Genomic DNA, 56566 nt, shown 5'->3' with positions numbered 1-56566 from the left:
GTGGCTCGCGCCCGAGCGTGCGGCGTCGGTGTGACCGGCGCCGGAGCGACCGGCGCCCGAGCGCGAGGAGTCGCCACCGGTGCGGCCCCCGCCGGAACGGCCGAAGTCAGAGCGGCCCGAGTCGGAGCGGCCGGCGCCGCCGGTACGGCCTGCGCCACCCGTGCGTGCAGCCGAGGCGGCGGTCTCCCGGATGGGCGAGGCGCGGAGGCGACCCTTCGACCCGGCCGGGATGTTCAGGTCGGCATAGAGGTGCGGCGACGACGAGTAGGTCTCCATCGGAACCGGCGTGCCGAAGTCGAGCGCGTTGTTGATCAGCGTCCACTTGTGCATGTCGTCCCAGTCGACGAACGTGACCGCAATGCCGGTCTTGCCCGCACGGCCGGTGCGTCCTACGCGGTGCAGGTAGGCCTTCTCGTCCTCGGGGATGGTGTGGTTGATCACGTGAGTGACGTCGTCCACGTCGATGCCGCGCGCGGCGACATCCGTGGCGATCAGAATGTCCTTCTTGCCGGCCTTGAAGGAGGCCATGGCGCGTTCACGCTGTTCCTGGTTGAGGTCACCGTGCACGGCCGTGGCGTTGAAGCCGCGATCGCCGAGCTCCTCGACCAGCTTGGCGGCGGCGCGCTTGGTGCGGGTGAAGATCACGGTCTTGCCGCGGCCCTCGGCCATCAGGATGCGGCCGATCACCTCGTCCTTGTCCATGTTGTGTGCGCGGTAGACAAGGTGCTCGATGTTGGCCTGCATCAGGCCCTCGTCGGGGTCGGACGCACGGATGTGGATCGGGCGGTTCATGAACCGGCGCGCCAGGGCGACGATCGGGCCCGGCATCGTGGCCGAGAACAGCATCGTGTGGCGGGTGGGCGGCGTCTGCGAGAACAGCTTCTCGATGTCGGCGAGGAAGCCGAGGTCGAGCATCTTGTCGGCCTCGTCGAGCACCATCTCGCTTACGTTGGCGAGGCTGAGCAGGCGCTGGCTGGCGAGGTCGAGGAGCCGGCCGGGGGTGCCGACGACGATCTGCGCGCCGGCCTTGAGCGCCTCGATCTGACCTTCGTACGCCTTGCCGCCGTAGATGGAGACAACCTTGGTGTTGCGGTTGCTGGAAGCCATCTCGAGGTCTTCGGAGACCTGCACGCACAGCTCGCGGGTCGGGACGACGACGAGTACCTGCACGCCGGGTGCGGGGTCGAGCCCGAGTCGCTGAATGATCGGAAGGCCGAAGCCGAGGGTCTTGCCGGTGCCGGTCTTGGCCTGACCGATGATGTCCTGGCCGCTCAGGGCGAGGGGGATGGTCTGCACCTGGATGGGGAAGGGCTCGATGATGCCTTTATCAGCGAGAGCCTGAACCATGTCCTGGTCGATGTTGAGTTCGGAGAAAGTCACGAATTATTGCCTGTCATTAGCTGGAAGCGGGATGCGCCCGTCTTTTGCTTCGGGCACCTGGCCATCGATCCATGCCGATGGCGTGGCCCCAGCCTATCGGGCGGCCCTGTGAAGTCTCTTATACCGGACCCGGACGCGCCGATGCGCCCAGCGTGGGCCGGAACCCGCGGTGGCGGCACGACACTGTTCTAAGCTGGGCCTGTGATCATGTGGATCGATGGGCGCAAGAAGCGCGTGGAGGCACCCCGGCAACCGGCGCGGCGGGCACGTCAGTCGACCACGAAAATGGACATCGCCGGTTTCACGCCGGAGTTGCTGCCCTACTTCGGCCAGGCGGCATACTTCCAACTCGGCATGTTCGAGAACCTCGCCCTGGCCATCGCGATCGCTCCGGACCTCACCGCGAAGGAGGCGCTGAGCGTCGCCGCCGGCCGGGCCCTCGCCAAGCACCAGGGGCTCGTGGCCGAGATCCGCCGCCGCGGCGGTGAGCCGTCCGAGGTGATGGCCCCGTTCGCGCCCCACCTCGACGCGTTCCGCGAGCAGACGGCCGGCGCCGACTGGAACGAACTGCTGCTCAGCTGCTATCTCGCCGGGGGACTGCTCGACGACTTCTTCATCCGGCTGTCCGACGGGCTGCCCGGCGATGTGGGCCCGCGGGTGGCGCACCTGCTCGGCCAGGACGCCGGCACGGAGGTTCTCGTCACCCACCTGAAGGCCGCTATCGGCGCCGCCCCGGCGCTCGGGTCGCACCTGGCCCTGTGGGGACGACGCCTGGTCGGGGACACCCTGCTGGTCGCCCGCTCGGCTCTGCCGATGGAGGGCATCACCGCAGCGGAGTCCCGGATCGAACCCGTGTTCACCGAGCTCATCGCCGCGCACACGCGGCGCATGGACGGACTCGGCCTGACCGCCTGACCGCCTGACCGCCGGCCGCACGGGGAACCTTCGTCACGCGCGGGCCGGGTGCCCGTCGCGCATCAGGGTGTGCAGCATCCGCTCGTCGCCGGCGGTGCGCGTGCGCACCAGGGCCAGGTCGGCTGCGACGGATGCCAGTGCGGTCACCCCGAGGGTGACCCACCAGATCCAGCCACCGTCCAAGGGCGCGCCGAGCCAGCTCAGCGCCACCCAGACGACGGACGCGACCATGGTGCCGATCGCCGGGACGAGGACTGCACCGTGTGCGCGGCGCCCCGGAATGGCATACCGTGCGGCAATCCCCAGAACCGCACCGCCGAGGGCGATGAAGAGCAGTTCCACGGTTGGTCAGGCGACGAAGCCGACGCGGCGGGACTCCTCGGAGCCCAGCTCCACGTACGCGAGCCCGACGGTCGGAACGATGTAGACCTTGCCCTTGCTGTCGGAGAGCTTCAGGTACCCGGTCTGCCCGGCGAGGGCGGCAGCGACCGTTTCCTCGACCTCGTTCGCGGGCTGTGAGGTCTCGAAGCCAATCTCACGGGGAGAATTGAAGATGCCAATGCGGATATCCACCAGATGCGCCTTTCGTTGCCTAAGCGCCCAGATTACGACAGAACCGCGCACCGGGCCGACATCGTTCACTGTCGGCGCAACCCGTTACGTTTGAAAACGTGACAACCCTGGGACTCCCGCTCCGTACCGAGCAAGAAACGGTCGTTCTCGACGACTCGCAACGCGCCGTTCTTGCGCTGGTAGCGCAGCCTGCCCTGCCCGGTGGTCGACGCCACACCTCGGGAGTCAGCGCCTCCGTGATCGGCGCACCCGGCACCGGCAAGACCACCACGCTGGTCGAACTCGTCGCCGAGTGCGTGCGGGGCCACGGGTATTCGCCCAGCGAGGTGCTTGTGCTGGTGCCCACTCGCACGGGGGCGACGGCCCTGCGTGACCGGCTTGCGCTGCGCCTCGGCGTGCCCACCAACGGCCCGCTGGCCCGCACCGCGAACTCGGTCGCGTTCCAGATCGTGCGGGATGCCCTGGCCCGGGCGGGAGGCGCGGCTCCCACCCTGCTCACCGGCGGCGAACAAGACCAGATCATCGCGGAGCTGCTCGAGGGGCACCGGCAGGACCACGCCGAAGCGCAGCAGGCCGAAGCGAAGGGCGGGTCGCAGCACATCGAGTCACACCCTGAGTCGCGGCACGCCGCACCGGACTGGCCCGACAGCCTCGGCGCCGACGTGCGCAGCCTGCGCGGGTTCCGCACGCAGCTGCGCGACCTGATGATGCGCGCCGTCGAATACGGCGTCACCCCGGAGGCGCTTGCGGCTCTCGGCCGCAGCGAGCAGCGCCCGGAGTGGGTGGCCGCGGCCGAGTTCATCCGCGGCTACGACGACGTGAAAGACCAGTCCCGCCCCGGCCAGTACGACTCCACCGAACTGGCCCAGTTCGCCGCGGCCATCGTGGCCCGGGCCCCGGCCGGTTCCGCGGCGCTCGGCTCGCTCGGCAGCCTGCGCCTGATCCTGCTCGACGATGCGCAAGAACTTACCCAGGCCAACCTGACCCTCCTCGCCCAGTTCGCGGCGCGCGGCGTGGGCGTCATTGCGTTCGGCGACCCCGATATCAGCACCGGTTCCTTCCACGGCGCCCACCCGGATGCCCTCGGCCGGCTGGGCGCGTACCTGTCCGGCGCCGTGCTGCCGACCCTGGTTCTCAGCACGGTGTACCGGCACGACGCGGCCATCCGCGGGGTGGTGCGGGGTCTCACGCACCGCATCGGCGCGGCCTCGGCCGGCACTCAACGGTTCGCCGTCGGCGTGGCTGACCCGGCCGCGCAGGCAGTCCAGCCCGGAGGGCAGGCGGACCAGGCCGAGCCTGCCGGGGAGCCGAACCCCGTGCAGACCATGCTCGCGGACAGCCCCGCCGACCAGCTCGCCGTGATCGCCCGCCGGCTGCGGGAGCGGCACGTGCTCGGCGGCATTCCGTGGGGTCAGATGGCGGTCGTCGTGCGCAGCGGCTCGCTCGTGCCCGCCCTGTCCAAGGGGCTCGCCGCGCTCGAGGTGCCCACCCAGGTGTCGTCGGCGCAGACCGCGCTCCGCGACGATTACGCCGTGCGGGCCTTCATCCTCGCGCTCGAGGTGACCCTGGGCCGCACACCCCTGGGGCCCGAGGAGGCGACCCTGCTGCTCCGCGGCCCGCTCGGCGGCCTCGACCCGATCACCCTGCGGCGCCTGCGTGCCGCGCTGCGCCAACAGGAACTCAGCAGTGACCGGAACCGCTCCGCCGACGAGCTCCTGGTGGAGGCCCTCGGCGACCCCGGCCTGTTCGCCGCCATCGACAACCGCACGGCCCGCCGGGCCGCCAGCTGCGGGGAGAGCCTTCGGGCGGCCGCCGTGGAATACGCTGCCGGCGCCACGATCGAGGAACTGCTCTGGGGTCTCTGGCAACGAAGCGGCCTCGCCCGGGAGTGGAAGGACCAGTCCACCGGCACGGGCATCGTCGCCGACGAGGCCAACCACAACCTCGACGCCGTGGTGGAGCTCTTCTCCGCCGCGCAGCGCTACGTGGAGCGCACCCCGACCGCCCCGCCGGTTTTGTTCCTCGAACACCTTGTCGACACCGACGTGCCCGAAGACACCCTCGCCCCGCGCGCGCTGGGCGACGCGGTCATCGTGTCCACCCCGAGCGGCCTGATCGGCCGCGAATTCGACGTCGTCGTCATCGCCGGGGTGCAGGAGAACGTCTGGCCCGACCTGCGCATCCGTGGTTCGCTGCTCGGAGCCGGCGACCTGGCCGCGCTCGCCGCCGGCCGGCGCCCGGAGGAGGCCGGCGCCCGCACCACCGTGCTGCACGACGAGCTGCGCATGTTCGCCCAGGCGGCCAGCCGCGCCCGCAGCGAACTGCTGGTGACTGCCATCGACAACGAGGAGAACCAGCCGTCGGTCTTTTTACGGCTGCTGCCGAAGCCCGCACCGCGCACGGCTCCGGAGCCCGGCGACATCAGCCGCTACCCGCTCTCCCTGCGCGGCCTGGTGGGCCGGCTCCGCCGGGATTTGACCCGGGGCACCGCGGCCCACGGCGACGAGGCCGCGAGCCGGGCCACGGATGCCGCGGCGACCCTGGCCCGGCTGGCCCGGGAGAACGTGGTCGGTGCCGCCCCCGACCAGTGGTACGGCCTGAACGAGCCCAGCACCGTGCGCCCGCTCAACGACCCGGAGGCCGGCGACGCCCCGGTGCGCGTCTCGCCGTCGCGGATGGCGGCCTTCGAGACCTGCCCGCTGCACTGGGTGATCGGGCAGGTCGGCGGCGGCACGTCCAACACCGCCGCGAACCTCGGCACGATCATCCACAAGGTGATGGAGGACTCCACCAGTCATAGCCCCGACGCGCTCTGGAAGGGCGTCGAGGCGCGCTGGGGTGAGCTTCAGTTCGACGCCGACTGGCAGTCCCGGGTGCAGAAAGTCGAGGCGCGCGTGCTGACCGACCGGCTCGCCTCCTACCTGCTCGACTTCGAACACGGCGGTGGCAGCCTGCTCAGCGCGGAGGGCACCTTCCAGCTCGACGTCGACGGCGCCGTGCTGTCCGGCACGGTCGACCGGGTCGAGCGGCTCGGCGACGGGCGGGCGGTCATCGTCGACCTGAAGACGGGCCGCGGCGACCCGATCAGCGACGCCGGGGTGGCCCTGCATCCGCAGCTCGGCGCCTACCAGCTCGCGTTCAGCGAGGGTGCCATCGAGGGCATCCCCGCCGGAATGCCGCTCGCCGGCGCTCGCCTCCTGATCGTGTCCAGCGGCACGGTCAAGCAGAATTACCGCAATCCCACCCAGTCCACCTTCACCCCTGAGGAGCTTGCGGCCTTCCGCAGCCGGGTCGGTTGGGACGCCGCCGGCATGGGCGGCGCCACCTTCCTCGCCGAAATCAGTTCCCACTGCCTCGACCCGCGCTCGCACGGGTCCTGCCGAATCCACGTCATCAAGCAGGTCAGCTCATGAACCAGTCCGTCACCCCGCCGCCCATCTCGGCCCGCCAGATCGCTGCGACGCTGGGCATGTTCCCCCCCACGGATGAACAGCAGGCCGTGATCGAGGCGCCGTTGACGCCCACCCTCGTGGTGGCTGGGGCCGGCAGCGGCAAGACCGAGACCATGGCCAACCGGGTGCTCTGGCTGCTCGCCAACGGGCACGCCCGGCCCGACCAGATCCTCGGCCTCACCTTCACCCGCAAGGCCGCCGGCGAACTGTCCGAGCGCATCCGCGACCGCATCGACCAGCTCGACGCGCAGGGGCTGCTGCCGAAGCCGCCGGCGCCCGCGGCGGGGGTGGTCACGATAGATTCCTCCGACCTGTTCAACATGCCCACGGTGTCGACGTACAACTCGTTCGCCAGCCGCCTGTTCACCGACAACGCCCTGCTCCTCGGGCGCGAACCCGAGTCGGTGCTTCTCAGCGAGACCAGCGCCTGGCTGCTGGCCCGCCGAGTGGTGATCGAGCACGGCGACAGCCGGCTCGTACCCTTCGGCAAGAAGCTCGACGCGGTGACGGATGCCGTGCTTGCCTTCAGCCGTTCCCTCGCCGAGAACCCCCCGCCTGTTGTTCCGGGCGTTCCGGCCGCGCCGCACGACCTGACCGGCCTCTCCGCCGGCTTCGGCTATCTGCGAGACCTGCCCTACGGCAACCCGCGCAAAAAGATCCCGTATGCCTCGGTCGCCGAGTCACTCGCGGCGGTGGAGCCGCTGCCGGTTCTGTTCGAGCTCGCCGAACGCTTCGCAGTGGAGAAGCGCCGGCTCGGGCTGATCGAGTTCTCCGACCAGGTGGCTCTCGCCCTGCAGGTCTGCCAGAAGACCCTGCAGGTCGTCGCTCGCTACCGCGACCAGTACCGGGTGGTGCTGCTCGATGAATACCAGGACACCTCGGTGCTGCAGACCGAGCTGCTGCACACCCTCTTCAGCCGGCATCCGGTGATGGCCGTCGGTGACCCGCACCAGTCCATTTACGGCTGGCGCGGGGCCAGCTCGGCGAACCTGCTGGGTTTCTCGCAGAGCTTCGCCGGACTCTCCAACCGCCAGTCGCCGTCGATGAGCCTCTCCGTCACCTGGCGCAACCCGGTCACGGTGCTTGACACCGCGAACGCGCTGGTGGCGCCGCTGAGCGAGGCGCTCCGGGCCCGGCCCGACGGCATCCAGGTCGACACCCTCGCGGTGCCGGCCGGTAAGGCGAACGGGCGGGTCGAGGCGTCGATGCTGGAGACCATCGCCGACGAGGCCCGGGTCGTGGCGGACTGGTTCGCCACGCGCCTCACCAGCGGCACCGACAAGTCCGGCGCGATGCTCTTCCGGGCCCGGCGCGAGATGGAGTTCTTCGCCGAGGTGCTGCGGGAGCAAGGCGTCCGCGCCCACGTGCTCGGCCTCGGCGGCCTGCTCTCCACCCCGGAGGTCACCGACGTCATCTGCGTGCTGCGGGTCGTTCACGATCCCTCCGCCGGCAGCGAACTGGTGCGACTGCTCGCCAGCGGTCGCTACCGGGTCGGCCCCCGCGACCTGCAGCACCTCGCGGCCGTGGCGCGCTGGCTGGCGGCACACGACTGGGCCCAGCAGGCGGTGACACAGGAACTCAAAGCCAAGATGCGGGCATCCGTCGCCGTCGACGAGGGCGCGTCGCTCGTCGACGCCCTCGACTTCGTGGCTGCCGCCCCCGAGACCCACGGGCAGCTCGCGGGCTTCAGCGACACCGGCCGGGCCCGGGTGCGGGCCGCCGGCCGCCAGCTGGCCTGGCTGCGCGCGCGGGCCGGCCTGCCGCTGCTGGACTTCGTGCGGCTGATCGAGCAGGAGCTCCTGCTCGACGTGGAACTCGTCGCCAACGAGGCCAACGGCCTGGGCCTCGCGAACCTCTACGCTTTCCACGACACGGTCTCCGCCTTCCTTGCCAGCGACGAGGTCGGCAGCCTCGCCGGTTTCCTGCGCTGGCTGGGCAGGGCCGCCGCCTACGACGACCTGGGCCCGCGGATCGAGCCGGGCGAGAGCGGCACCGTGCAACTGCTCACCATCCACGGGGCCAAGGGGCTCGAGTGGGACTATGTGGCCATCCCCAACCTGACCGAGAAGAGCCTGCCGGCTCAGACCCGGGACGGGGCCGGCTGGCTGAAGTTCGGCGAGCTGCCCTACCCGTTCCGCGGCGACCGGGCCGAGCTGCCCGAGCTCGCCTGGCAGGAGCATGAGACCCAGCTGTCGTTCGACACAGAATTTCAAGCCTACAAAGAGCAGCTCGCCGCCCGCCACGACGACGAGGAGCGGCGCCTGATCTATGTGGCCACGACCCGCGCCCAGGAGGAGCTGCTGCTCACCGGATCGTACTGGGGCGGCGGCAGCACCGTGCGCGCCCCCAGTCGGTACCTCGAAGAGCTCGCCGAGGCCGGGCTGATCGCCGCGCTGCCGGAGGGCAGCGAGCACGACGAGAAACCCGACACCGGGGAGGGCGTCGACGAGCACTGGCCCTTCGACCCGCTCGGCACGCGGCGGCCCCTCGTCGAGGCCGCGGCCGCCCGGGTGCGCGCCGAAGCGCAGAGCGAACGCGACACCCGGTGGTCCCACGCGGTCACCCTGCTGCTCGAGGAACGGATGCTGCGCCTCGCCGGCGCGGGCGCCGTCCCGCTGCCCACGCGCATTTCGGCTTCCCGGTTCAAGGACTACATCGACGACCCGGTGGGGGTGGCCGCCGCCCTGCGCCGCCCCATGCCCGAGCGACCGTATCGGGCCACCCGGCTGGGCACCCTGTTCCACTCCTGGGTGGAACAGCGCGCCGGCGGGGCGTCGGGCGGCGACCTGATCGACGCGGACGAGAGCGAACTGGACCTCGGTGACCAGGGCCCCGACGACCTCGACCTCGACCTCGACCAGAACCAGCCGCTGGAGCAGGCCCAGCTCGAACGGCTGCAGCGCACCTTCGAGCACTCGCCGTGGGCGTCGGTGCAGCCCGAAGAGGTCGAGATCGAGATCCACCACGTGCTGGCCGGGCAGGTCTTCGTGTGCAAGCTCGACGCGGTCTACCGCACCGAGACGGGCTACCAGGTCGTCGACTGGAAGACCGGCCGGGCGCCTTCGAGCGCCGCGGACCTCGAGCTCAAGCAGACCCAGCTGGCCCTGTACCGGCTCGCCTATGCGCGCTGGAAGGGCATCGACCCGGAGATCGTCGACGCGGTGTTCTACTTCGTCGCGGACGACACGATCGTCGCCCCCGACCGGCTCTACTCCGAGGAGGACCTGGTGCGGGCCTGGTCGTCCGTTCGACTGAAGGCGGTATCGCCCACGGTGTCGAGCGCGCCGGTGGTGGCATCGTCGGCCGATGACGATGACGACGAGCCTGGACCCGAACCGGAGCCGGTCTCGTCGTCGTCCTCGAACTCGCCGCCGAACTCCGACAGGTTGTAGGCGTCGGTGTGCATGGAACCACCCAGGTCGCGGCGGGGGATGCCGCGCGGTGTGGACTTGAGCATGCTCTCCACCCCGGCAACATCGAGGATCGGGCCGGCGGCCGGTGACAACGGATGCGACGTAGCCTGGTGCACGTTGTCCACCAGACCGTCGAGCATGGCCACGGCGTCGTCGACGATCCCCTGGCTGCGCGTGTCCGTGCCGTGCAGCAGCCAGCGGGCCAGCTCCAGCTCGGCGTAGAGCATCGCGCGCTGCGTGATCCTCGGGTCGTTGCCCTGGCGGGCCGACGCGTACGACGCGACGGCGGTCTCGCCGGCCGCCCCGCGGGAGGAAAGCAGCCAGTGCAGGTCGCGGGCCGGGTCGCCCACGCTCAGGGCGGACCAGCCGAGAACCCCGGAGACGGAGTCGTCGGTGATCAGGAACGAGTCAGCCGACAACGACCCGTGCACCACGCAGGGCGCGAACTGCCAGAGCCCGTCGTCGTCGGTGGCCTGTTCCCAGCGGCGCAGGATCGCGGCGGGCAGGTAGCCGGTGGTGGCCGCCCGGTCGATCAAGGTGATGGTTCCGGTACGGCATTCCTGAGCGCTCTGCTGAGGCAACCCGGCGGTGCCGACGAAGGCCGTCGGCAGTGAGTGCACCGCGGCGATGGCGCGGCCGATCGAACCGGACACGCCCGCGTGGCCGGTGAGGGCATCCGCGTCGAAGGAATCGCCCTCCAAAAACTCGTAGACGACGGCCCGGGTTCCGCTGAGCGGCGCCTGGCCCACGAACTGCGGCACGTCGAAGGGGAGCCGGCTGCGGTTGCCGACGGTGAGCGCGCGCAGGGCTACCAGATCGGCGGACTGCTCGGTTTCGGCGGCCTGCGAGGCGGGGACCCGGATGATGAGGGCACGGTCGTCGCGGTCGATCAGCAGTGCGGATTCGAACGCGCCGCTGGCTCCTCGAGAACGCGCGACGGTGCCGTGCAGACGCACCTGGACGACGTCGAGACCGGGGACGGCGGCAGTGGCCAGCGCGGCTAGAGTGAGAGGTGATCTGACCATACTTCTAGGTTAGGTCGACTTCCCCTCGGCGCGGTTGTTCGCCACGCCTCGACACAACTTCGGCAGTCTGTCCGAGACCGAGGAGCACCATGTCGTTTGCGTTCACCTCCCGTCTGCCGCTTTCCCGTCACGCGGTCGACCGTGACGGCGAGGCGCGCGCCACCCCCGGGTTGCTCAACACGCTGCAGACGGATGCCGGCACGCGCCTGCTCGTGCTGTGGCGAGGCTCCGCGCTGATGGAGGCCGCCGCCCCCGCCCGACTGCGCCTGCTGGCTCCCGACCGAGTTCCCGCCGGCGAGTTCCGGCTCTACCTCGGCCGTTCCCTGGCCGAAGATGCGCCGGAGCCCGTGGGCACCCCGCTGGTCGCGGCCGTGCTGACCGACGAGGAGGCCCTGGCGCTCGAACCCGACGAGTCCCTCTGGGTGTCCCTGCGCCCTGTGGCGACCACCCTGTCCGACCGCGACGCGGGACTGTTCACCGAGACGCTCGGCGTCGTGAACTGGCACGACTCCCACGCCCACTGCCCGCGCTGCGGCACGGCCACCCTGATCGAGAACGCCGGTTGGACGAGGCGCTGCCCCGACTGCGGCGGCCAGGTGTTCCCGCGCACCGACCCGGCCGTGATCGTGCTGATCACCGACGCCGACGACCGCATCCTGCTCGGCTCGAACGCCCTCTGGGAGGGCAACCGCTACTCGCTCCTGGCCGGTTTCGTCGAACCGGGCGAGTCGCTCGAGGCGGCCGTCATCCGGGAGATGTTCGAGGAATCCGGCCTGCGCGTGGCCGACCCGGTCTACCTCGGCTCCCAGCCGTGGCCGTTCCCGGCCTCGATCATGTTCGGCTTCACGGCCCGGCTCGCCGACGGCCAGGCTCCGGCGGCCCTGCTCCCCGACGGGGAGGAGATCCTCGACTTGCGCTGGTTCAGCCGCGACGAGCTACGGGCCTCCGGCGACGTCATCATCCTGCCCGGCCGTTCCTCGATCGCCCGGGCGATCATCGAGCACTGGCTCGGCGAACCCCTCGACTTCGGCCCCGACAAGGTGCACGGATGGCGCTGACCGCCGGTTCCCTGCTGGCCGGCCTCGACGACCAGCAGCGGGTGGCGGCCGAGGCGCTCGTGGGTCCGGTGTGCATGCTCGCCGGCGCCGGCACCGGCAAGACCCGGGCCATCACCCACCGCATCGCCTACGGCGTGATGACCGGCGCGTACTCGCCGAACCGGGTGATGGCCCTCACCTTCACGGCGCGCGCCGCCGCGGAGCTGCGCGGCCGGCTGCGCCAACTCGGCGCCGGGGGCGTCGCCGCCCGCACGTTCCACTCGGCGGCCCTGTCGCAGCTGAACTATTTCTGGCCGCACGTCGTCGGCGGCCAGGCGCCCCGCATCCTCGACGGCAAGGGCCGTCTGCTCGGGCATGCCGCCGAAACCCTGAAGCTCAAGCTGGACACGGCCACCCTGCGCGACCTGGCCGCGGAGATCGAGTGGCGAAAGACCTCCGGAATCGGCATTGAGGCGTATGGGGCCGGCATCGCCAAGCGCAGCCTGCCCGGCCGGCTCGACGTGGACCAGGTGCTGGCCATGATGGAGTCCTACGAGCGCCTCAAGGACGACCGCAAGCAGATCGACTTCGAGGATGTGCTCCTGGCGATGGCCGGGATGATCGAGGCCGAGCCATCCGTCGCCCTACAGGTGCGCGAGCAGTACCGTTTCTTCGTCGTCGACGAATACCAGGACGTCTCCCCGCTTCAGCACGACCTGCTCTCGCTCTGGCTGGGCCAGCGCCGCGACCTCTGCGTCGTCGGGGACGCCAGCCAGACCATTTACTCCTTCGCGGGCGCCCGCAGCGACTACCTGCTCGACTTCCCCAAGCGGTGGGAGGACGCCACCGTCGTGCGCCTCGAGCAGAACTACCGGTCGACGGGGTCGATCGTCGCCACGGCCAACCAGCTCATGCGCGGGCGGACCGGCGCCCTCACCCTGCGCGCCCACGCCAGCGAAATCGGCACCGAGCCGGGTGTGCGCGAATACCCGAACGACATGGCCGAGGCCCGCGGCGTCGCCCAGAACATCGTCGAGCTGATCGAGGGCGGCACCCGCCCGGAGGACATCGCCGTGCTGTTCCGGGTGAACGTGCAGGCCGCCTTCCTCGAAACTGCCCTCGGCGACGTCGGGGTGAGCTACCAGATCCGCGGGTCGAAGCGCTTCTTCGACCTGGCCGAGGTCAAGCAGGCGGTGATGCAGCTGCGCGCGGCATCCGTCTCGATCATCGGCGAACCGCTGTTCAAATCCGTCAGTGACGTGCTGCGCTCCCTCGGCTGGAGCCAGAGTGCGCCGGAGGCCCAGGGCGCGGTGCGCGACCGGTGGGAGTCGCTTAACGCGATCATGGGCCTCGTCGACCAGGCAGCCCCGGAGACCACATTCCGCCAGTTCACCGACGAGCTGATGGAGCGCCAGGCCGGCCAGCACGAACCCACGGTGTCCGCGGTGACCCTGGCGACGCTGCACTCGGCGAAGGGCCTCGAATGGGACGCCGTCTTCCTGATCGGTCTGTCCGAGGGACTCGTGCCGATCAGCTACGCAGGCACTTTCGAGCAGATCGACGAGGAACGCCGGCTGCTCTACGTGGGCATCACCCGGGCACGCAAACGGCTGTCCCTGAGCTGGTCTGCTGCGGGCCACCAGCAGCGCAGCCCCAGAGAGCGTTCCCGGTTCCTGTCCGAGATCGGCGCCCGCGGCGTGCGTGCGCCCGCCGCCCGCGGCTCCTGAGACCGGCGCGGGGTAGCCTCGGGGCGTGCCCACTTTTCCGTTCACCCGCCTGGCTGCGGTGCCCTACGCGCCGTTACTGGTGACGCAGGCACGCCGGCTGCGCCGCGACACGCCCCGGCTGCCCGACGCCGCCCTCCCGTGGACCGGTTCCCGGCCCGGCCCCGACCCGCTGCGCATCCTCGTGCTCGGCGACTCGACCGCCGCCGGCGTGGGCGCCGAGACCCAAAGCGAGGCCCTGCCTGGCTGGATCGCCCACGAGGTGGCCGAGCGCTGGGGCCGCGGCAGCACCTGGCGGGCGATCGGTGAGAACGGCGCCACGGCCCGGGACGTGCGCGAGCGCTTCCTGACGGACGCCGCCGCCGTGCCCTTCGACCTGGCCCTGCTGACCATCGGCGCGAACGATGCGCTGGGGCTGCGCTCCCGAAACGCCTTCACGAACGATGTGCGTCGAATCGTGCTCGCCCTGCGGGCCGCGGCGCCGCAGGCGGCCGTGCTCGTGTCGCTGATGCCGCGCTTCGACCGCTTCGCGCTGCTGCCCGAACCCCTGCGCGCCACCCTCGCGCGGCACGCCGCGAGCCTCGACACCGGCGCCCGCCTGGCCGTCGTGGGTCTCGACGGGGTCGTCGCGATCCCGACCCCGCCGCCTTACGTCGAGGGCTTCTTCGCCAGCGACGAGTTCCACCCGAGCGCGCTCGGCTACCGCCTCTGGGCCCGGTTCGTCTTCGACTCCGCGCCCGGCCTCCGACTCGACCGCCCGGTCGGCTGAGAGCACCTGATGGCCTTGCTCCGTAGCCTGGACGAGGTTGTCGCGGTCGTCCGGGCGGTCGAACTCGAACGCACCCGGCAGGCGCCCCGGGATCGGAGAGTCGACCGTGGGGGAGGCGCTGGTCGCCCGGCTGAACGCCGGCGCCTCGTGGTGGTGGAGGGCGACTACCTGCTGCACGGTGAGGGCGGCTGGGCCGAAGCCCGGCCGCTGCTCGACCTGACCCTGGTCGTGGGGCCGGAGCGGGGCATCCGGCTCGCCCGAGCCTGATCTGGGCCCCGGTCTGCGACCGGGTCTGACCTGGACCTGTCCGGTCAGTCGCGGACGGGGCGCCCGGCCCCGGGCAGCGCGGTCACGTTCCCGGGAACGGTGCGGCAGCCGCACGACTCATGCGGCCGGTAGCCACGACGTTTGAGGGTGCCGGACGCCACGTCGAAGACGAGCGCGGTCTCCGTGAGGGTGGACCGCCCGAGGACCAGCCAGTCGTGGCCGATCCCGGCGACGAGGGCGGCCACATCGATGCCGGCCCGCGGGGTCTCCGTGGGTGCCCGGCGGCTGAGCAGCTGGCAGGCCAGGGCGGCCCACGACGGGTCGGAATCCATGTGCGCCAGCTCCAGGCAGTACAGGCAGGGGCCGACCCCCGGCTCGACCAGGGGTCCGATCCGCACCTCGCTGTCGCTGAAGACCACGGGCAGGTGCGGGATGTCCCGGCGCAGCCAGCGCCCGTGCCGCTCCGGTTCCAGGGCGTAGTGACCCAGGACCACGGCCAGCCCGGTGCCGGGGTCGTCGGTCTTGGCCAGGGTCAGACCCAGGGTGCCGATCAGGGTGCGGATCAGGTCCGCCGTGAGCCCGCACCCGTCGACGCAGATTCTGGGCGGCGGTGCCACGGCGACCGGTTCGGGCATCCGGGCCGGGCCCGGAACATTCTCGGCGGTGACCAGAAGAGCCGGCCGCAGGGCGCGGAGCAGCGCCAGGATGGCCTCGTCGGAGGCCCCGCCCTCCCGCCCGATCATCAGGGCTCCGGAGCGGGGCACCCCCACGAACAGGGCCGCGAGCACCCGCTCGAGTCCCGGGCTCAGGGCGGTGATCACGACCAACGGGCGGTCGACGCCGACCTGGATGATGTCGGGCGAGCGCCAGACGACCGGATACCGGGGATCGAGTCGGAGTGTCATTCGGCGATGATGCCGCACTCTGCGCGCGCCCGCGCGAGTCATCCACAGCCCTGGCCCACAGCCGCAGCTCGGCACGGCGCGGCTGTTTGCCCGATCCTCGGCGTCAGTCCAGCATCCGCCCCTAGGCTTTCGCTATGACGACGCAACGACGTGTACTTGTGACCGGCGCTACCGGGTATATCGGCGGCCGGCTCGTTCCCCTGCTGCTGGAAGCCGGCTACGCCGTGCGCGTGCTCGTGCGCACACCCCAGAAGCTGAAAGATGTCCCGTGGGTCGAACAGGTGGAGGTCGCCGAGGGTGACCTCGGGGACCTGGCCAGTGTGCGATCCGCCGTCATCGGGGTCGATGTGCTCTACTACCTGGTGCACTCGATGGGCACCCGCGGCGACTTCGAGAGCACGGAACGCCTCGCGGCCACGAATGTGGCTACGGCCGCCGCCGCGGCCGGCGTCTCCCGCATCGTCTACCTGGGCGGGCTGCACCCGGACACCGAGGAGCTGTCCCAGCACCTGCGCTCCCGGGCAGAGGTCGGCCGCATTCTGGTGGAGTCCGGTGTGCCGACAGCAGCCCTCCAGGCCGGGGTGGTCATCGGGTCCGGCTCCACGTCGTTCGAGATGATCCGGCACCTGACCGACGTTTTGCCGTACATGCCGGCGCCGCAGTGGGTGCGCAACAAGATCCAGCCGATCGCCGTGCGTGACGTGCTCTACTACCTCGTCGCGTCGGCGGAGCTCCCCGCCGACGTCAACCGCACCTTCGACATCGGCGGCCCCGACGTGCTGCGTTACGGCCAGATGATGAACGGGTATGCCCTCGAGGCCGGCCTGCGCCAGCGCCCCATCGCGTCCCTGCCCGTGTTCACGCCCTGGCTCGCATCGCAGTGGGTCAATTTGGTCACACCCATCCCGCGCAGCCTGGCCGTGCCCATCATCGCAAGTCTGCAAAACGACTGTGTGGTGCACGAGCGCGACATCGACCAGTACATTCCCCAACCGAAAGAGGGCCTCACCGGGTATCGCACCGCCGTGCGCCTGGCCCTCGGTCGCATGCGCGACGGCGACGTCGAGACCAGCTGGCGGAACGCGTCGATCGCGGGTGCGTCGAGCAACCCGCTGCCCAGCGACCCCGAATGGGCCGGGCACCTCGTCTACACCGACCTCAAGGAAAAGCACACCGCCGCGAAGCCGGAAGCCCTGTGGCGCGTGATCGAGAGCATCGGCGGTGACAACGGCTGGTACTCATTCCCGCTGGCCTGGGCCATCCGCGGCTGGATGGACAAGCTCGTCGGCGGGGTCGGCCTGCGCCGCGGCCGTCGTAACCCCGACCACCTGCATACGGGCGACGTGCTGGACTTCTGGCGGGTCGAACGCATCGACACCGGCCGGTTCCTGCGTCTCCGTGCCGAGATGCGCGTTCCCGGCCGGGCGTGGCTGGAGATGACGGCGGATCCGGCGCCGGGCGGCGGTTCCGTGTACCGTCAGCGCGCCGTCTTCTTCCCGCGGGGACTGGGCGGTCGGCTGTACTGGTTCGCGATCCTGCCCTTCCACGGCGTCATCTTCACCGGCATGGCCAACCGGATCACGGCGGCCGCCGTAGGGGAGGCTGCCGTGGAGGTGGCCGTGACGAACGCGAACGCCACGACTGCCCCGAATGCCCCCGGATCGGGCCGGCCGGTCGCCGAGCGCGCCGCCTGAGCGGTGAGTTCACCAAGGTTGACCTGACCGGGCTCTGACCTGACCGGGCTCTGACCCGACCGGGCTCTGACCTGACCGGGCTCTGACCTGACCCGGCCCTCGACGCGGTATGAAACCGCGTTCCAACCGCCCGGTTTTCCGAGTCCGAGGCCCTGGAGCCACTCAGCCCGAACGGAGTCGACGGCGATTCTGGCGCCCCGAACGCTTACGTCGGTCAGGCCCGGCTGAGCCCGCGCGTGTGGCCAACTCAGGACATCCGCCGCCTGGGTCCGCCAGCCGCCGCAGACTAGTGCGGAACCAGCGCGGATGCCCGGCATGCCCCGAGCGGATCTCCTGAGTTGGCCACACCATCTGCCGGATACCAAACGGTGATCGCTGGAGGCGCCGCATGACTCGTGCGGCTCGGGCCTTGACCAGGGCACTCGCCGACTCGCCGGTGATGACCCGCGTGCACGCGGTGCCGTCGGACCCGATCGTGGGCGCGCGACGCCGCGAAGGGATGAGGACTCACTCAGGGGCCGGTGCGGTCACGGCGAGGCACTATGGAAGAGTTGCGAGCAACGCGATGCCGATCCAGCAGATCTGATGTGGGGCGAGTCTGCGCAGTGGCTCGGGCGCAGTGGCTAGTGCGTGGGAAGGTGCGCAGAGATCTGCTCGTCGGGCTCGAGTTCCAGCTGGCGCTCACGGAAGAGATTGAGCTGGCGCTGGCGGTATTCGCCGACCAGATTCGTGATGTCGTGGTGTTCGGTGTGGCCGGGAAGGTGCGGCAGGGATGCAGATTCTGAAGTCAATGGGAAAACCAATTCGTCTCGGGGGAACGACCGATGCCCGGATTTGGAGCATTCAGAGACGCTAATTGATTCCACCGGTGATGTCAACGCGGCGGGTGCTGCCGGCTTCAGCCTCGGTTGTTGTTGAGTTCGAAGACCTTGAGCAGCTCCGCGATGGCGGTCCCCCGAGCCTCGCCCCCGGCCTCGAACATCTCGGTCACGTGGGTTTGCAGGTGATTGTCCACCAGGAGCTTGTTGAGCGAGCCGAGCGACTTCTGGATTGACAGGGACTGCGTGAGGATGTCGATGCAGTAATCCTCGTTCTCGATCATCTTCTCCAAACCACGCATCTGACCCTCGAGGATGCGGGCACGGTGCAGGGCACGCCGTTTGATGTCGTCAATCATGGGTCTACAGTATCGCGATTTCACATACCCCGGAGGGGTATTCTGTCGTCTGCCAGCGACGTCACCATCGTGTGCGACCACCTGGCACCATGCCCAACGTCATCCGGCTGTCCCGACGCACCCTGCGCGTGATCAGGGGTACCCTGGTATGCACCTTCTGCTACGGCCGGGCGGTGCTGCCGCTGGTCGTGTTCGACCTGATCAACCCGTTGATCTCCGCCGCATTGATGGTATTCTCCAGCCTGTTCGTGGTGCTCAACAGCCTGCGCCGGTGACGATCGCCACCGATGTCTTCGTGCATGGCGCGCAGACCTATGTCATCACCTGCGAACAGGTCGACGTCACGCTCGACGTCACCGCCGGGGCACTCGGCTCGGCCGAGGGGCTCACTCTGGCCGTCGGGTTCGAACCTGGCACCTTCGTGCCCCGCGACCAGTCGTTCACGGCGAACCCTTTCCCGGGTATCGGTCTCGCAGCGGCCCTGATCGGCCTGCTCGGCGCCGGTCTCGCCGTCGCCTCCCGGGCCACCCGCTGGCGGAACGCACCGGGTCGGCCGACCGTCGTCGCCGAGTACCTGCGGCCGCAGGGCGTCAACCTGCTCATGGCGGGAAACGTGATGCGCACGAGCGCCAAGGCCATGACCGCCCAGTTGCTCAGCTTCGCTGTGCGTGGCAATGTGCGGGTCCTGGAGGGGGAGGGCACAAAGCACTACCTGCTCGAGCTGCTGCACACCAGAGACCTCGACCCGGCCGAGCAGGCGGTGCTCCGGCTGCTGTTCCCGGGGCTGCACGCGGGCACGAGCCGCGACCTCAAGACGAAGGACACCAAGCTGGGCGCCGGGCTGGCCAAGCAGCTCCAGGCGGTCACCGAGCAGGTGCTGACCGACGGGCTGCGGGAGAGGAAGGGTGGCCGGCTGCTTCGTTGGCTGCTCGTCGGCGCTGTGCTCACCGGCATTCTGACTCTGGTCGGTGTGAAGCTGTACATCGATATAGCCCGGGCCGAACGGCTGCGAGTGCTGCAGAGTCCCGAGGGAGCGCTGAGGTCGCCCTACCGGCCGGACCCGGCATCCGTTCTTGGCCTGCCCGATCCGGGGCAGCCGGGGCAGGTGCTGAAGCTCTATGAGCACCTGCTGCCGTTCGCGGTGCTGTTCGGTCAGGAGAAGGAGTGGGCCCAGGTTCTCGGTGACCACTACGCCCGGAGTGACGCGCAGCCGGACTGGTACGCTGGGTTCGCTCCGTTCAACCCGGTCCGGTTCGCCGCCGGGTTGAGCTCGTTCACGAGCTCCACCTCGGCCTCCTGGTCGGGAAGCGCGTCGAGTTCCTCCAGTTCCGGTTCGGGTGGTGGTGGCTCGGTCGGCGGCGGTGGAGACGGCGGCGGAGGAGGAGGAGGCGTCTGATGGGCACCCCGGTCGAACCCACAGTCACACGTTCCGCTCTGGCCCCCGGTCTGCTCGGGGCGGTCATCCTGCTCGGCGGGCTCGCGCTGCTGGACTCCGAAAGCTTCATCATCATCCGTTACGCGGTCAGCATCCTCGCGATGATCCTCTGCGTCTTCGCCATCCAGGCGAAGGTCTGGCTGTGGTTGATCGGTCTCGTGCCGATCGCGGTGCTCTGGAACCCGATCGTGGTCATCGACCTATCCGGCCGGGGCTGGGTGTCCGCCCAGTTCATCGCCGCGCTGGTCTTCATCCTCGTCGGGGTCGTCACCAAGGTGCCCGTGCATCGGGATTGACCAGCGGGCGTAGACTGTATTCGCGTCGAAAAAGCCCGATTACCGTCTTGACCGTGCCGCTGCATCCCAAATGCCGGTGGCGCAAATAGGGTTGGCACGTTGCTCGATTCAGGCTTCGACGTATCGATCGCACCGGTGTCCACGGATGCCGCACCACGTCGAGCACGGCCTTTGTCTGCTGTGCTGCTGTGAAGTTGGAGAAGAATGGCTTACACCCGCCACCAGGCCGCCGGTTCGAACAACCGTGTTGCCGCCGAAGGTCGCGCTCGGCAGCGACCTCGTTCCCGCGACGATGACGCCCCCATCATTCCCATCCTCGCCCGCAAGGTGCGCGAGGTGGAGGCGAAGGCGCAGGTCGGCGCCAAGCTGGGCCCGACCAACCGCACCAAGTACCAGGTCATCGCGCTGCTCATGCGCGAGGAACGTGCGCGGGTCAAGGGCGACAAGGATCTCACCGACGCGAACCGCGCGGAACTGCTGAAACGCCTTGACGGCATCGCCCAGATCCTGGCGAAGACCGCGGCCCGCGACACCAGCCTGATCACCCTGCTGGAACCGGATGCCGGCGTGTCCACGGTCGCGCAGCGGTTCCGCCGCGACTGGCTGCTTGAGTCCGGCGCCGAACTCACCCCCGACGAACTGATCATCACCCGCGAGGCCGAGGCCAAGCCGGAAATTCCGGTCAACCAGGTCATCCCTCAGTCGGTCAAGGCTCGCCAGCTCGCCAACCCGTTCCTCGCGCCCGATTTCAGCGCCGCGACGGCCCAGCCGGTCGTCTCCGGCCGTCGCCTGGCCAACTGGGAACTCATCGGCCCGCTGTTCAAATCCTTCGAGTATGGTTCCGGCGGTCAGGCCGCCAGCATGGACCTGCCCGAGGCACCCCGCGTCGACCGGCTCTCGCCTCGCGGCATGGAGCTGATGCGCCACCAGGCCCGGTTCGTCGAAAGCGCGCGCCTGGGCCACCGCAGCTACCTGCTTGCCGACGAGCCGGGGCTCGGGAAGACGGCGCAGAGCCTGCTCGCGGCATCCGTCAGCGGGGCCTACCCGCTGTTGGCCATCGTTCCCAACGTCGTCAAGATGAACTGGGTGCGCGAGGTCGCACTGTGGACGCCGAACCGCCGGGCCACCGTCATCCACGGCGACGGCGACACGCTCGACGCCTTCGCCGATGTGGTCATCGTCAACTACGACGTGCTCGACCGGCACCGCACCTGGCTGGGCACCCTGGGCTTCAAGGGCATGGTCGTCGACGAGGCGCACTTCATCAAGAACCTGCAGTCGCAGCGCTCCAAGCACGTGCTGGCCCTGGCTGAGCAGATCCGGCGCCGCACGCCCGGCGGCAACCCGCTGCTGATGGCTCTGACCGGAACCCCGCTGATCAACGACGTCGACGACTTCCGGGCGATCTGGCAGTTCCTCGGTTGGCTCGACGGCGACAAGCCAGCCCCCAGACTCATGCAGAAGCTCGAAGCGATCGGGCTGACCCCGGCCGACTCCGGGTTCTACAGCGCCGCGCGTGCCGCGGTGATCGACCTCGGCATCGTGCGCCGCCGCAAGGTCGACGTCGCCGCCGACCTGCCGGCCAAGCGCATCGCCGACATCCCGGTCGAGCTGGACGACGACCTCGGCCGCTCCATCCGCCAGGCCGAGCGGGAGCTCGCCGCCCGCCTGGTCACCCGGTACCACTCCCTCGTCGCCGCCCGCCATCCGGGCCAGACGCCGCCCGTCCTCGAGGGAGAGCAGCGAGCCGCGTTCATCCGCGCGGTTGCCCACGCCGAACTCGAGGAGTCGAAGGGGCAGACGACCGGTGAGAACGTCTTCACCATGGTGCGCAAGATCGGCCAGGCCAAGGCCGCCCTCGCGGCAGACTACGCCGTGCAGCTGGCGCACTCGGTGGGCAAGGTCGTCTTCTTCGCCAAGCACATCGACGTGATGGATGCCGCCGAGGACATCTTCGCCAAGCGCGGCCTGCGCACGGTCTCCCTGCGCGGCGACCAAAGCGCACTGGCCCGCCAGGCCGCCATCGACTCCTTCAACGATGACCAGGGGGTGGCCGTGGTGGTCTGTTCCCTCTCTGCCGCCGGAGTCGGCGTCAACCTCCAGGCCGCCTCCAACGTCGTGCTCGCCGAGCTCAGCTGGACTGCCGCCGAGCAGACACAGGCCATCGACCGGGTGCACCGCATCGGCCAGGACGAGCCGGTCACCGCGTGGCGGATCATCGCCGCCCACACCATTGACGCGCGCATCGCCGAACTCATCGGCAGCAAGCAGGGCCTCGCGGCCCGCGCCCTGGACGGCGCCGTCGACGAGATCTCGTCCGCCGATTCCGTGCAGGCCAGCGCCCTGATCTACCTGCTGACCCTGGCACTCGACGGGGAGTTGTAGAACGCGCCCCTCACCGGCGTGGATTTGAACCGGGCCTCGTTTGGGGTCCATCATTGAGTGGCGGCGGTGTGGGCGCCAATCTGATCACTTGTGCAACAAGGAGCAACGACAAATGAAAATTGGTATCCTCACCAGCGGCGGAGACTGCCCCGGCCTGAACGCGGTTATTCGCGGTTCCGTCCTTAAAGGCATCCGCGTACTCGATGCCGAATTCGTCGGCATTCGCAACGGCTGGAAAGGCCTGGTCGAGGGCGACTTTATGACTCTGGACCGGCACAGCGTGCGCGGTCTCTCCCGTCAGGGCGGCACCATCCTCGGTAGCTCCCGCACGAACCCGTTCGAGGGTGAAAACGGCGGCCCCATTAACATTCAGAAGACGATGGACGCGGAAGGAATCGACGCGATTATCGCCATCGGCGGCGAGGGCACCCTCACCGCGGCACGCCGACTGACGGATGCCGGACTCCAGATCGTCGGCGTTCCCAAGACCATCGACAACGACCTCGAAGCCACCGATTACTCATTCGGCTTCAACACCGCCGTCGAGATCGCCACCGAGGCCATCGACCGACTGCGCACCACAGCCGAATCCCACGGCCGCTGCATGATCGTCGAGGTCATGGGCCGCCACGTGGGCTGGATCGCCCTGCACTCCGGCATGGCCGGCGGCGCCCACGCCATCCTGATCCCGGAGCAGCCCCAGACCATCGAGCAGATCTGCGACTGGGTCATGCACGTGCGCGACCGCGGCCGCGCACCCGTGCTTGTCGTCTCCGAGGGCTTCAAGCTCGCCGGCATGGAGGAGGCGCTCTCGACCAAGGGCCTCGACGCGTTCAACCGCCCCCGCCTCGGCGGCATCAGCGAGATGATCGCCCCGATGATCGAGGAGCGCACGGGCATCGAATCCCGCGCCACCGTCCTCGGCCACACCCAGCGCGGCGGCGCTCCGTCGGCCTATGACCGGGTGCTCGCCACCCGCCTCGGCATGGCGGCCGTCGACGCCGTCTACGCCGGCCAGTGGGGCTCCATGGTTTCCCTGCGAGGCACCGACATGGAAATCGTCAGCATCGCGGAAGCGACCATCGGTCTAAAGACCGTGCCGCAGGCGCGCTACGACGAGGCCGCGGTGCTCTTCGGCTAAACCCGCATCAGGCGCTGAGGGGATCCGGATCGATTTCCGCCGTTTGGCGGAGGTTCGACCGGGACCCCTTCGTGCGTTCCGGGACCGACTCAGGCGAGTTTGGCCTGAACCTGCGCCAGCGACGGGTTCGTCGCGCTGGAGCCGTCCGGAAAGAGGACTGTCGGAACCGTGCGGTTGCCGTTGTTCAGGCTCATCACCAGCTCGGACGTGCCGTCGACCTCCTCCACGTTGATCTCGGTGTAGGCGATGCCGGCCTTGACCAGCTGGGTCTTCAGGCGGGTGCAATAGCCGCACCAGGTCGTCGTGAACATGGTTATGGTTCCGGATTCCGGCACAAAGTTCATACTTGGATCCTAACAAACCGGCCTGAACGGGGGCCGGACCGTACCTCGTTACCATTGGTTCATGTCTCTTCCTCAGGTCTGCGTGGGCTACCTCACCCGGCGTTCTCCATCGGGGGACCTGCAGGTGCTGCTCGGCCGCAAGAAGAAAGGACTGGGCCGGGGCAACATCGTCGGCCTCGGCGGCAAGCTCGAGCCGGGGGAGTCGGCCGTGGAGGCGATGGTGCGGGAGATCGAGGAGGAGTCCGGCCTGGTCGTGGCGGCATCCGCCCTGACCCCGTTGGGTCTGCTGACCTACCTGTTTCCGCACCGGGAGGCCTGGAGCCAGGAATCGAGCGTGTTCGTCTGCACGCAGTGGAGCGGCACCCCGCGCGAGTCCGACGAGCTGAACCCAGTCTGGTTCGACGTGGCCGCGCTACCGGTGGACGAGATGTGGGACGACGCCCGGCACTGGCTGCCGGGGGTGCTCGCCGGCATTCCGGTGCGGGCCACCTACACCTTCGGTCCCGACTTGGCCACGGTGGTCGACCCGGTTTGAATTGACCTGCTTCCCCGGGAGTGTCAGGCTTATCACAGCGGTGCAGCTTGAGATAACCCCGGCTGTCGTACACTCAGAGGAAGACGCCGGTGGATTTCACCCTGATCGTTGCGCTTGTGATTGCGCTCGCACTGATTTTCGACTTCACCAACGGCTTCCACGACACCGCGAACGCGATGGCAACCCCCATCGCGACCGGGGCCATGCGCCCGAAGGTCGCGGTGGGACTCGCCGCCATTCTGAACCTGGTCGGGGCTTTCCTCTCCACCGAGGTCGCCAGGACCATTTCCGGCGGCATCATCAACAAGGATGACGCCGGAGTTCAGATCACTCCCGAGATCATCTTCGCGGGCCTGATCGGCGCCATCGTTTGGAACCTCATCACCTGGCTGCGTGGCTTGCCGTCCAGCTCGAGCCACGCCCTGTTCGGCGGACTCATCGGCGCGACGATCATCGGCGTCGGCTCGCAGGCGGTCGCCTACGACGTCGTGCTGGCCAAGGTCATCCTGCCGGCACTGATCGCCCCGCTCACGGTGGGCATCGTCGCCTACCTCGCCACCAGGCTCGCCTACTTCATCACCCGGCGGGATTCCGGCAAGGCGGATGGCCGGGGCGGCTTCCGCTACGCGCAGATCATCTCCTCGTCGCTCGTTGCCCTCGCACACGGCACCAATGACGCCCAGAAGACCATGGGCGTCATCACCCTCACCCTGATCGCCGGCGGGCTGCAGGACGTGGGCACCGGCCCGCAGCTGTGGGTCATCACCACCTGCGCGATCGCGATCGCGATCGGCACGTACACCGGCGGCTGGCGAATCATCCGGACCATGGGTCGCGGCCTCACCGACATCAAGCCGGCCCAGGGCTTCGCTGCGGAGACCAGCACCGCGGCCACCATCCTCGCGTCCAGCCAACTCGGCTTCGCGCTCTCCACCACGCAGGTCGCGTCCGGGTCGGTGATCGGCTCGGGCCTGGGCCGCCGCGGCTCGACCGTGCGCTGGGGGATGGCCGGCCAGATCGCGCTCGGCTGGGTGCTCACCCTGCCGGCGGCGGCCATCATGGGTGCTTTCGCGGCCGGACTCGCCCTGATCGGACCGATGGGCATCGTGCTCGACCTGGTGATCGGTTCCCTCGTCATCGCCGTGCTGTTTCGCCGGTCCCGCCAGAGCCGGGTCACGCACGACAACCTGCACGACATCGACGACGCCGGGCGGGTCGTGAAGATCCGGAAGACCCCCCGCAAGGCCTCCCGCACGGCCTCTCGCAAGGATCAGAAGAAGGTCGCGCTGTGATCGATTGGTCTGCGTTCCTCGTCGTCGCGCTCGCTTCTCTCCTCTCGTCCGCGGTCGTGGTGGGCCTGTATTCGTTCGGGCTGCGGTTGCTCACCACCTCCGGCCGCGTTCCCGTGGTCGAACCGGCCGAATTCACGGGAGCCATCACCGTGCTCACCCCCAAGCGTGCGGCCAAGGAGGCCAAGCGCGCGCGCAAGGCCGCCGCCGGCCCACTGAGCCCTCTGCAGAAGCAGGTCGCCCTGATGGGCGCCTACGCCTGTTTCGTGCTCTGTAGCGCGGCCGTGCTCTACGGTGTCTACCTGATTGTGCCGGCCCTGCACCGCTGACCCGCTGCGTCCCTGTTCCGCTTCCCTCGCAGCGTTCCGTGCCGTAACGGGCGCTCTCGGTCGCCGCGCGGTAGCTGCGCCGCTGCGCTGGTGGCACGCCACGTGCGGAACGGCGCTGCACGCTCGCAACGCCGGATGACTGCGCGACCTGGTCCGTCAGGCTGGCGGCGCACCCTGTGGAGCTGGGCGCACGGTAGACGGTGCGCCGCGAGCCAGAACATGCGCCGCGAGCCAGTACCTGCGGCGCTGCAGAGGGCCGCGGATGCTACCGTGCGGTGCCGCGCACCCGGGCCACCCACGTCATCAGGTGGTAGATCACGATGGCGGCGACCGTGCCGAGCGCGATGCCGTTGAAGCTGAGGCTGCCGGCCGAGAAGGTATAGTCGGCGATGCCGATGATCAGCGCGGTGGCCGCGGTGAACTGGTTGACCGGCTTGCTGAAGTCGACCTTGTTGTCGAGCCAGATCTTCACGCCGATGATGCCGATCAGGCCGTAGAGGGCCGTGGTGACGCCGCCGAGCACCCCCGCCGGGATCGTGTTGATGACCGCACCGATCTTGGGGGAGAGTCCGAGCAGCACCGCGGTGATGCCCGCGACCCAGTAGGCGGCCGTGGAGTAGATGCGGGTGGCCGCCATGACGCCGATGTTCTCGCCATAGGTGGTGGTGCCCGATCCGCCGCTGAAGCCGGCGAGCATCGTGGCCAGGCCGTCGGCCATCAGGGCGCGACCCGTGAAGCGGTTCACCGTCACATTCGTCATCTGGGCAACGCCCTTGATGTGGCCCACATTCTCGGCCACCAGCACGAGCACGACCGGCAGGAACGCCGGCAGCACGCCGAGGGCGGCGGACGGATCCGCGAACGGGTTCATCGCCGCGGTGAACTGGGGCAGGCCGATCCAGGCAGCCTCGCCCACCCCGCTGAAGTCGACCTCGCCGGCCACCACGGCGGCCACATAGCCCACGATCACGCCGATGAAGATGGACAGCCGGCCCAGGATGCCGCGGAACACCACGGTCGAGAGGATCACGGCGAGCAGGGTGATCAGCGCGGTGAGCGGGGCCAGCTCGAAGTTCGACTTGGCGACGGGCGCCAGGTTGAGGCCGATCAGGGCGACGATGGCCCCGGAGACGACGGGCGGCATCAATGCGTCGATCCAGCCGGTGCCGGTGAGCTGCACGATCACGCCGATCAGGGCCAGGAGTAGGCCGACGACGATGATGCCGAACAGGGCGCTGCCCATGCCCGCGCTCGCGGTCGCGGCGGTGATCGGCGCGATGAAGGCGAACGAGGAGCCGAGGTAACTGGGCAGCTTGTTGCGCGTGATTACCAGGAAAAGCAGGGTGCCGATGCCCGAGAAGAGCAGCGTCGTGCTGGGTGGGAAGCCCGTGAGCAGCGGTACCAGGAACGTGGCACCGAACATGGCGATGACGTGCTGGGTGCCGATCCCGATGGTCAGCGGCCAGTTCAGGCGCTCGCCGGGGCCGACGACATCCGTGGCTCCGACCGTTTTTCCGTCACCGTGCAGGGTCCAGGGCAGAGCCATGTGTTTCTCGTTTCCGTGTCGTACGTAATCCCGATGGTAGTGAACAATTAAGATCGGACGGTGAGACCATCCGTTCAGCCTGCCCAAGCAGAGCCACTCTCGGTGAGGATTGAAACCGGCTTGCTGCACGGAATCCGGGTGCGCGGGGTGCGCCAGTGGCGCGGGATTCCCTACGCGGCCGCCCCCGTGGACGAGCTCCGATTCCGCGCTCCGCAGCCGGCCTCGCCTTGGCCGGGCGAACGAGATGCAAGCTCCTTCGGCCCGGTCGCCACGCAGAGCCACCGCGGCCAGTTCATCGGCGCGAAACCGACGATCCCGCAAAGCGAGGACTGCCTCAACCTCAACGTGATCGCTCCCGACGAACCGGTCGACCCGCGGATGCTGCGGCCCGTCATGGTCTTCATCCACGGCGGCGCCTACAGCGTCGGGTCCTCGCGGGAGGTGCCCCGGCAGGGTGAGGGGCTCGTGCGGCGCGGCGGCATCGTCTATGTCAGCCTCAACTACCGGTTGGGGGCGCTTGGCTACATCGACTTCAGCCGTTACTCGACCGCGGAGCATGCGTTCGAGAGCAACCTCGGGCTGCGCGACCAGGTGGCTGCGCTCGGCTGGGTGCGGCGCAACATCCGCGCGTTCGGCGGCAACCCGGATGCCGTCACCCTCTTCGGCGAATCGGCCGGAGCCAACGCCGTGACCACCCTGATGACCGTCCCGGCCGCCGCCGGACTCTTCCAGCGCGCGATCGCGCAGAGCGCCCCGCCGAACGCCGTCTATGCCCCCGATGTCACCGCCGAGTGGGCCACGGACTTTGTGCGGCTCCTGGCCCGGCGCACCGGGCAGGCCGACCCGACGAACTCGCCCACCACGGTGACGAATGCCGCTGCCCTGCTTCTGCAGGCCGACCCGGAACATCTGGCCGAGGCCACGAGCGACCTGACGCGGCGCGCCCCGGACCGGTACCCCGGCACGATCCCGCTCTCGCCCGTGATCGACGGCGACTTCCTGCCTGAACGACCTCTCGACGCCTTCCGCGACGGCCGTGCCCACCGGATTCCGCTGATCATCGGCACCAACTCGCGGGAAGGTTCGCTGTTCAGTGGGCGCATCGACATCCTCGCCACGACGCCCGGGCGCATCCGCGCCGTGTTCGCGAACACCAAGAAGAAAGCTCGCACGCGCCTGCGGGCGCAGTACCCCGGGATACCCGCGCTGCGGCCCGCCCTCGATTTCGGTGGTGATTTTTCTTTCTGGTACCCGAGCGTGCGCGTGGGCGAACGGCACTCCCGGTATGCCCCGGTGCGCTTCTACCGCTTCGATGCCGCGCCGCGCCTGGTGCGTTTGATGGGGCTCGACGCTACGCACGGCCTCGAGCTGTTCCCGCTGTTCGACCGGCTCGACGGCTGGTTCGGCCGCGGCATGACCGCGCTCGGCGGTCGCCGCGACTTCCAGCGGATCGGTGCCCGGATGCAGGGTTGGTGGCTCAGTTTCGCGGCCTCCGGGGTGCCGGATGCGGCCTGGCCGCTCTACGACGAGGCCGAGCGTCTGACCCTGGTCATCGACGCCGTCGACCGTGTCGAGTCCGACCCGCGCGGGGACCGCCGCCGGGCCTGGGACGCCTTCGTGCCGCACATCTGAGCTCGGCGTGCCACAGCCCGGAAGCCCGGCCGGTTGCCTCCGCGGGCCGTCCTCGCCCAGCCCCGCGGAATCGGCCCGCGCTCCGGGGCCGTAAACTGAGGAACTGAGAATCAGCTGAGTCGGACACCAGGAGCACCCCATTTCTGAAACAGAGACCCACACGTCATCCACGCCTGCCCCCAAGCCGGACGCCCCGGCGGGCACGAACCCGGGGCTCAAGGCCCGCATCGATCGGTACTTCGAAATAACCCGGCGCGGCTCCACCTACGGCCGAGAAATCCGCGGCGGTCTGGTGACGTTCGTCACGATGGCCTACATCGTGATCCTCAACCCGCTCATCCTCGGCGGCTTCAGCGCCGACCAGGCCGCGGTCGACGTGGCCGGCGGATGGCTGCCCAACGGCCAGGTTGCCGCGGTCACCGCCCTCACCGCCGGCGTCATGACCATCCTGTTCGGCGCCGTCGCCCGGCTTCCCTTCGGTTTCGCCGCGGGCCTCGGCATCAACTCCTTCCTGGCCGTGAGCGTCGTCGGCCAGGTGACCTGGCCGGAGGCCATGGGCCTCGTGGTCATCAACGGGCTCATCATCGTGCTGCTCGCCTCCACCGGCCTACGCGAGCTCATTTTCAACGCCGTGCCGCGCCAGCTGAAGATCGCCATCACGGTCGGCATCGGCCTGTTCATCGCCTTCATCGGCCTGGTCGACTCCGGCTTCGTGCGCGCGAGCGGCGCCGCGTCGCCGCCCGTGCAGCTCGGCGACAACGGCTCCGTCGTGAGCCTGCCGACCGCCGTGTTCGTGCTCGGCCTGATCATTCTCGGCATCCTGGTCGCCCGCAAGGTGAAGGCGGCCCTCCTGATCGGAATCGTCGCCACCACGCTGATCGCGGTGGTCCTCGAGGCGATTTTCAAGGTCGGGCCGTCATTCGGGCAGAACCCCGACGGTTGGAACCTGAACGCGCCGGTACTGCCGACCTCCATCGTCTCGCTGCCCGACCTGAGCCTCGTCGGACAGGTCAGCTTCGGCGCCTTCGACCGGATCGGCATTCTGGCCGCGTCGATGCTCGTTTTCACGCTCGTCTTCACGAACTTCTTCGACGCCATGGGCACCATGACCGGCCTGGCCAGCGAGGCCGATGTGGCCGACGAGAAGGGCAACTTCCCGCGCCTGAAATCCGCCCTGATCGTCGAGGGCGTCGGCGCCGTCGTCGGCGGCGCCACCTCTGCCTCGTCGAACACGGTGTTCATCGAGTCCGGTGCCGGCATCGGTGAGGGTGCTCGCACGGGACTGGCCAACATCGTCACGGGACTGCTGTTCCTCGCGGCCATGTTCTTCACCCCGCTCACCCAGATCGTGCCGCTGGAGGTGGCCGCGGCCGCCCTCGTGATCGTCGGCGCGATGATGGTGTCCCAGATCCGGTTCATCGACTTCACGGAGTTCTCCATCGTGCTACCGGTATTCCTCACGATCATCGTGATGCCGCTGACCTACTCGATCGCCAACGGAATCGGGGCCGGCTTCATCACCTGGGTGCTGGTGCGTTCGTTCTCGGGGAAGGCGCGCGAGATCAGCCCGTTGCTCTGGGTGGTCGCGGCCGGCTTCCTGGTCTTCTTCGTGCGCGGCCCGATCGAGGTTCTGTTCGGCGCGTGACCGTGTGGCCGCCCCCGGCCCGATTCGGGGGCTAACCCCATGGGTGCCAGAACGGATGCTCCGTAGTGTCGTTGGGAGAGCGGCATCCGTCGCTCCCCATCGAAACGGAGAACCGCCCATGTCAACCATCGCTCCCGACCAGGCCCCGGTCTACACTGCCGAGCCCGTACCCCCGCGGAGCAGCACTCTGGCCGTGTCGAGCCTCGTGCTCGGCCTTGTGTCGATCGTCGCCGGCTGGACCTTCCTCGTGCCCATTGCCGGCCTGGTCGTCGGCATCCTCGCCCTCGGACGGGAACCGCAGGCGCGCACCCTGGCGATCTGGGGCATCGTGCTCAACGCGGTGCTGCTGGCCGGCTCGCTGCTGCTCGTGCTGCTGGCGCTGGCCCTCGGCCTGCTGGCGCTGCCGTTCGCGTTCTTGATCTGACCTCGATCTGGCCCGGCGCGGCCTCGCGCTACTCCAGGAAGCCGCGCAGGAGCAGGGCGGTGCCGGCCAGATGCTCGGCCATCGCCTGCGCGGCGGCGTCGGGCCGACCGGTCAGGATCGCGGTCACGATCTGCTCGTGCTGCCGGTCCGAGTGTGCGATGTTCGGTCCGAGTGACGGGATGTTGTCGAGCAGTTCGTTGATCCGCATCCGCACTTCGGCCAGCAGCGGCACGAGCGACGGTGAGCCGGCCAGCTCGCCGATGGTGAGGTGCAGCCTGGAGTCCAGTCGGCGGTAGTCCTCGCCGGTGGCGCCGATCGAGTCGGCCAGGCTGTTCCACAGCACTTCCCGTTCGCCGGGCGACAGGGTGCGCGCGGCGGCATGCCGGGCGGCGCCCTCCTCCAAGATTTCCCGGAGCGCGAGCGCGTCCTCGATCTCGGCCACGGAGATGTCCCGGCGCGCCGGCAGTCCACGCTCGTGGCCTCGGCCGGGCGTCTGCTGGGGCAACGAATCGTTGACGAAGGTGCCGCCGTAGCGGCCGCGTCGGGAGACCAGATAGCCGGCCTCGGCCAGGGATGCGATCGCATCCCGCAGCGTGTCCCGACTCACGGCGAGCATGGCGGAGAGTTCGCGTTCGGCCGGCAGTCGTTCGCCGGGCGCGACGAGTCCCAGCCGCACGGTCTGCAGCAGCCGCTGCACGGTCTCCTCGAAGGCGTTGCCACTGTGCACGGGGCGCAGCAGCAGTCCGCTGTCGAGCCCGGGCTGTTCGTCGTCGATCACTGTTCTGGTCCTGGCTCCTGGTCGAACTTCCAGTCCATCACGGTTTCCGCACCCTCCCGCACCGCTACATCGGCGTCACGTAGGCCGAGCTGATGCCGCCGTCGACCAGGAACGTGGAGCCCGTGATGAACGAGGAGTCATCGCTGGCCAGGAACGCGACCGCGGCCGCGAGCTCCTCGGGTTCCGCGAACCGGCCGACTGGGATGTGCACCAGCCGCCGGGCCGCGCGCTCCGGGTCCTTCGCGAATAGCTCTTGCAGTAGCGGGGTGTTCACCGGGCCGGGGCAAAGGGCGTTGACCCGGATGCCCTGGCGCGCGAACTGCACGCCCAGCTCGCGGCTGAGCGCGAGCACGCCGCCCTTCGAGGCGGTGTAGGAGATCTGACTGGTCGCGGAGCCGAGCACGGCCACGAACGAGGCCGTGTTGATGATCGACCCGCGGCCCTGCTTCACCATGTAGCGCAGGGCGGACCGGCAGCACAGGTACACCGACTTCAGGTTGACGTCCTGCACCCGTTGCCAGGCCGGTAGCTCGGTCGTCTCGATCGAGTCGTCGTCGGGCGGGGAGATCCCGGCATTGTTGAACGCGATGTCGACGGAGCCGTAGGTGAGATAGGCGGTGTCGAAGAGGTTGTTGACCTCGCCCTCGTCGGTGACATCCACCTTGACGAAGAGGCAGTCGAGCTGGTCGGCCGCCGCGAGCCCCGCCGCCTCGTCGAGGTCGCCGATCACAACCGTTGCTCCTTCCGCGGCGAACCGTTTCGCCGTGGCCAGGCCGATGCCGCTGGCACCGCCTGTGATCACGGCGACCCGGCCCGCGAGCCGCTGGGTGAGGTCGATGGGGGTGAGGGTGCTCATGCTGGCTCCTTGGGGTTCGTCTGAGGGTGTGGCGTCTAGTCGACGGCGATGAAGACGTTCTTGGTCTCGGTGAACGACAACGGGGCGTCCGGGCCCAGTTCCCGGCCGAGGCCCGACTGCTTGAAGCCGCCGAATGGAGTCGTGTAGCGCACGGAGGAGTGCGAGTTGACGGACAGATTGCCGGATTCCACGGCCCGCGCCACTCGGATCGCCCGGCCCACGTCGCGGGTCCAGATCGATCCGGAGAGGCCGTAGTCGGTGTCATTGGCGAGGTTCACGGCGTCGTCTTCACCGTCGAACGGCAGCACGGTGACGACGGGTCCGAAGATCTCGTCGGTGACGCAACGGTCCGTGCGGGAGTCCGGGGTGAGCACGGTCGGCGGGAACCAGAAACCCGGTCCGGTCGGGGCGCTGCCCCGGAAGGCCACGGGGGAGCCCTCCGGCACATAGGCCGAGACCGCGGCGTGGTGCGCGGCCGAGACGAGCGGGCCCATCTCGGTGCTCTCGTCGGCGGGATCACCCACCCGCACACCGGCGACGGCCGGCTCGAGCAGCTCGAGAAATCGGTCGTAGACGCTCCGCTCCACCAGGATGCGGCTACGGGCGCAGCAGTCCTGGCCGGCGTTCTCGAACACCCCGGAGGGTGCGGTGGCGGCGGCCTTCTCCAGGTTGGAGTCGGCGAACACGATGTTGGCGCTCTTGCCGCCGAGTTCCAGGGTGACCCGTTTGACCTGGGCGGCGCAGCCGGCCATGATCCGCTTGCCGACATCCGTCGACCCGGTGAAGACGACCTTCCGCACTTGGGGGTGCGTCACGAACCGTTCGCCGACCACCGATCCGCGGCCCGGCAGCACCTGGAACAGCCCCTCGGGCAGGCCGGCCTCCCGGGCGAGTACGCCCAGATGGATGCTGGAGAGCGGCGTCCACTCCGCCGGCTTCAGCAACACCGCGTTGCCAGCCGCGAGGGCGGGAGCGAAACCCCAGGCCGCGATCGTCATCGGGAAGTTCCACGGGGTGATGATGCCGACCACACCCAGCGGTTCCTGGAAGGTCACGTCGAGACCGCCGGACACCGGGATCTGCCGCCCGAAGAGTCGCTCGGGGGCGGCCGAGTAGTAAGTCAGCACGTCGCGCACATGGCCGGCCTCCCAGCGCGCCTGCATGATCGGATGCCCCGAGTTGGCCATCTCGATGCGGGCCAGGTTCTCCCGGTCCCCGTCCACGGCCTCCGCGAAGCGGCGCAGAACGGCAGCCTTGTCGGCCGGCGCCACCCGGGACCAGAGCCGCTGCGCGGCCACCGCCCGGGAGACGGCCTCATCGGTCGCATCCGTGTCGAGGTGTTCGACCACGGATACTGGGGTCTCGTCGGCCGGGTTGATCACGGTGTAGCTGCTCACAGGGTGTCCCTTTCCTGATCGTGGTCGTGGTCGTGGTCGTGGTCACGGGCCGCCCGGTAGCGGGCGGCCGCGTCGACGAGGCCCGCGAAGAGACGTAGGTCGTCGTGCTGTTCCGGATGCCACTGCACGGCCAGCCCGAACGGGACATCGGTGAGTTCCACGGCCTGCACGACCCCGTCGTGAGTGCGTGCGGACACGGTGAGGCCGGCGCCGATCCGGTCGATGGACTGGTGGTGGTAGACGGGAACGGGAAGCGGCACGTCCAGGGCGTCGAGCAGCCCGTGCAGCCGCGACTCGGGTTCCACGTGCACGTCCACGATGTTGAAGACGCCGCCGCCGGCCTGGTAGCCGCCGTGGCCCACGACGTCGGGCAGGTGCTGGTGCAGGGTGCCGCCCTGTGCGATGTTGAGCATCTGGGCGCCGCGGCAGATGCCGAGCAGCGGCAGCTCCCGGTCGATGGCCCGGTGGATCAGCTCATGCTCCCAGGCGTCACGGTCCCGCCGCGGCTCGTCGGTTTTCGTGTGGGCGGCCTGACCGTAACGCGCCGGATCGACGTCCTTGCCGCCGGTGATGACCAGGCCGTCGAGGCCGTCGAGCACCCGGTCGGCAATGGCCGCGTCCACGGGCTGCGGCGGCAGCAGCACGGCGATGCCGCCCGCGCGGATGACCGAGTCGAAATAGGCCTGGGGCAGGAAGGCGGCCGGCACGTCCCAGACACCGGTCTGGGACTGCTCGAGATAGGTGGTCAGGCCGATCACGGGGCGCGGGTCGGCACCGGGGCGCGGTGCGGTGCCGGGGTCAGAGGCGCTCAAAGCCGCGCACCCGCTCCCAGTCGGTCACCGCCGCGTCATAGGCTTCCAGCTCGATCCGCGCGTTGTTGAGGTAGTGATCGACGACCTCGTCGCCGAATGCCTCCCGGGCGATCGTGGATGTCGCGAACAGCGCTGTGGCCTCCCGCAGCGAGGCCGGCACCCGCTCGGCGCCGCTCTCGTAGGCGTTGCCGACGAAGGCATCGTCGAGTTCGAGTTCGTTCTCGATGCCGTAGAGGCCGGCCGCGATCAGTGCGGCCACGGCCAGGTACTGGTTCACGTCGCCGCCGGGCACTCGGTTCTCCACCCGCAGGCCGAGGCCGGCCCCCACCACGCGCAGGGCGCACGTGCGGTTATCGAGCCCCCAGGCGATCGCAGTCGGCGCGAAGCTGCCGCTGACATAGCGCTTGTAGGAGTTGATGTTCGGTGCCGAGAACAGGGTCAGCTCGCGCATCACCGCGAGCTGGCCGGCGAGGAAGTGACGGAACAGCGTCGACATGCCGTGATCGGCATCCTTGTCGGCGAAGACCGCGGATCCGTCGGTGCCGCGCAGGCTGATGTGGATGTGGCAGCTGTTGCCCTCCCGCTCGTTGAACTTGGCCATGAAGGTCAGGCTCTTGCCGTGGGCATCCGCGATCTCCTTGGCGCCGTTCTTGTAGATGGAGTGGTTGTCGCAGGTGGCCAGGGCGTCGGTGTAGCGGAACGCGATCTCCTGCTGGCCCAGGTTGCACTCACCCTTGACGCCCTCGCAGTACATGCCGGCGCCGTCCATGGCGTTACGGATGTCCCGCAGTAACGGTTCCATCCGGGTGGATGCGAGCAGCGCATAGTCGATGTTGTAATCGCTGGCGGGGGTCAGGTCGCGGTAGCCCTTCTTCCACGCCTCCCGGTAGCCGTCGTCGAAGACGATGAACTCCAGCTCGGTGCCGACATAGGGTACCAGCCCGCGGTCGGCCAGCCGGGCCAGCTGGGTTTTCAGGATCTGGCGGGGTGACGCCACGACGGGTGACTTGTCGAGCCACCGCAGGTCCGCGGTGACGAGGGCGGCCCCGGGCAGCCAGGGCGCGCGTCGCAGTGTGGCGAGGTCGGGGATCATGGCCATGTCGCCGTAGCCGCGTCGCCAGCTCGACATCTCATAGCCGTCCACCGTGTTCATCTCCACGTCGACGGCCAGCAGATAGTTGCAGCACTCCGCGCCGTGGCCGGCCACGTCTTCCAGGAAGAGCCGCGCGGAAACCCGCTTGCCCACCAGCCGCCCCTGCATATCGGTGAATGCGACGACGACGGTGTCGATGTCGCCGCCGCGAACCAGGGAGGTGAGGTCCTCAAGCGAGAGATTTCCGGAGCGGGGTGTCATCAACTTCTCCTCATCGAGCCGGTCAAAGGGTGAACATTCGACCATTAGACCACAGATCGAGCGCTGTGTGACGGCCAATTTTTGTTTCGCTCGACTCAGGAATCGGGCATGTAAAGGTATGTACAAGCCACCATTGGAGCCCTATAGTCATGCCAACGTAAACTCCCGGAGTTGCCGCTCGATCGCTGAGTTGCGCAACCAGAACGCAAAGGAATCCAGGATGTCCAAAGACACCTTGAACGTCTCGGGCGTGACCTACACGACGGCAGAGGCAGGGTACTTCGAGAAACGCAAGCTCCGCCGCAGCGCCGGGATCTGGGGGCTGTGGGGACTCGCCGTCGCCGCGGTCATTTCCGGTGATTTCTCGGGCTGGAACTTCGGCATCGATTTCGCTGGATTCGGCGGAATGCTGATCGCCTTCGCCCTCTTGATCGTCATGTACTACGGCATGATCTTCGCGATCGGGGAGATGGCGTCGGCCATGCCGCACACGGGCGGCGCCTATTCCTTCGCCCGGGCGGCGCTCGGGCCCTGGGGCGGTTTCGTCACCGGCCTGGCCGAGACCATTGAGTATGTCGCGACCACCGCCGTGATCGTGTACTTCTCGGCGTCCTACGCCGACGGCATCACGAGTGAGCTGCTCGGAGTCTCACTGCCCGCCTGGGCGTGGTGGGCCATCCTCTACGCCGTATTCATCGGCCTGAACTCGGCCGGCGCCGCGATCTCGTTCAAATTCGCGATCGTGGTCTCGATCATCTCCATCGGCATCCTGCTGGTGTTCTCGGCAATGGCGGCCTTCTCCGGGCTCTTCAGTGTGGACAACCTCTTCGATATCGCCCCGGAGGCCGGCCAGTCCGAGTTCCTGCCCTTCGGCGTGGTGCCGATCCTGTTCGCCCTGCCCTACGCCATGTGGTTCTTCCTCGGAATTGAGGAGCTGCCGCTGGCCGCGGAGGAATCCCACGACCCGGTGCGGGACATCCCGCGAGCCGGTCTGATCGCCCGCACGACCCTGATCGTGACCGGGCTCCTGGTGCTGGTGCTCAACACCGGGATAGTCGGGGCCTCGAACATCGCCACCGCCGGGGAGCCACTGCTCGACGGCTTTCGGGCGATGGTCGGCGACGAGGCGGCCGCTGTGCTGGCCCTGTTCGCCCTGGTCGGACTGCTGGCCTCCCTGCAGGGCATCATGTTCGCGTACGGGCGCAACATGTACTCACTGTCGCGGGCCGGCTATTATCCGAAATTCCTCTCCCTGACCGGCCGCCGCCAGACTCCGGCGGTGGCGCTGCTCGTGGGGGCCCTGATCGGCTTCGTGGCCCTGATCCTCGTCGACTCGCTCGGCGGCGCCGGCGGCGTGGCCGGGGCGATCGTGCTCAACATCGCCGTTTGGGGAGCCGTGATCGCCTACATCCTGCAGATGATCTCGTTCGTCGTGTTGCGCCGAAAGTACCCGAATGCGAACCGGCCCTACCGCAGCCCGTGGGGCGTACCCGGGGCGGTGATCGCGGGCATCCTCTCGCTGGCGATCTTCTTCGGGTTCTTCATCAACGAGCCGGCCCGCCCGGCCATCGCGGCCATCGCCGTGGTCTACGTGGTCATGCTGCTGATCTTCGCGCTCTACGGGCGCAAGCGCCTCGTGCTCTCCCCGGAGGAGGAATACGCGGTGTCCGGCGGCCTGCACGGCGACCCGCAGAAGGAAGGCTACGGCGGCGCCGTGGAGGAGCAACTGCTCGCGCTCGACGGCCGGGACGACCAGCGCGCGCCGTAGCCGAACGAGTTTCGATCGATTGGTTGGGTCGCCCTCCGCGGGTCAGAGCTGACGCACCCGCGTGGACGCTGTTCAGCACAGGCGGAGCGACCTGCCGGTGTTGAACCAATTCGACGGAGATTCTCGGGGAAAACGGCCATTTCGACGTGGTGAGGTCCGTTTTCGGCAAAATCTCCGTCGAATTCGTTCGGGCTGCGGGGCGGGAGCGCTACCGTGACGCCATGTGCGTCTGGGAGTGGCGTTCCCGCGGCCGGCCGGGTTCCGCGCCGGCCGCTCGGCCGGCAGGGAACCCGGCCGATGTGATGGTGCTGCGCGACCACACCCTCCCCGGCCGGGACTGGACGGTGCTGCCCGCAGGCAGCCGCGCCTTCTGGTTCCCGGCGCCGAGCGGGAACCTCGCCGCCTTCGAGCTGGGCGACCCCGGCCGCTCCGAGAATCGTGCTGCTGCCCGGCGCGACCGGCTCCAAGGAAGACTTCGTGCTGTTGGCCCCGCTGCTGGCCGACGCCGGCTACTTCGTGCAGAGCCACGACCTGGCCGGGCACTACCAGGCGTGCGCGGCCGGGCCCGGCGGCACCGAGCCCTGGGACTACGCCCCGTTCGTGGCCGACCTGATCGTGTTCCCCGACGCAGGGCCCACCCCGGTGCACGTGCTCGGCTACTCGATCGCCGGGATCGTCGCGGAGCTGGCCCTCGCCGCGCTTTACCGGGCGGCTGGCTGATCAGGCGGGCCGATTCGGCAGGCTGATCCGGCTGGTAGCAGGCTGAACCGGAGGTTGGCCGGCCGGCTGAACCGGAGGCCGGCGGGCTGATCCGATGCCCCCGCGAAACAGGTCAGTGCCCGATCGTGGGACGCCCGGCCCGGTGGCGCCGCACCGCGTACCGGGCGGCATGCCGGTGCCCCAGCCAGAACGGCATCCAGAAGAAATATCCGCCGATGTAGAAGGTCCCGCCCAACCAGGCCACGAGGGGCCGTAGCCGTAGAAATCGCCGGGGCCGGTGACCATGTCGCTCCCGGGGGACTCCGCCAGCGCGGACTCGATCCGCGCCAGCCAGTCGGCTGGCGGCACGGAGTCGGCGTCGAGACGGGCGATCACGTCACCGGATGCCGCATCCTAGCCGGCTGCCGCCGCCGGCCAGATGCCCCGCTGGGTCGCCCGCACGACCCGCGCACCCCCGAAGAGAGCGATCTCTGCCGAAGCATCCGTGCTCGCGTTGTCGACAACGATCACCTCGTCGGGCACCCGCTGCTGCCGGGCCAAAGCCGCGAGGCAGGTTCGGAGAAGGGCGGCGTCGTTGTAGCAGGGGATCACGACCGAGATCGTCATCGTCGCTGCCTCCTTTCCCGCCCGCAGCGAGCTGTCGCATTGATCCTCCATCTGGCGGTCACGGTCAGATCGCGCGGCAATGCGTGGTGAGGAACCCGATCTTGTCGATGGTGATCGTGACCGTCGAGCCGTCGCGCAGGAACACCGGAGGTTTGCGGCTGTAGCCGGCGCCGCCCGGGCTGCCGGTGGAGATGAGCGTGCCCGGCAGCAGGGTCGAGGTTTTGGAGAGGTAGGAGATGATCTCGGCGACCGAGCGCACCATGTCGCCGCTCGAGGCGTCCTGCAGGATGCGGCCGTCGACGTGGGTGGTCAGCCACAGGTCCTGCGGGTCGGCGATCTGGTCTGCCGTGATGACGACCGGCCCGGTGGGCGTGAAACCGTCGAAGGACTTGCAGCGCGACCACTGCGCCTCGGAGAATTGCAGGTCGCGCGCCGTGATGTCGTTGACGACCGTGTAGCCGAAGACATGGTCGAGAGCGTCCGCCACCGACACGTGGTGTGCGGCCGTGCCGATGATCACGCCGAGCTCGGCCTCGTAGTCGACCTGGCTGGTCAGATCGGTCGGCCAGGTGATCGTGGACTCGTGCCCGGTGAGCGAGTTGGGCCAGAGCGAGAACACGGTCGCGGCCGTTTCGACGCGCAGTTCCAGCTCGGAGGAGTGGGCGGCGTAGTTGGCGCCGATCGCGATGATCTGAGGCGGACGCAGCACGGCCGACGAGTAGCGCAGCTCGCCCAGCGGGGTGAGCGTTGCTCCCTGCGCGGCGGCGTTCTGGCTCAGGGCGCGCACCCGGTTGTACTCGTCAGAGTCCTTCTCGATCAGGTCCTGCAGATCGCGGGGGGCGTCGTCCATGATCTCGTCGAGGAACAGCGCTGCGTCGTCGAAGACGGCGGCGAGCCGCGGAGTGGATTGACCTTCAACTCTCAGGTGGGCGAATTTCACCTGTTCAGGCTATCTGGCCCGGGAGGGGTCGCGGTGCGCGGGGTAGCCGCGGCGCCTGCCGCGCGCCACAAGTGCATGCCGGCGTAGCTGCGCCACGGCGCCCAGGCGGCACCGTGGCGGGCGAGTTGCCGGGCCTCCGCGGGCAGGCCGAGCCGCCCGGCGCCCTGCAACAGGGCCAGGTCGCTGGTCAGCAGGATGTCCGGGCTGCCCAGCACGCGCAGGGCCACGTATCCGGCCGTCCACGGTCCGATCCCGGCCAGGGCGGTCAGACGGGACTCAAGATCCTCCCGGGTCTGCCCGTAGGAGAGCACCAGATCGCCGGAGCAGAGCGCCTCCGCCACGCCGATGATCGCGTCGATGCGCGCGGCCGGGCCGCGCAGCACGCCGCGGCCCTCGGTTGCGATCCGCTGGGCGGTGGGAAACAGCCGGGTCAGGGGAGCGGCGGTGGAGTCGTGGATGAAGAGGCTTTGGCTGGTGCCGGTGGTGACGCTGGTGCCGCTGGTGCCAGTGGTGGCGCTGCTGTCGCTGTCCCCTGCACCCGGGTACACGTCGTCGCCGAGCGCAGCGGCCAGCCGGGTGAGTGCCGTTCGGGCGGAGGCCACCGAGACCTGCTGGCCGATGAGCGCGCGGAACAGGGTCTCCTCGGGGTCCACGCTGCCCGGCACGCGCATGCCGGGGGTGGCCGCGATTCCGGCCGCGAGTTGCGGGTCCCTCCCGAGCGCCAGGTCGATCGCCCGGGAGTCCGCGTCCAGGTCGAGCAGGCGCCGCACCCGGCTGACGAGCGGCGCGAGGTCGGCGAGGCTGGCCAGTCGGGCGCGGCAGGCGACGGCTGGCGCGGCCGCCGTTCCCGACAGGGTCAGTTCCATCGTCGCGGGTCCGTGTGGCAGGCGCAGCGTGCGCGCGTAACGGGCATCCGTCGCCTGTTCCACCCCCGCGAGGCCTCGCGCGGCGAGGAACCGCAGCACCCCCACCCCGTCGAACGGCGCGCGCGCCGGCAGCAGCAGGTCGATGCCCGTCCCGTCACCGACCCCGAAGCCGGCCTCACCGACCCCGCCGACGCCGAGGGGCTGGGCGCGGGGCTGGGCGCGGGCGGGACGGGCGCGGCGCAGCTCGGTGGGGGTGCGCTCGTAGACGACGGCCATGGTGTCGTTGAACTGGCGCACGCTGCCGAAACCGGCGGCGAATGCGACCTCGGTGATCGGGACATCCGTGCTCGCCAGCAGCACGCGGGCGGTCTGCGCGCGGTGCGCCCGGGCGAGCGCGAGCGGGCCGGCGCCCAGCTCGGTCACGAGCACGCGGGTCAGGTGCCGTTCGCTGTAGCCGAGGCGGCGGGCGAGGCCGGGCACGCCCTCCCGCTCAACCGTGCCGTCGCTGATCAGGCGCATGGCGCGGGCGGCGAGGTCGTCACGGATGTCCCAGTCCGGCGACCCGGGGACGGCATCAGGAAGGCAGCGTTTGCACGCCCGCAGGCCGGCCTCGTGCGCGGCCGCGCTGGTGAGATAGAACGACACATTGGCCGGCTTCGGTGTGGCCGCCGGGCAGCTGGGGCGGCAGTAGATTCCGGTGGAGTGCACGCCCGTGATGAACTGACCGTCGAAGCGGGAGTCTCGGGAGGACATGGCCCGGTAGCGCTCGAAGAAGACCGGATCGAGCCCGGCAGGAGGGATGGTCACCCGGCCAGCCTGCCACCGCGAGCCCGGGCGCACCAGCGGGAATCGGCCATCGCCGGTGCCGGCCGCAGCGGCCGCGGGCCATGCCGGCCTGTGTCCGGGCCTGCCCTCCGGCACCCGGCCCGGTACTCTGGGCGCATGACCGCATTGGAGCGTCTGCAGGCCGAACTCGGCACCCACGTCAGCGTCGATCCGCGCCGGCTCGCGGCCGTTCGGGGCGACAAATCGGGCTGGGTTGCCCCGGGGATGCCGCTGGCGGTCGTCTACGCCGCATCCGTCGACCAGGTGCAGGCCACGCTGCGCATCGCGACCGAGTTTCGCGTGCCGGTGATCACCCGCGGAGCCGGAACGGGCCTGGCCGGGGGAGCGTGCGGCACGGACGGCGCCATCGTGCTGAGCGTCGAGCGGATGAACCGTATCCTCGAGATCCGCCCGGAGGATGAACTGGCCGTGGTCGAGCCGGGCGTGCTCAACGGCGACCTCAACACGGCCCTCTCCGCGCACGGGCTGTGGTTCGCGCCGGACCCGGCAAGCCGGGCGATCTCCTCGGTCGGCGGCAACATCGCCACCAACGCGGGTGGGCTGCTCTGCGCGAAGTACGGCGTCACCCGGGAGGCGGTGCTGGCGTTGACGGTGGTGCTCGCCGACGGGAGCCTGCTGGAGACCGGGCACCGCACCGTCAAGGGCGTCACCGGCTACGATTTGACCGCCCTGCTCACCGGCTCGGAGGGCACCCTCGGCGTGATCGTCGAGGCCACCGTGCGGGCGCGCGCCATCACCCTGGGTGAGACCGTCACGATCGGCGCGACGTTCCCCGACGTGGCCCAGGCGGCCGCGGCATCCGGTCTCGTCACGGCGGCCCGGCTGCGCCCGGCCGTGATGGAACTCATCGACCCGGTGGCCCTGGCCCTGATCGCGGCGTACCTCGGGCCGAACCTGTTCGAGGGAGTTCCGACTAGGGGAGCGTTCCTGCTGGTGCAGACGGATGGGCCGGCGAGCCAGGCGGAGGCGGACCAGGCGGTGGCCGTGCTGCGGGCCGCGGGAGGGGAGGTGCGCGTCTCCACCGACGCCGAATCCGCCGATCGACTGCTGGCCGTGCGGCGGGCCGCGCATCCGGCGCTGGCCGCTCACGGCGAGGTCCTGATCGAGGATGTCTGCGTGCCCCGCTCCCGGCTGGCCGAGATGTTCGCGCGGATCGCTGAGATCAGCGCCCGCACGGGCCTGCCCATCCCCACGGTGGCCCACGCCGGAGACGGCAATCTGCACCCCAATTTCCTGATCCCGTTCGATCCGGCCCGGGGCGGCGCGGAGCCGGTCGTGCCGGAGGCGGTCTGGCTGGCGGCCGACGAGCTCTTCCGTGCCGCGCTCGAACTCGGCGGCACGCTCACCGGCGAGCACGGGGTCGGCGTGCTCAAGCGGCGCTGGCTGGCCGAGGAGCTCGGCGACACGGGCTTCGCCCTGCAGCGCCGGATCAAGGCGGCGTTCGACCCGTTGGGCATCCTCAACCCGGGCACCATGTTCGAGGCGTGAGCGCGCGGCTAGTCTGTTGGGCATGACCCACGAGCCGACCCCGGAGCACTCCGCCGCCGCCCCACACTCTCATCCGGCCGGAACCCAGCCCGCGGCCCAGCCTGCCTCGGTGCAGCCCGCGGCCCAGCCGGTGCAGCCCGTCTGGACCGCCCCCGTTCGTCGCACCCGGGCGGGCATCGTCACGCTCACGGTCACCGGCCTCGTCATCGGGGGCGCCGCGCTGCTGCTGGTGTTCGTCTACCTGGCCACCTTCCTCGGTGCCGGCACGCTGCTGGTCGGCCTCATCCTGGCACTCATCCCACTGATCGGGATTTTGCTCGCCGTGGGCTGGATCGATCGGTGGGAGCCCGAACCCCGCCCGGCCCTCTGGTTCGCGTTTCTCTGGGGCGCCGGCGTCTCCATCGTGACCGCGCTGCTCTTCGACCTGGGCGTGCAGCTGGCCCGGGCCGGCGCCGGGGCCACCGAAACGGATGACGGTTTCGCCGCCGCCGTCCTCCAGGCGCCCCTCGTCGAGGAGGCCGCCAAGGGCGCCGGGGTGCTGCTGCTCTTCTGGGTGCTGCGTCGGAGATTCGACGGCCCGGTCGATGGCGTGGTCTATGCCGCGACGGTCGCGGCCGGATTCGCCTTCACCGAGAACATCCAATACTTCGGTGTGGCGATGATGGAGGGTGGCTCCGAGAACCTGGGCTTCACGTTCCTGGTGCGGGGGGTGTTGTCGCCCTTCGCCCATGTCATGTTCACTGCCTGCATCGGCATTGCGTGCGGGCTGGCGGTCCGGTTCCGGCCGTTCCCGGCCTTCGCCACGATTCTGCTCGGATTCGTCTCGGCGATCTTCCTGCACTCCGTCTGGAACGGGGCGTTCTACCTGGTCGAGAGTGGCTCGCTGGTGGCGTACTACCTCGCCGTGCAGGTGCCTCTGTTCCTCGGCGCGATCATGGTTGTCGTGTTGCTGCGGCGCCAGGAAGAACGCGTCACCGTGCTCCGGCTGAGCGAGTATGCCGCGGCCGGCTGGTTCAGCCCGGCCGAGGTGGGTATGCTCGCCACCCGCGATGGCCGTCGGCAGGCTCGATCCTGGGCCGCGCGGCAGCCCCAAACCCGGAAGCGGGCCATGCACCACTTCATCCACAACTCCACCCGCCTGGCTTTCGCGCGACAGCGCATGGTGAACGGTACGGCCGCGAACGTCGACCGGGCCGACGAATCGGAGCTGCTGGGGCTGATCCAGCGCGACCGTGCCGGCGTGATCAACTGACTCTGATGCCCTGACGAACAAGGACTCGCCGCCCCGGTGGTGTGGCAGTGCCGACAACTCTCCCGGAGCGGCGAGTTCTGTTCCCATGGTGCGCCCGACGGCCGCGTTCGCGCAAGGGGGAATTTTTGGTGTGCGGGCGAGCGCGCAATCCGATTGGATAGAGGAATGACTGATCAAAACACCAAGCCCGAACTCGACGCTCCGGAGGGCCCCGCGCCTACCGAACTGACCATCACCGACATCGTGGTCGGCGAGGGAGCCGAAGCAACCCCCGGCGCCACCGTCAACGTGCACTACCTCGGCGTCGCCTATGACACCGGAGATGAATTCGACTCCTCCTGGAGCCGCGGGCAGTCGATCAACTTCCCGCTTGCTCAGCTCATCGCGGGCTGGCAGCAGGGCATCCCCGGCATGAAGGTCGGCGGACGCCGCAAGCTGGTCGTCCCTCCGCACCTGGCCTACGGACCGGCCGGCGGAGGACACCAGCTCTCCGGCCAGACCCTGATCTTCGTGATCGACCTGCTCGGAACCCGCTAGAAACCCGCAGTGCCGGAAGCACGTGCGAGTCGCTACGCGAGTCGCGCATTGCTACGAGTCGTGTTCGATTCGCACGTGCTTGATCCGGGAGGCGTGGCCGCGCACGATGGTCACCGCGCTCTTGGACACGCCGAAGTGCTTGGCCAGCAGCTTCACCAGCGCATCGTTGGCGGCACCCTCAACGGCCCGCTGCTGCAAGAACACGGTGAGCGCAGCATCCGTCGGAGCATGGGACGCGTCGTCGCCCGGCTCCCGGCCCGGCTCTCGGCCCGGCTCTCCCCCGGAGACCAGCGGTCCCTTCCGACTACCGGGCTTCACATGCACCGTCAGGTTCACCGTTCGCGTCACGCCGGTCCTCCGGGAATATAGTTTTCTTCACAACGCTAGTGGGCGGAGTCGTCTTCATGATCTCAATCGATAGTGCGCGGGCCCTGGCCGAAGCCGGTCTGCAGTGGCGTCCCGTCTCCGGTGACGCCTTCCGCATCGAGCGCTCCGGCTTCGAAAGCGACGTGTTCACGGTCAGTGACATGACGATCGAGCCGCACGAGTTCGACACGGGAACGATCCTCGGCTTCAACGGCACCACCGAGTGGGCCCTTGATTCACTGGCCCTCGAGGATGCCCTGTGGATGCCGCGTGAGGACCAGCTGCGCGACCTGTTGCGGAGCACCTTCCGTTCGCTCACCCGTCAGGGCGAGGACAGCTACCGGGTGACGGTGGCGCTGAACGGGGCGCCGGAATTCTTCGACGCCGCCGACCCCGCGGATGCCTACGGCAACGCGCTCCTGCGTCTGATCAGCCTGTCCGCCGACTCCCTCGCCTGACACCCACCCTCTCGCCGGCTCCGCCGGTGGTCGAGCCTGTCGAGACCCGGTGCGTCGACCTCCAGAGGTTCGCCCGGGGCATCCGTTGCGGTCGAAGTCGCCAGCCTCGGAGATTTTCGCGACACGACGGGCACCCCAGGCCATCACAACCGGCGTTTCCCGAAAATCTCCGAGTTCACGAGACACGGATGCGTGCTGCGCGCCCATTGACGGATGCCCGCTGCGGGCCCGGCGACGGCTGCTTCTACTCCTCCACAATAAGGGTTTGATCAGGTTATCCACGGGGCGCTGACGGGTGCCGATCTGGAGCATGGAATGTCAGTGGTCAGCCGTAACGTGTGTCTCATGAAGCCCTCCTACAGTGAGCGGCGAGAACGCCTGGATCGTCACTTCGACGCCATCCGGGAGACCCAGGCGGACGCCGCCCGGGTTGACGCCCGCCTGGCCGAACAGGTCGATCAGGCCCGCCGGTTCGCCGAAGCCCTGGCCCGAAACGCGGCCCGGGCAGCCAAGGACAAGGCCAGGGAGGGACCCCCGGCAGTGGCCGGGGTCGCGACCGGGATGCCCCGCACCCGGTGGCACGCTGCACAGGTCGCCAAACGCGAGTTCGTGACCGAACTGTCCTGCACCCTGCGGCTGCCGGTGCGCTCGACCGAAACCCTGATCGCCGAGAGCCGCACCCTGATAAATGAACTGCCCGGCACCCGGGCCGTCCTGCAGGACGGGTCGATCACCTACCGGCATGCGCAGGCGATCATGAACCAGGCCTGGTCGCTCCACGCCGAGGCCCTGGCCGGGTTCGAGGAGACCCTGCTGAAGTCGGCCCCGCACCTGACGGTGGCCAACCTGAAGAACGAGGCCCGGATCATGCGGGAACGGCTGCACCCGGGGTCGATCGCGGCCCGGTACCAGAAGTCGGTGGCGGACCGGACGGTGATCTTCGAGCCCGAGGCCGACGGGATGGCATCCCGCTCCTGGTAGGACTCGGCGGAGAAAGTGAAGGCCGGCTACGACCGCCTCACCGTGATGGGGATGAGCCTGCAGGGCCCGAACGACACCCGCACGCTGACCCAGCTTCGGAGGGACGTGTTCGAAGACCTCATCCTCGACGGGGTGACCGCATCGGGGGTCGGCCAGGGCATCCGCGGCTCGGTGCACGTCACCGTCCCGGTGATGACACTCCTCGGCCACCCCGAGCAACCCAGCCACTTCGAAGGGTCCGGGCCGATCGACCCCGATACCGCACGCGAGATTGCGGCCGGGACGCCCGGCTTCATCCGAATCCTGACCCATCCGGAGACCGGGGTGGTGCTCTCGATCGGGCGCACGTTCATCAGTCGGGGACCGACGTCAGACCAGCCAGGTCGCCGTCATCCGCTGCACGACTCCGCCGTCGAGGTCGGCGAGCTTGGCCGCCACGAACTGGCGCGCCGCCTCCGATGTCTGCACCCGAAACGGTGGGCGGTCGCCGTCGAGCAGGGCGGCGACGATCTCGCCGGCGCTCCGGGCCGACTGGGCCGAGCCGAAGGATGACGCCGCGCGGGCCAGGTACGCCTCCAGTGCCGCGGCGTACGGGTCGTTGGCCAAGCCGGATTGGTTGAGGTCCCGGCCGACGTTGGCGACGAACGAGGATGTCACGGCGCCGGGTTCGACTACCGTCACCGACACACCGGCCGTGGCGGCCACCGGGGCCAGGCTCTCCATGAATCCCTCCACCGCGAACTTCGCCGCACAATACGCCTCGTTGAAGGGCTGGCCGATGGCTCCACCCACGCTCGAGACGGTGATCAGCCGGCCCGTGCTGCCCCGGAGAAGGGGGAGCGCGGCCCGTGTGAGGGCAACCACCCCGAAGAAGTTCACCTCCATTACGGCGCGAACGTCATCGACTGTTGAGTTCTCGATGGTGCCGAGCCTCCCCGACCCGGCGTTGTTGATGAGCGCGTCGAGCCGGCCGTGCCGGTCGATGGTCCCGGCCACGGCATCCGTGGCCGCCTGCGATTCAGTCACGTCCAGGCGACGGATGTCGAGACTCACCTCCGCGTCGGCGGCCGCGCCCCGCAGAGCGCGGGCGCCCTCGAGGTTGCGCATGGTGGCTACCACCGTGTGGCCGGCGCGAGCCGCGGCGATGGCGGCGTGGAGTCCGATACCGGAGGAGGTCCCCGTGATCAGAACGACGCTGGAGTCCGGTGCGTGAGTCACGCTTCTAGTACCGGTCGGGTTCCGGGCCGAGCTGGAACCGGCGGCCTGTGATCCTGGTCGGCGTTATCTCGACGTAGATGTACTTCAGGGTCGGGATGAGCGGGCGCAGCGGCAATTGATCCGCGGCCTCGATCTCGGCCTGCTTGTCGAGAACTCGGGCCTCGCCTCGCGCCACGACGCTCCACGCCTCGCTGCGACCGATGCCGTCGATCTCGAAGGCGACCCGGTTGTTCACCGTGAGCTCGAGGAGCTTCGTACCCTCGGCCGTGCGGAAAACGAGCCGCCGGTCTGCGGAGACGAAGTTCACCGGGTAAATGTCCGGCTCACCGGAAATGCTCATCGCGAGTCTTCCGAAACTGGACGAGATCAGAAGATCCCAGCAGTCGTCCTCGCTGAGGTTCTGAACCGGATACAGGTCGTTGGTTTCCATGACTCATAGTCCCACGCGGTCCGGCCCGGCGCGAGCAGGTGCCGGCAACGAAAAACGCGCCCACCGTTCCCCGAGGGGCGGTAGGCGCGTTTCGGTCTGACAGCGAGTCGGATCAGTCCCGACGGAGGCGTACGACGGTGCGTTGAAGCGCGAGGAGCGCGCCGAGTCCCAGCAGCAGGGCGCCTGCAGCCGCGGAGATCAGCAGGGAGGCCGAGTCGACGCCGGTCGCGGCCAGCTCGGGAGCGGCCGTGATCGTGTCGGCGGCGACCGGGAGGGCCGTCTCGGTCGGGGTCGGTGTCTCGGTCGGTGTCGGTGTCTGCGTCGGCGTGACCTCGGCTGCATGCACGATCGTGTTGAGCTCGGTCGCGCACTCCACGGTCGAGCCACCGCCGTTGCTGGAGTAGTTGCACTGGTTGACAGTGATGGGCACGTCGGTCGTCACCGTCGCCGAGGGATTCACCCGGCAGAGCACATCGGCGCCGCCGCCGTTCCCGGCGTTGTTGCACTGGGTGACGGTCGCGTCGGTGGTGTTCTCAAGCGGCACGCAGTCGAGTGCCGTGCTGGCTCCGGAGCCGACGCACTGGTTGACCGTGGCGGGGGATGCCGTGGTCGCACCGGTGATGTGGTTGTTCACGGTCACCGTGCAGATGGTGTTACCGCCGCCGACGTTGATCGAGCCGTTGCACTGGGTGATCGTGTGGATCAGCTTCGAAGAGTTCACGACCGTCGCTGCGGGGGGCTGCACCTCGGTGTTCGCCGCGTGGATGCTGACGACGGTGCTGGTGGTCGAACTGGTCGCGCCGGTGGCAAGATTGAGATAATTGTCGACCGTGACGCTGCATTCGACGGCGCCGGTGCCGCCGCCGACTCCGGCGACATCGTTACACTGTTCGACGGTGCCGTCGACCGGAGCAGCCGAAGCGGAAACCGCCGGCGAAGCGGTCAGGACGAAGGCCGCGAGGAAAAGGCCGAGGGCCAGAACAAGCGAACGGTTCAGTGCAGAAGCACTGAAGAAAGAACGTGAAGTTTTAACAGCCAGCAGATTTGCGATGGAGGCCCCCTTAGTTGATCTACTCTAACAGGGGATTCTCAGGCCAGGACAACGGAGAACGGGTCAGTGCCCTTCGTTCACGCCTCTGACCCGGTCAATAAGATCTTTCCACGGCCCAGAGACCTGCTGCTCGCTGAGCACGACCTCGTGGGGTGCGCAACGGATGCGGTAGACGTAGCGGTCCGGCTGCGGAGCCGTCGCGGATACCTCGTCCCAGGGCAGCCCACGAAGAAGTTCCGCCCAGGCGGACCGGTCGGGTTGTTCCTCCACCTGGACCTCCCAGGTGGTTCGGATGCCGGCGAAGCCACCGCTGCGCGAAACGACGACCTTCATGAGGCCGATATTACTCCGGCCGTGGGGCAGGAACGACGGTGGCGCGACCGACGCCGGTCCCTGGGCCAGTGCCGGACCGGGGCCGGGATACGGTGCCGAGCCCGCCGCCGAGGCCGACGGCGGTCCAGCCGGCGATCACGGCCTCGTGTTCTCGGGAACCGGCGCCGTGGCGCGTGACCGCTGCCCGCGAGGTCGCCCGCGCGAACCCGGCGAAGTCCACGGTGCGGCCCAGCGTGCCGGAGGTGAGGGTGTCGAACCAGATCTGGCCGGCCGTCTCCCAGGCGTTTCCGCCGAGAGCTGTGGCCACGAGGTAGAACGCCCGGTTCGGAATGCCCGAGTTCAAGTGCACCCCGCCATTGTCGTCTTCGGTTTCGATGTAGCCGGTCATGTCCGCGGGCTGGGGGTCCTTGCCGAGAGCATCGTCGTTGTAGGCGGTGCCGGGAGCCTTCAGCGAGCGCAGCGCGACCCCCTGCACCTGGTCGGTGAAGAGACCTTCGCCGATCAACCAGCCGGCCTCGGCGGCTGACTGGCCCAGGGAGCGCTGCTCCACCAGCGAGCCGAACACGTCCGACAGGGACTCGTTTATCGCACCTGATTGTCCCTCATAGGCGAGGTTGGCCGTGAATTGGGTCACCCCGTGCGTGAGCTCATGCCCGATCACCGTCAGCGACGCGGTGAAACGGTTGAAGACCAGGCCGTCGCCATCGCCGAACACCATGCGCTCGCCGTCCCAGAACGCATTGTCGTAGTTGCGGCCGTAGTGCACGGTCGCCTCCAGCGACACACCGCGGTCATCGATCGAGTCGCGCTCGAACACGTTCCAGAACAGGGAATGCGTGTCTCCGAGCCCCGCCCAGGCCTCATTGACCGCGAGATCGGCCCCGGCGGGCTGGCCCTCGCGGCGGACCAGCCGGCCCGGCAGTCGTTCCAGGCCGCCGGCATCCGACACGGCCCGGTCCACGTGCCCGCGCACCCGGGCGGCCGCTCCGCCGCGCACACCGGAGTGGACCGACGACGACGGCGTCGGATGCGCCGCCGCGCGCAGTTCCCGGATCGGCACGTCCCGCATCAGAGACCGTCTGGCTGCCTCGGCCGCGGCCGCGAGCCGGGGATCGTCGACCCGCGCCAGCCGCACCAGCAGATACGGCGGCACGATAGTGCACCGGGAGAAGCCGTGCGATGAGCCTGTCATGGGTCGAGTGTGGCACTCGGCGGTGACACGCACCACAGAAATTCCTGATTAGCCCGTGTGCCGCGCCCCTGAGACCCGAGCGAAGGCCCGCGGCGGCATCCGGAACGTGGGCCGGGTGCCGCCACGGGGGTCTGGTGTCATCAGCGGCCGACCCGCTGCCTGAGAAATCAGGAACGCCGCTCGAGTCCCATTAATAGCACCGTGCGCGCCGGGCGAGAAGGTGCCGGTGGGAGGCCTTCCGTAGACTCTCAGCATGCGCTTCGGAATCGTCATTCTCCCGCAGGAATCGTGGCCGGAGGCCCGCCGTCGCTGGCAGGGCGCTGAGCAGCTCGGCTTCGACCACGCCTGGACCTACGACCACCTGTCCTGGCGGTCGTTGGCCGACCAGCCCTGGCATGCGACCGTCCCGACGCTGACTGCCGCGGCGGTCGTCACCTCGCGGATCCGGCTGGGTACCTTCGTCTCATCACCGAACTTCCGGCATCCGGTGACCTTCGCCAAGGAGATCGCCACCCTCGACGACATTGCCGGCGGGCGATTCCTGCTCGGGGTGGGCTCAGGCGGTACCGGGTTCGACGCCACCGTGCTCGGGCAGCCCGAGTACACCCCGAAGCAGCGGTCCGAGCGCTTCGCCGCGTTCGTCACGGCCCTCGACCGGCTGCTGCGCCACGAGGAACCGGGCAGCGGCGGCATCAGCTTCGAGGGGGAGTGGGCGAGGGCGGTCGGCGCGCGAATGGTCGGTGTGCCGGCCCAGGAGCCGCGGGTTCCGTTCGTCATCGCCGCGAACGGGCCCAAAGGGCTGCGCCTCGTCACGACGTTCGGTTCCGGCTGGGTGACGACGGGAGCGGACGGCGTCGTGGGCGAGGACTGGTGGGCGGCGGTAGCCGGCCTCATGCACCGGCTGGAGGACACGGCAGTCGTCGCGGGCAGGGACCCGGCCACCATCGACCGTTACCTGTCTCTCGACAGCGGCGGCTGCTTCTCCCTGCAGAGCATCGGAGCGTTCGAGGATGCCGTAGGTCGGGCCGGCGAACTCGGCTTCACCGACGTGATCAGCCACTGGCCGCGAGCGGCCGGCATCTACGCCGGAACGGAGGCCGTTCTGCACCGGGCTGCGGCCGTGATCAGCCGGCAGCGCGCCCGGGCCGGAAAATAGTTTGAGAAGAACCGACCCCGCAGAGCCGGCGCAGAAAAGCTAACATAAACGATTCCCAAAGCAGTCCTAGCTGCCCTCGTGCGCGGTGCAGGGAAGCACTGAGCCTCGCACGGATTGGCTGCTTGACCTGCCGTGCGGGGGTGCGATTCTGCCATCTTGGCTATGCGAGCACCGGCAACGCCTCTACGATATTGGGGCACGGTCAATGAACTCGTTTAGAGCATCCAACTCACTAGTTGGTTCATGGCTGGCCTTCCTCACGTTCTGCCTCAAATTCAGCTCGTATTTGCTCTTTCCAGCCGGCCGCGACTGACAAGTACTCAACACTCGCAATTGTCGCCCGATGTTGTTTGTATAAGTCTTCCGCAAGCACGGCTTCATCCACTGTGGGTTAACAACAACGGGAACGTGACCTTCGATGCTCCGCGTGGGAGGTACACGCCATTCGGGCTCAGCGCTACCCGTACGCCGATCATTGCTCCGTTCTTTGCGGATGTGGACACGAGGGGAACAGGAACAGACCCTGTCGCCTACGGATATAGGAAGACCACGTTCGAGGGGCATGCCGCATTCTGCGTCAGCTGGGTCAACGTTGGGTACTTCTCTGGGAAGGCAGACAAGACAAATTCATTTCAACTGCTATTGGTCTCGCGCCCTGATGCCGACCTCGGAGCATTTGACATTGTCTTCAACTACGGGCGTGTGCAGTGGGAAACCGGAGACGCCAGTAACGGAGTGGATGGACTCGGCGGGTCATCCGCGCGCGTTGGTTTCTCGAGCGGAACGGGGATCCCCGGCTCCTATTCCGAGCTGCCCGGATCAGGAACGAATGGATCATTCCTCGACACATCCCCCGTGGGACTGGTGCACACCAGTTTGGGCTCAGCGACGCTCGGCCGCTACACCTTTCCAGTCAAATCTGACGGCCAGATAGCGGACCGGTATGTCGCCATGGGCGATAGTTATCAGTCCGGTGAGGGGGCGTACAGCTACGAAAGTGGAACGGACAATGGCACGAACAAGTGTCATCGCTCGGCAAACGCCTACCCAAACCTCCTGGTGGACCGGCAAGTGGTGCGACTTCAACTTGACTTCGTTGCTTGTTCAGGCGCCGTTATCCATGACCTGATCTACAGCTCCGAAGAGGATGGTGCCCCCTTGGAAGGCGAAGCCGCCCAAGTGGACAGTCTGGGCACTGACACCCGACTGGTGACGGTCAAAATCGGCGGCAACGACCTCGACTTTGGAGGCACGATCAAATCCTGTGTTGAAAATGGGATCAAGAGTTGGATTCCCATCGTCAACTGGTTCAACTACAGCTGTATTGGTAACCAGGGCGATGAAGTGGAGGCAAACCTCGCGGATCTTGAAACCGGACAGGTTGGGGAAGACCTACTCGACCTCTATCGGCTCATCAGGGCAAAAGCGCCTTATGCGCGAATCGAAGTGGTGTCATACCCCCGATTCTTCCCCGCCGAGGCCGCAGACAATCTCTTGGGGTGCGCGTAAATCGCACGCAAGGCAGACAAGAAGTGGATCAACGCAGGAATCGTCCGGGCCAACAGTGCGATCGAGAGAATCACCTCACTCGCTGGAGTTGGGTCGATTAACATGAGCGATGTCCTGGAAGGTCACGAACTATGCGACCCTGAACCCGCGATGAATGGCGTCGTGGACCCGTTCTCGCCCGAGTCGTATCATCCGAACGTGCTCGGTCAGAGCCTCATGGCCGATCGCATCGAGCAGGAACTGTCCACGATCATCGAGCCGACAGACCAGATCCGCCCCCAAGAAACAGTGCAGCGCGTGTTCAAGGTGCAGGGCAAGAGGTTCACTGTGAACGTGGCGTGGCGTGGCAGTGATGTTGAGACGACGCTCACCTCCCCGAGCGGGCAGGTCTTTAGCCGGTCCAGCCACAACGGTGCCATGCACGACAACGGGCTAACTTACGAGTACTACGACATCAACTCCCCAGAGCCTGGGCAGTGGACAGTCACTTCCTTCGGCAAGGACGTATCCCCAGCTGGAGAACCGGTAACTCTCTCCATGTACGACATGCCGGAGCTCAACCGCGTGCCCAATGCCGTAGTTACTACGACCGATTCTGGCCCATCCTTCACCTTTGACGGGACGACATCCGTCGATCCTGACGGAACGATTACGAACCACCTGTGGGACTTCGGCGACGGTATCTCCGCGGTCGGAGCAATCGTTGAACACACATATGCACAGCCTGGACAGTACCTGGTCGCGCTCGTGACAACCGATGATGACGGAGCAGAAGGTTTCGGCTCCGCAGCCTCAGTCATTGATACCACTCGGTCTCTACCCGCAGTCTCGGTGAAATCCCCGCTGACGCTCACGAATAGCTTCACAACTCCGGGACTCAATGGTGATGTTCGCGTCGTCGGTGACTGCAATTGCAATTCCACCGTGCGGATTTCGGGCGACGTGATTGCAACAGGTAACGCATACTTCACGAACGAGTGCCGTATCGACGGTGACGTAACTATCGGCGGTAATGCGCGATTCGATTCGACGCCGTCGGTGGGCGGCAATGTTGTCGTGACGGGCAAGGTGTCCTATCAGTCCACGGCGCGGATCCTTGGCAATCTCACTTCTGGCGGTCCGCTCACCGTCATTGATGGAAAATCGACGACGCAACTCGCGTCCTTGGGCTCGATAGGTGGCCAGATCACCTCGAACACCACAGTCCCACCCGTTGTCGTCGACGGCCACGCCTTTGTCTACAAGCCGACAGAGTGGATCGATCCCGTCAATACGACCTGGCGACAGTGGATGAACGCAGCTGCCACCTCCAACAACGCCCCAACTTGGTTCCGCGGGTTGAGCGCCAATCCTGGCTGCACACTCAGCCCGGGTGGCGACAGCGTCAACGGAAAGATCGTCACGTTGAGCACGCCCACCCTCGTCGATGCTCGCCGATCGGTGAACGGCTGCTCGGCAGTCACAGTCCAGAACATGGAGATAGCCATGTCCACCGATCTGACCCTCATCGCCGACAAAATCGGGATCGTCAATGGGCTGAAAGTGACATCAGCCGATGGGAAAGCACACGTGCTTCGGCTGATTGCCACTGGTAACGCAACCTCGTGCACCTCAACCAATGGCATCTCCGCGTCCGGGGGCTTGAACATAGATCCAAAAATCTCCACCCAAGTACTGGCCGCGGGTCAAGCGAAGATCGACGGTCCAGCTTCGTTCTCTGGACAAGTATTAGCCGCCTGTTTCGCCAGCAGCGGTGCCACTAATATCGCGTATGCGAACGTAGTCACACCAGGGCTGGTGGTACCGCAATGAATGCGCTGAGGGAAGAAAGCGGGTCGTAGGTGTCCGAAACTGTATCGAAGGAGCGCACCTGGCTCCACCTGCTCTGGGCACTTCCGATTCCAGTGGTTGTGAGTTCGGTCCTGCTGATCAGCGCACTCTGGGACTACTGCGGAATCAGCGGATGTACAGGTGGCGGATTCGGAATCAGTCGGGATATCGGCGGCACGATCGGTAACCTTGCGCCGATTCCATTTCTGATCGGACTCCCCATTTTCTTGGTGCCCTGGTCACCCAAGCGTGGAGTCCGGGTGCTTGTCGCACTCCTAACCGGACTGGCTTTCGCGGGACTTGGATTCGCAATTCTCGTGTCGATGGCCTCGTAACCCAGGGACACCGAAGCACCGGGCCGCGACAAGAGTTGACCCTGCTCGCCAACGGAGGTCAAGTCCAAATGTGTGGTGTAACGCGTCTGCCGCGTGATTCTTGGATTTCTAGGCGCTGAGGGCGCCGAGTTCGGTTGCGGGTTCCTCCTTCTCGG

At 68.5% G+C, this 56566-nt stretch carries 53 protein-coding genes and 1 pseudogene; 30 read left to right on the top strand and 24 right to left on the bottom strand.

Features of this window, described 5'->3' with window-relative positions; all coding sequences use genetic code 11:
* A partial coding sequence (locus E3T34_RS02690) for a DEAD/DEAH box helicase (RefSeq protein WP_134342091.1) occupies positions 1–1380 on the bottom strand: 1380 nt, incomplete at its 3' end.
* 207 nt (positions 1381–1587) lie between these two features.
* On the opposite strand from E3T34_RS02690, the gene E3T34_RS02685 reads away from it, so the two are divergent.
* Entirely contained in the window at positions 1588–2295 is a 708-nt protein-coding gene (locus E3T34_RS02685; protein WP_233191421.1) for a ferritin-like fold-containing protein, read from the top strand.
* Positions 2296–2328: 33 nt separating this feature from the next.
* Here E3T34_RS02685 and E3T34_RS02680 read toward each other — a convergent pair whose 3' ends face one another.
* Positions 2329–2637: a hypothetical protein gene (locus tag E3T34_RS02680; protein ID WP_104101049.1), complete on the bottom strand. Its 309-nt coding sequence runs from the start codon at positions 2635–2637 to the stop codon at positions 2329–2331.
* Between the two features lie 6 nt (positions 2638–2643).
* Entirely contained in the window at positions 2644–2868 is a 225-nt protein-coding gene (locus E3T34_RS02675) for a DUF3107 domain-containing protein (protein ID WP_104101050.1), read from the bottom strand.
* A 98-nt stretch (positions 2869–2966) separates the two neighbouring features.
* Between E3T34_RS02675 and E3T34_RS02670 the strand changes: the two genes are divergently transcribed.
* On the top strand, positions 2967–6281 hold the full coding sequence (locus tag E3T34_RS02670) for an ATP-dependent DNA helicase (RefSeq protein ID WP_134342090.1): 3315 nt from the start codon (positions 2967–2969) through the stop codon (positions 6279–6281).
* The gene (locus E3T34_RS02665; RefSeq protein ID WP_134342088.1) at positions 6278–9712 is read left to right on the top strand and encodes an ATP-dependent DNA helicase; all 3435 of its coding nucleotides are present in this window, start codon (positions 6278–6280) and stop codon (positions 9710–9712) included. Before E3T34_RS02670 ends, E3T34_RS02665 begins: the two co-directional genes overlap by 4 nt.
* Before the next feature lie 284 nt (positions 9713–9996).
* On the opposite strand, the pseudogene E3T34_RS16320 reads toward E3T34_RS02665, so the two are convergent.
* Positions 9997–10758: pseudogene (locus E3T34_RS16320) on the bottom strand (phosphotransferase); the annotation flags it as partial.
* Positions 10759–10847: 89 nt separating this feature from the next.
* Here E3T34_RS16320 and nudC point away from each other — a divergent pair.
* Genes nudC through E3T34_RS02640 form a run of 4 tightly spaced genes read left to right on the top strand, consistent with a single transcriptional unit; the run spans position 10848 to position 14555 of the window.
* Positions 10848–11816 carry an NAD(+) diphosphatase gene (nudC, locus tag E3T34_RS02655; protein ID WP_134342085.1) on the top strand — a complete coding sequence of 323 codons (969 nt, stop codon included), beginning with the start codon at positions 10848–10850 and terminating at the stop codon, positions 11814–11816.
* Complete coding sequence (locus E3T34_RS02650; protein ID WP_104101055.1) at positions 11807–13522, top strand: ATP-dependent helicase; 1716 nt, start codon at positions 11807–11809, stop codon at positions 13520–13522. Before nudC ends, E3T34_RS02650 begins: the two co-directional genes overlap by 10 nt.
* 25 nt (positions 13523–13547) lie before the next feature.
* Positions 13548–14288, top strand: a complete 741-nt coding sequence (locus E3T34_RS02645) for an SGNH/GDSL hydrolase family protein (protein ID WP_134342083.1) — start codon at positions 13548–13550, stop codon at positions 14286–14288.
* Positions 14289–14297: 9 nt separating this feature from the next.
* On the top strand, positions 14298–14555 hold the full coding sequence (locus E3T34_RS02640; protein ID WP_134342081.1) for a hypothetical protein: 258 nt from the start codon (positions 14298–14300) through the stop codon (positions 14553–14555).
* Between the two features lie 44 nt (positions 14556–14599).
* Here the strand turns inward: E3T34_RS02640 and E3T34_RS02635 are convergent, their stop codons facing one another.
* The gene (locus E3T34_RS02635; protein ID WP_166785821.1) at positions 14600–15460 is read right to left on the bottom strand and encodes a TOMM precursor leader peptide-binding protein; all 861 of its coding nucleotides are present in this window, start codon (positions 15458–15460) and stop codon (positions 14600–14602) included.
* A gap of 134 nt (positions 15461–15594) precedes the next feature.
* Here E3T34_RS02635 and E3T34_RS02630 point away from each other — a divergent pair, with 134 nt between their 5' ends.
* Complete coding sequence (locus E3T34_RS02630) at positions 15595–17154, top strand: SDR family oxidoreductase (protein WP_134342078.1); 1560 nt, start codon at positions 15595–15597, stop codon at positions 17152–17154.
* 623 nt (positions 17155–17777) lie between these two features.
* Here the strand turns inward: E3T34_RS02630 and E3T34_RS15685 are convergent.
* Together E3T34_RS15685 and E3T34_RS02625 are read right to left on the bottom strand one after the other, a co-directional pair.
* Entirely contained in the window at positions 17778–17945 is a 168-nt protein-coding gene (locus tag E3T34_RS15685) for a hypothetical protein (RefSeq protein WP_166785820.1), read from the bottom strand.
* Between the two features lie 107 nt (positions 17946–18052).
* Complete coding sequence (locus E3T34_RS02625) at positions 18053–18331, bottom strand: metal-sensitive transcriptional regulator (RefSeq protein ID WP_104101060.1); 279 nt, start codon at positions 18329–18331, stop codon at positions 18053–18055.
* A gap of 89 nt (positions 18332–18420) precedes the next feature.
* Here E3T34_RS02625 and E3T34_RS15680 point away from each other — a divergent pair, with 89 nt between their 5' ends.
* The 5 genes from E3T34_RS15680 to E3T34_RS02605 all read left to right on the top strand — a co-directional run bounded on the left by E3T34_RS15680 (position 18421) and on the right by E3T34_RS02605 (position 23588).
* On the top strand, positions 18421–18606 hold the full coding sequence (locus E3T34_RS15680) for a hypothetical protein (RefSeq protein ID WP_166785819.1): 186 nt from the start codon (positions 18421–18423) through the stop codon (positions 18604–18606).
* Positions 18603–19727, top strand: coding sequence for a DUF2207 domain-containing protein (locus tag E3T34_RS02620; RefSeq protein ID WP_166785818.1), 1125 nt, complete (start codon positions 18603–18605; stop codon positions 19725–19727). Before E3T34_RS15680 ends, E3T34_RS02620 begins: the two co-directional genes overlap by 4 nt.
* Complete coding sequence (locus E3T34_RS02615; RefSeq protein ID WP_134342074.1) at positions 19727–20062, top strand: DUF6804 family protein; 336 nt, start codon at positions 19727–19729, stop codon at positions 20060–20062. The genes E3T34_RS02620 and E3T34_RS02615 overlap by 1 nt, the downstream gene beginning before the upstream one ends.
* Positions 20063–20266: 204 nt before the next feature.
* Positions 20267–22447, top strand: a complete 2181-nt coding sequence (locus E3T34_RS02610; protein WP_134342072.1) for a DEAD/DEAH box helicase — start codon at positions 20267–20269, stop codon at positions 22445–22447.
* A 112-nt stretch (positions 22448–22559) separates the two neighbouring features.
* Positions 22560–23588 carry a 6-phosphofructokinase gene (locus tag E3T34_RS02605; RefSeq protein WP_104101064.1) on the top strand — a complete coding sequence of 343 codons (1029 nt, stop codon included), beginning with the start codon at positions 22560–22562 and terminating at the stop codon, positions 23586–23588.
* Positions 23589–23677: 89 nt separating this feature from the next.
* Here E3T34_RS02605 and E3T34_RS02600 read toward each other — a convergent pair whose 3' ends face one another.
* On the bottom strand, positions 23678–23932 hold the full coding sequence (locus E3T34_RS02600) for a mycoredoxin (RefSeq protein WP_104101065.1): 255 nt from the start codon (positions 23930–23932) through the stop codon (positions 23678–23680).
* A 61-nt stretch (positions 23933–23993) separates the two neighbouring features.
* Here E3T34_RS02600 and E3T34_RS02595 point away from each other — a divergent pair, with 61 nt between their 5' ends.
* From E3T34_RS02595 to E3T34_RS02585, 3 genes are all read left to right on the top strand, one after another.
* On the top strand, positions 23994–24467 hold the full coding sequence (locus tag E3T34_RS02595; protein ID WP_104101066.1) for an 8-oxo-dGTP diphosphatase: 474 nt from the start codon (positions 23994–23996) through the stop codon (positions 24465–24467).
* A gap of 89 nt (positions 24468–24556) precedes the next feature.
* Positions 24557–25759, top strand: coding sequence for an inorganic phosphate transporter (locus E3T34_RS02590; protein ID WP_134342070.1), 1203 nt, complete (start codon positions 24557–24559; stop codon positions 25757–25759).
* Complete coding sequence (locus tag E3T34_RS02585; protein ID WP_134342068.1) at positions 25756–26085, top strand: peptidase; 330 nt, start codon at positions 25756–25758, stop codon at positions 26083–26085. Before E3T34_RS02590 ends, E3T34_RS02585 begins: the two co-directional genes overlap by 4 nt.
* A 265-nt stretch (positions 26086–26350) precedes the next feature.
* Here E3T34_RS02585 and E3T34_RS02580 read toward each other — a convergent pair whose 3' ends face one another.
* Positions 26351–27631, bottom strand: a complete 1281-nt coding sequence (locus tag E3T34_RS02580; protein ID WP_104101069.1) for a uracil-xanthine permease family protein — start codon at positions 27629–27631, stop codon at positions 26351–26353.
* A gap of 102 nt (positions 27632–27733) precedes the next feature.
* Between E3T34_RS02580 and E3T34_RS02575 the strand changes: the two genes are divergently transcribed.
* From E3T34_RS02575 to E3T34_RS02565, 3 genes are all read left to right on the top strand, one after another.
* Entirely contained in the window at positions 27734–29263 is a 1530-nt protein-coding gene (locus E3T34_RS02575) for a carboxylesterase/lipase family protein (RefSeq protein WP_241977320.1), read from the top strand.
* 139 nt (positions 29264–29402) lie between these two features.
* Positions 29403–30908 carry an NCS2 family permease gene (locus E3T34_RS02570; protein ID WP_134342065.1) on the top strand — a complete coding sequence of 502 codons (1506 nt, stop codon included), beginning with the start codon at positions 29403–29405 and terminating at the stop codon, positions 30906–30908.
* Positions 30909–31026: 118 nt separating this feature from the next.
* A complete protein-coding gene (locus E3T34_RS02565; protein WP_233191409.1) occupies positions 31027–31332 on the top strand; it encodes a hypothetical protein in 306 nt (101 codons plus the stop codon).
* 28 nt (positions 31333–31360) lie between these two features.
* Here the strand turns inward: E3T34_RS02565 and E3T34_RS02560 are convergent, their stop codons facing one another.
* The 5 genes from E3T34_RS02560 to E3T34_RS02540 form a co-directional block, all read right to left on the bottom strand.
* Complete coding sequence (locus tag E3T34_RS02560; protein ID WP_104101273.1) at positions 31361–32107, bottom strand: FadR/GntR family transcriptional regulator; 747 nt, start codon at positions 32105–32107, stop codon at positions 31361–31363.
* Between the two features lie 67 nt (positions 32108–32174).
* Entirely contained in the window at positions 32175–32966 is a 792-nt protein-coding gene (locus tag E3T34_RS02555; protein WP_166784834.1) for a 3-oxoacyl-ACP reductase, read from the bottom strand.
* Positions 32967–33001: 35 nt separating this feature from the next.
* Complete coding sequence (locus tag E3T34_RS02550; RefSeq protein WP_104101072.1) at positions 33002–34363, bottom strand: aldehyde dehydrogenase; 1362 nt, start codon at positions 34361–34363, stop codon at positions 33002–33004.
* Positions 34360–35175: a gamma-glutamyl-gamma-aminobutyrate hydrolase family protein gene (locus E3T34_RS02545; RefSeq protein ID WP_198412254.1), complete on the bottom strand. Its 816-nt coding sequence runs from the start codon at positions 35173–35175 to the stop codon at positions 34360–34362. Before E3T34_RS02545 ends, E3T34_RS02550 begins: the two co-directional genes overlap by 4 nt.
* Positions 35162–36529 (bottom strand): glutamine synthetase family protein, encoded by a 1368-nt coding sequence (locus tag E3T34_RS02540; protein ID WP_134342064.1) that lies wholly within the window; start codon positions 36527–36529, stop codon positions 35162–35164. Before E3T34_RS02540 ends, E3T34_RS02545 begins: the two co-directional genes overlap by 14 nt.
* A 220-nt stretch (positions 36530–36749) precedes the next feature.
* Here E3T34_RS02540 and E3T34_RS02535 point away from each other — a divergent pair, with 220 nt between their 5' ends.
* The gene (locus tag E3T34_RS02535) at positions 36750–38297 is read left to right on the top strand and encodes an amino acid permease (RefSeq protein WP_104101074.1); all 1548 of its coding nucleotides are present in this window, start codon (positions 36750–36752) and stop codon (positions 38295–38297) included.
* Positions 38298–38735: 438 nt separating this feature from the next.
* Positions 38736–39017, top strand: coding sequence for an alpha/beta fold hydrolase (locus tag E3T34_RS02530; RefSeq protein WP_134342063.1), 282 nt, complete (start codon positions 38736–38738; stop codon positions 39015–39017).
* Positions 39018–39129: 112 nt separating this feature from the next.
* Here the strand turns inward: E3T34_RS02530 and E3T34_RS16645 are convergent, their stop codons facing one another.
* The 4 genes from E3T34_RS16645 to E3T34_RS02515 form a co-directional block, all read right to left on the bottom strand.
* Positions 39130–39261, bottom strand: a complete 132-nt coding sequence (locus E3T34_RS16645; protein WP_255570905.1) for a hypothetical protein — start codon at positions 39259–39261, stop codon at positions 39130–39132.
* Positions 39262–39410: 149 nt separating this feature from the next.
* Complete coding sequence (locus tag E3T34_RS16315; protein ID WP_166790110.1) at positions 39411–39623, bottom strand: glycosyltransferase family 2 protein; 213 nt, start codon at positions 39621–39623, stop codon at positions 39411–39413.
* Positions 39624–39687: 64 nt separating this feature from the next.
* Positions 39688–40563: a fumarylacetoacetate hydrolase family protein gene (locus tag E3T34_RS02520; protein WP_233199212.1), complete on the bottom strand. Its 876-nt coding sequence runs from the start codon at positions 40561–40563 to the stop codon at positions 39688–39690.
* Positions 40560–42182 carry a DNA-3-methyladenine glycosylase 2 family protein gene (locus E3T34_RS02515; protein WP_134342092.1) on the bottom strand — a complete coding sequence of 541 codons (1623 nt, stop codon included), beginning with the start codon at positions 42180–42182 and terminating at the stop codon, positions 40560–40562. Before E3T34_RS02515 ends, E3T34_RS02520 begins: the two co-directional genes overlap by 4 nt.
* A 189-nt stretch (positions 42183–42371) precedes the next feature.
* On the opposite strand from E3T34_RS02515, the gene E3T34_RS02510 reads away from it, so the two are divergent.
* The 3 genes from E3T34_RS02510 to E3T34_RS02500 all read left to right on the top strand — a co-directional run bounded on the left by E3T34_RS02510 (position 42372) and on the right by E3T34_RS02500 (position 45552).
* Positions 42372–43763 carry an FAD-binding oxidoreductase gene (locus tag E3T34_RS02510; protein WP_104101076.1) on the top strand — a complete coding sequence of 464 codons (1392 nt, stop codon included), beginning with the start codon at positions 42372–42374 and terminating at the stop codon, positions 43761–43763.
* A 22-nt stretch (positions 43764–43785) separates the two neighbouring features.
* Complete coding sequence (locus E3T34_RS02505; RefSeq protein ID WP_104101077.1) at positions 43786–45015, top strand: PrsW family intramembrane metalloprotease; 1230 nt, start codon at positions 43786–43788, stop codon at positions 45013–45015.
* Between the two features lie 165 nt (positions 45016–45180).
* Entirely contained in the window at positions 45181–45552 is a 372-nt protein-coding gene (locus E3T34_RS02500) for an FKBP-type peptidyl-prolyl cis-trans isomerase (RefSeq protein ID WP_104101078.1), read from the top strand.
* Positions 45553–45603: 51 nt separating this feature from the next.
* Here E3T34_RS02500 and E3T34_RS02495 read toward each other — a convergent pair whose 3' ends face one another.
* A complete protein-coding gene (locus tag E3T34_RS02495) occupies positions 45604–45900 on the bottom strand; it encodes a DUF167 domain-containing protein (RefSeq protein WP_233191412.1) in 297 nt (98 codons plus the stop codon).
* 56 nt (positions 45901–45956) lie between these two features.
* On the opposite strand from E3T34_RS02495, the gene E3T34_RS02490 reads away from it, so the two are divergent.
* Complete coding sequence (locus E3T34_RS02490; RefSeq protein WP_104101079.1) at positions 45957–46376, top strand: hypothetical protein; 420 nt, start codon at positions 45957–45959, stop codon at positions 46374–46376.
* Positions 46377–46721: 345 nt separating this feature from the next.
* Positions 46722–47357: a DUF222 domain-containing protein gene (locus E3T34_RS02485; protein WP_134342062.1), complete on the top strand. Its 636-nt coding sequence runs from the start codon at positions 46722–46724 to the stop codon at positions 47355–47357.
* Between the two features lie 369 nt (positions 47358–47726).
* Here E3T34_RS02485 and E3T34_RS02480 read toward each other — a convergent pair whose 3' ends face one another.
* The 3 genes from E3T34_RS02480 to E3T34_RS15675 form a co-directional block, all read right to left on the bottom strand.
* Positions 47727–48575, bottom strand: a complete 849-nt coding sequence (locus tag E3T34_RS02480; RefSeq protein WP_134342061.1) for an SDR family NAD(P)-dependent oxidoreductase — start codon at positions 48573–48575, stop codon at positions 47727–47729.
* Between the two features lie 4 nt (positions 48576–48579).
* Positions 48580–49005, bottom strand: a complete 426-nt coding sequence (locus E3T34_RS02475) for a pyridoxamine 5'-phosphate oxidase family protein (protein ID WP_104101082.1) — start codon at positions 49003–49005, stop codon at positions 48580–48582.
* Between the two features lie 112 nt (positions 49006–49117).
* Positions 49118–49726: a hypothetical protein gene (locus E3T34_RS15675; protein ID WP_166785817.1), complete on the bottom strand. Its 609-nt coding sequence runs from the start codon at positions 49724–49726 to the stop codon at positions 49118–49120.
* Positions 49727–49765: 39 nt separating this feature from the next.
* Here E3T34_RS15675 and E3T34_RS15670 point away from each other — a divergent pair, with 39 nt between their 5' ends.
* Positions 49766–50029, top strand: coding sequence for a hypothetical protein (locus tag E3T34_RS15670; RefSeq protein ID WP_104101084.1), 264 nt, complete (start codon positions 49766–49768; stop codon positions 50027–50029).
* 90 nt (positions 50030–50119) lie between these two features.
* Here E3T34_RS15670 and E3T34_RS02460 read toward each other — a convergent pair whose 3' ends face one another.
* Positions 50120–50389: a protealysin inhibitor emfourin gene (locus E3T34_RS02460; RefSeq protein WP_104101085.1), complete on the bottom strand. Its 270-nt coding sequence runs from the start codon at positions 50387–50389 to the stop codon at positions 50120–50122.
* Positions 50390–50399: 10 nt separating this feature from the next.
* The gene (locus E3T34_RS02455; protein WP_134342058.1) at positions 50400–51581 is read right to left on the bottom strand and encodes a M4 family metallopeptidase; all 1182 of its coding nucleotides are present in this window, start codon (positions 51579–51581) and stop codon (positions 50400–50402) included.
* A 253-nt stretch (positions 51582–51834) separates the two neighbouring features.
* Here E3T34_RS02455 and E3T34_RS02450 point away from each other — a divergent pair, with 253 nt between their 5' ends.
* The 3 genes from E3T34_RS02450 (at position 51835) to E3T34_RS02440 (ending at position 56058) form a co-directional block, all read left to right on the top strand.
* Entirely contained in the window at positions 51835–52737 is a 903-nt protein-coding gene (locus E3T34_RS02450) for an LLM class flavin-dependent oxidoreductase (RefSeq protein ID WP_104101086.1), read from the top strand.
* Between the two features lie 243 nt (positions 52738–52980).
* Positions 52981–54246 carry a nidogen-like domain-containing protein gene (locus E3T34_RS02445; RefSeq protein ID WP_134342057.1) on the top strand — a complete coding sequence of 422 codons (1266 nt, stop codon included), beginning with the start codon at positions 52981–52983 and terminating at the stop codon, positions 54244–54246.
* Between the two features lie 102 nt (positions 54247–54348).
* Positions 54349–56058, top strand: coding sequence for a PKD domain-containing protein (locus tag E3T34_RS02440; RefSeq protein WP_134342056.1), 1710 nt, complete (start codon positions 54349–54351; stop codon positions 56056–56058).
* The last annotated feature ends 508 nt before the right edge of the window (positions 56059–56566 follow it).

The sequence above is a fragment of the Cryobacterium sp. TMT1-62 genome (assembly GCF_004403145.1).
Lineage (GTDB): Bacteria > Actinomycetota > Actinomycetes > Actinomycetales > Microbacteriaceae > Cryobacterium > Cryobacterium sandaracinum.
This window is presented reverse-complemented; position numbering and strand designations above follow the sequence as displayed.

Excerpts from the sequence above, each read along its gene's own strand:
- E3T34_RS15680 (WP_166785819.1), top strand. The coding sequence starts at position 18,421 with ATGCCCAACGTCATCCGGCTGTCCCGACGCACCCTGCGCGTGATCAGG.
- E3T34_RS02475 (WP_104101082.1), bottom strand. The coding sequence starts at position 49,005 with ATGGAAACCAACGACCTGTATCCGGTTCAGAACCTCAGCGAGGACGAC.
- E3T34_RS02635 (WP_166785821.1), bottom strand. The coding sequence starts at position 15,460 with ATGACACTCCGACTCGATCCCCGGTATCCGGTCGTCTGGCGCTCGCCC.
- E3T34_RS02440 (WP_134342056.1), top strand. The coding sequence starts at position 54,349 with ATGAGCGATGTCCTGGAAGGTCACGAACTATGCGACCCTGAACCCGCG.
- E3T34_RS02485 (WP_134342062.1), top strand. The coding sequence starts at position 46,722 with ATGAAGCCCTCCTACAGTGAGCGGCGAGAACGCCTGGATCGTCACTTC.
- E3T34_RS02685 (WP_233191421.1), top strand. The coding sequence starts at position 1,588 with ATGTGGATCGATGGGCGCAAGAAGCGCGTGGAGGCACCCCGGCAACCG.
- E3T34_RS02650 (WP_104101055.1), top strand. The coding sequence starts at position 11,807 with ATGGCGCTGACCGCCGGTTCCCTGCTGGCCGGCCTCGACGACCAGCAG.
- E3T34_RS02445 (WP_134342057.1), top strand. The coding sequence starts at position 52,981 with ATGGCTGGCCTTCCTCACGTTCTGCCTCAAATTCAGCTCGTATTTGCT.
- E3T34_RS02535 (WP_104101074.1), top strand. The coding sequence starts at position 36,750 with ATGTCCAAAGACACCTTGAACGTCTCGGGCGTGACCTACACGACGGCA.
- E3T34_RS02580 (WP_104101069.1), bottom strand. The coding sequence starts at position 27,631 with ATGGCTCTGCCCTGGACCCTGCACGGTGACGGAAAAACGGTCGGAGCC.
- E3T34_RS02450 (WP_104101086.1), top strand. The coding sequence starts at position 51,835 with ATGCGCTTCGGAATCGTCATTCTCCCGCAGGAATCGTGGCCGGAGGCC.
- E3T34_RS02555 (WP_166784834.1), bottom strand. The coding sequence starts at position 32,966 with ATGAGCACCCTCACCCCCATCGACCTCACCCAGCGGCTCGCGGGCCGG.
- E3T34_RS02490 (WP_104101079.1), top strand. The coding sequence starts at position 45,957 with ATGATCTCAATCGATAGTGCGCGGGCCCTGGCCGAAGCCGGTCTGCAG.
- E3T34_RS02565 (WP_233191409.1), top strand. The coding sequence starts at position 31,027 with ATGTCAACCATCGCTCCCGACCAGGCCCCGGTCTACACTGCCGAGCCC.
- E3T34_RS02610 (WP_134342072.1), top strand. The coding sequence starts at position 20,267 with ATGGCTTACACCCGCCACCAGGCCGCCGGTTCGAACAACCGTGTTGCC.
- nudC (WP_134342085.1), top strand. The coding sequence starts at position 10,848 with ATGTCGTTTGCGTTCACCTCCCGTCTGCCGCTTTCCCGTCACGCGGTC.
- E3T34_RS02665 (WP_134342088.1), top strand. The coding sequence starts at position 6,278 with ATGAACCAGTCCGTCACCCCGCCGCCCATCTCGGCCCGCCAGATCGCT.
- E3T34_RS02625 (WP_104101060.1), bottom strand. The coding sequence starts at position 18,331 with ATGATTGACGACATCAAACGGCGTGCCCTGCACCGTGCCCGCATCCTC.
- E3T34_RS16315 (WP_166790110.1), bottom strand. The coding sequence starts at position 39,623 with ATGACGATCTCGGTCGTGATCCCCTGCTACAACGACGCCGCCCTTCTC.
- E3T34_RS02630 (WP_134342078.1), top strand. The coding sequence starts at position 15,595 with ATGACGACGCAACGACGTGTACTTGTGACCGGCGCTACCGGGTATATC.
- E3T34_RS02510 (WP_104101076.1), top strand. The coding sequence starts at position 42,372 with ATGACCGCATTGGAGCGTCTGCAGGCCGAACTCGGCACCCACGTCAGC.
- E3T34_RS02615 (WP_134342074.1), top strand. The coding sequence starts at position 19,727 with ATGGGCACCCCGGTCGAACCCACAGTCACACGTTCCGCTCTGGCCCCC.
- E3T34_RS02505 (WP_104101077.1), top strand. The coding sequence starts at position 43,786 with ATGACCCACGAGCCGACCCCGGAGCACTCCGCCGCCGCCCCACACTCT.
- E3T34_RS02540 (WP_134342064.1), bottom strand. The coding sequence starts at position 36,529 with ATGACACCCCGCTCCGGAAATCTCTCGCTTGAGGACCTCACCTCCCTG.
- E3T34_RS02595 (WP_104101066.1), top strand. The coding sequence starts at position 23,994 with ATGTCTCTTCCTCAGGTCTGCGTGGGCTACCTCACCCGGCGTTCTCCA.
- E3T34_RS02600 (WP_104101065.1), bottom strand. The coding sequence starts at position 23,932 with ATGAACTTTGTGCCGGAATCCGGAACCATAACCATGTTCACGACGACC.
- E3T34_RS02460 (WP_104101085.1), bottom strand. The coding sequence starts at position 50,389 with ATGAAGGTCGTCGTTTCGCGCAGCGGTGGCTTCGCCGGCATCCGAACC.
- E3T34_RS02605 (WP_104101064.1), top strand. The coding sequence starts at position 22,560 with ATGAAAATTGGTATCCTCACCAGCGGCGGAGACTGCCCCGGCCTGAAC.
- E3T34_RS02455 (WP_134342058.1), bottom strand. The coding sequence starts at position 51,581 with ATGACAGGCTCATCGCACGGCTTCTCCCGGTGCACTATCGTGCCGCCG.
- E3T34_RS02515 (WP_134342092.1), bottom strand. The coding sequence starts at position 42,182 with ATGTCCTCCCGAGACTCCCGCTTCGACGGTCAGTTCATCACGGGCGTG.
- E3T34_RS02500 (WP_104101078.1), top strand. The coding sequence starts at position 45,181 with ATGACTGATCAAAACACCAAGCCCGAACTCGACGCTCCGGAGGGCCCC.
- E3T34_RS02640 (WP_134342081.1), top strand. The coding sequence starts at position 14,298 with ATGGCCTTGCTCCGTAGCCTGGACGAGGTTGTCGCGGTCGTCCGGGCG.